This is a genomic window from Mesorhizobium sp. WSM4814 (assembly GCF_055811595.1).
Genome location: NZ_JBVVQT010000017.1, coordinates 1 through 57,671, shown reverse-complemented (window position 1 = coordinate 57,671; position 57,671 = coordinate 1). Strand labels below are relative to the sequence as shown.

At 59.3% G+C, this 57,671-nt stretch carries 43 protein-coding genes and 8 pseudogenes; 24 read left to right on the top strand and 27 right to left on the bottom strand.

Going from position 1 to position 57,671, the window contains the following annotated elements:
* The first annotated feature begins 582 nt into the window (after window positions 1-582).
* The 3 genes from AC0L2V_RS22825 (at window position 583) to AC0L2V_RS22815 (ending at window position 6,239) form a co-directional block, all read left to right on the top strand.
* Window positions 583-1,515 (top strand): ParB N-terminal domain-containing protein, encoded by a 933-nt coding sequence (locus AC0L2V_RS22825; RefSeq protein WP_473521254.1) that lies wholly within the window; start codon window positions 583-585, stop codon window positions 1,513-1,515.
* A 2-nt stretch (window positions 1,516-1,517) separates the two neighbouring features.
* Window positions 1,518-5,132: a DEAD/DEAH box helicase gene (locus AC0L2V_RS22820; RefSeq protein ID WP_473521253.1), complete on the top strand. Its 3,615-nt coding sequence runs from the start codon at window positions 1,518-1,520 to the stop codon at window positions 5,130-5,132.
* A gap of 384 nt (window positions 5,133-5,516) precedes the next feature.
* A complete protein-coding gene (locus AC0L2V_RS22815; RefSeq protein WP_473521314.1) occupies window positions 5,517-6,239 on the top strand; it encodes a LuxR family transcriptional regulator in 723 nt (240 codons plus the stop codon).
* A 320-nt stretch (window positions 6,240-6,559) separates the two neighbouring features.
* Here AC0L2V_RS22815 and AC0L2V_RS22810 read toward each other — a convergent pair whose 3' ends face one another.
* Complete coding sequence (locus AC0L2V_RS22810; protein ID WP_473521252.1) at window positions 6,560-6,841, bottom strand: DNA -binding domain-containing protein; 282 nt, start codon at window positions 6,839-6,841, stop codon at window positions 6,560-6,562.
* A gap of 116 nt (window positions 6,842-6,957) precedes the next feature.
* Here AC0L2V_RS22810 and AC0L2V_RS22805 point away from each other — a divergent pair, with 116 nt between their 5' ends.
* Window positions 6,958-7,191, top strand: coding sequence for a helix-turn-helix domain-containing protein (locus AC0L2V_RS22805; protein WP_473521251.1), 234 nt, complete (start codon window positions 6,958-6,960; stop codon window positions 7,189-7,191).
* Between the two features lie 180 nt (window positions 7,192-7,371).
* Here the strand turns inward: AC0L2V_RS22805 and AC0L2V_RS22800 are convergent.
* Window positions 7,372-9,315: pseudogene (locus tag AC0L2V_RS22800) on the bottom strand (alpha/beta fold hydrolase); the annotation flags it as partial.
* Between the two features lie 1,356 nt (window positions 9,316-10,671).
* Here AC0L2V_RS22800 and AC0L2V_RS22795 point away from each other — a divergent pair.
* A complete protein-coding gene (locus AC0L2V_RS22795; protein WP_473521250.1) occupies window positions 10,672-11,226 on the top strand; it encodes a transcriptional regulator domain-containing protein in 555 nt (184 codons plus the stop codon).
* A complete protein-coding gene (locus AC0L2V_RS22790) occupies window positions 11,177-11,479 on the top strand; it encodes a DUF2285 domain-containing protein (RefSeq protein WP_473521249.1) in 303 nt (100 codons plus the stop codon). The genes AC0L2V_RS22795 and AC0L2V_RS22790 overlap by 50 nt, the downstream gene beginning before the upstream one ends.
* 627 nt (window positions 11,480-12,106) lie before the next feature.
* Here the strand turns inward: AC0L2V_RS22790 and AC0L2V_RS22785 are convergent.
* From AC0L2V_RS22785 to AC0L2V_RS22770, 4 genes are all read right to left on the bottom strand, one after another.
* The gene (locus tag AC0L2V_RS22785) at window positions 12,107-12,478 is read right to left on the bottom strand and encodes a hypothetical protein (RefSeq protein WP_473521248.1); all 372 of its coding nucleotides are present in this window, start codon (window positions 12,476-12,478) and stop codon (window positions 12,107-12,109) included.
* A 138-nt stretch (window positions 12,479-12,616) separates the two neighbouring features.
* Window positions 12,617-13,390 (bottom strand): HAD-IIA family hydrolase, encoded by a 774-nt coding sequence (locus AC0L2V_RS22780; RefSeq protein WP_473521247.1) that lies wholly within the window; start codon window positions 13,388-13,390, stop codon window positions 12,617-12,619.
* 1,246 nt (window positions 13,391-14,636) lie between these two features.
* The gene (locus tag AC0L2V_RS22775; RefSeq protein ID WP_473521313.1) at window positions 14,637-16,094 is read right to left on the bottom strand and encodes an NAD-dependent succinate-semialdehyde dehydrogenase; all 1,458 of its coding nucleotides are present in this window, start codon (window positions 16,092-16,094) and stop codon (window positions 14,637-14,639) included.
* Between the two features lie 373 nt (window positions 16,095-16,467).
* A complete protein-coding gene (locus tag AC0L2V_RS22770; RefSeq protein WP_473521246.1) occupies window positions 16,468-16,830 on the bottom strand; it encodes a hypothetical protein in 363 nt (120 codons plus the stop codon).
* A gap of 780 nt (window positions 16,831-17,610) precedes the next feature.
* Here AC0L2V_RS22770 and AC0L2V_RS22765 point away from each other — a divergent pair.
* Both AC0L2V_RS22765 and AC0L2V_RS22760 read left to right on the top strand, forming a co-directional pair.
* Window positions 17,611-18,966, top strand: coding sequence for an aspartate aminotransferase family protein (locus AC0L2V_RS22765; RefSeq protein WP_473521245.1), 1,356 nt, complete (start codon window positions 17,611-17,613; stop codon window positions 18,964-18,966).
* Window positions 18,957-19,343, top strand: coding sequence for a hypothetical protein (locus AC0L2V_RS22760; RefSeq protein ID WP_473521244.1), 387 nt, complete (start codon window positions 18,957-18,959; stop codon window positions 19,341-19,343). The genes AC0L2V_RS22765 and AC0L2V_RS22760 overlap by 10 nt, the downstream gene beginning before the upstream one ends.
* 660 nt (window positions 19,344-20,003) lie before the next feature.
* Here AC0L2V_RS22760 and AC0L2V_RS22755 read toward each other — a convergent pair.
* The 4 genes and pseudogenes from AC0L2V_RS22755 to tdh all read right to left on the bottom strand — a co-directional run bounded on the left by AC0L2V_RS22755 (window position 20,004) and on the right by tdh (window position 26,435).
* Window positions 20,004-21,844, bottom strand: a pseudogene (locus AC0L2V_RS22755) (type II toxin-antitoxin system HipA family toxin).
* A gap of 253 nt (window positions 21,845-22,097) precedes the next feature.
* Complete coding sequence (locus tag AC0L2V_RS22750; protein WP_473521243.1) at window positions 22,098-23,489, bottom strand: M16 family metallopeptidase; 1,392 nt, start codon at window positions 23,487-23,489, stop codon at window positions 22,098-22,100.
* Between the two features lie 4 nt (window positions 23,490-23,493).
* On the bottom strand, window positions 23,494-25,077 hold the full coding sequence (locus AC0L2V_RS22745; RefSeq protein WP_473521242.1) for a M16 family metallopeptidase: 1,584 nt from the start codon (window positions 25,075-25,077) through the stop codon (window positions 23,494-23,496).
* A gap of 323 nt (window positions 25,078-25,400) precedes the next feature.
* Entirely contained in the window at window positions 25,401-26,435 is a 1,035-nt protein-coding gene (tdh, locus tag AC0L2V_RS22740; protein WP_473521241.1) for an L-threonine 3-dehydrogenase, read from the bottom strand.
* A 110-nt stretch (window positions 26,436-26,545) separates the two neighbouring features.
* On the opposite strand from tdh, the gene AC0L2V_RS22735 reads away from it, so the two are divergent.
* Window positions 26,546-26,845, top strand: coding sequence for a hypothetical protein (locus AC0L2V_RS22735; protein ID WP_473521240.1), 300 nt, complete (start codon window positions 26,546-26,548; stop codon window positions 26,843-26,845).
* 257 nt (window positions 26,846-27,102) lie between these two features.
* Here AC0L2V_RS22735 and AC0L2V_RS22730 read toward each other — a convergent pair.
* The 5 genes and pseudogenes from AC0L2V_RS22730 to AC0L2V_RS22710 all read right to left on the bottom strand — a co-directional run.
* Window positions 27,103-27,289 (bottom strand): annotated as a pseudogene (locus AC0L2V_RS22730) (hypothetical protein); the annotation flags it as partial.
* Between the two features lie 41 nt (window positions 27,290-27,330).
* Window positions 27,331-27,893: pseudogene (gene glyA / locus AC0L2V_RS22725) on the bottom strand (serine hydroxymethyltransferase); the annotation flags it as partial.
* 316 nt (window positions 27,894-28,209) lie between these two features.
* Window positions 28,210-28,776 carry a type II toxin-antitoxin system VapC family toxin gene (locus AC0L2V_RS22720; protein WP_473521239.1) on the bottom strand — a complete coding sequence of 189 codons (567 nt, stop codon included), beginning with the start codon at window positions 28,774-28,776 and terminating at the stop codon, window positions 28,210-28,212.
* Window position 28,777: 1 nt separating this feature from the next.
* Window positions 28,778-29,122 carry a hypothetical protein gene (locus tag AC0L2V_RS22715; protein WP_473521238.1) on the bottom strand — a complete coding sequence of 115 codons (345 nt, stop codon included), beginning with the start codon at window positions 29,120-29,122 and terminating at the stop codon, window positions 28,778-28,780.
* A gap of 490 nt (window positions 29,123-29,612) precedes the next feature.
* The gene (locus tag AC0L2V_RS22710) at window positions 29,613-29,933 is read right to left on the bottom strand and encodes a HesB/IscA family protein (RefSeq protein ID WP_473521237.1); all 321 of its coding nucleotides are present in this window, start codon (window positions 29,931-29,933) and stop codon (window positions 29,613-29,615) included.
* A gap of 1,287 nt (window positions 29,934-31,220) precedes the next feature.
* Between AC0L2V_RS22710 and AC0L2V_RS22705 the strand changes: the two genes are divergently transcribed.
* The 3 genes from AC0L2V_RS22705 (at window position 31,221) to AC0L2V_RS22695 (ending at window position 34,886) form a co-directional block, all read left to right on the top strand.
* Window positions 31,221-32,558, top strand: coding sequence for a serine hydroxymethyltransferase (locus tag AC0L2V_RS22705; RefSeq protein ID WP_473521312.1), 1,338 nt, complete (start codon window positions 31,221-31,223; stop codon window positions 32,556-32,558).
* A 57-nt stretch (window positions 32,559-32,615) separates the two neighbouring features.
* The gene (gene metK, locus AC0L2V_RS22700) at window positions 32,616-33,791 is read left to right on the top strand and encodes a methionine adenosyltransferase (RefSeq protein ID WP_473521236.1); all 1,176 of its coding nucleotides are present in this window, start codon (window positions 32,616-32,618) and stop codon (window positions 33,789-33,791) included.
* A gap of 102 nt (window positions 33,792-33,893) precedes the next feature.
* Window positions 33,894-34,886 carry an adenosine kinase gene (locus tag AC0L2V_RS22695; RefSeq protein WP_473521235.1) on the top strand — a complete coding sequence of 331 codons (993 nt, stop codon included), beginning with the start codon at window positions 33,894-33,896 and terminating at the stop codon, window positions 34,884-34,886.
* Window positions 34,887-34,981: 95 nt separating this feature from the next.
* Here AC0L2V_RS22695 and AC0L2V_RS22690 read toward each other — a convergent pair.
* Window positions 34,982-35,084: pseudogene (locus AC0L2V_RS22690) on the bottom strand (nucleotidyl transferase AbiEii/AbiGii toxin family protein); the annotation flags it as partial.
* A 576-nt stretch (window positions 35,085-35,660) separates the two neighbouring features.
* Here AC0L2V_RS22690 and AC0L2V_RS22685 point away from each other — a divergent pair.
* Window positions 35,661-35,867: a cold-shock protein gene (locus AC0L2V_RS22685; protein ID WP_473521234.1), complete on the top strand. Its 207-nt coding sequence runs from the start codon at window positions 35,661-35,663 to the stop codon at window positions 35,865-35,867.
* Window positions 35,868-36,126: 259 nt separating this feature from the next.
* On the opposite strand, the gene AC0L2V_RS22680 is transcribed toward AC0L2V_RS22685, so the two are convergent.
* Window positions 36,127-36,591 carry a Ros/MucR family transcriptional regulator gene (locus AC0L2V_RS22680; RefSeq protein WP_473521233.1) on the bottom strand — a complete coding sequence of 155 codons (465 nt, stop codon included), beginning with the start codon at window positions 36,589-36,591 and terminating at the stop codon, window positions 36,127-36,129.
* A gap of 242 nt (window positions 36,592-36,833) precedes the next feature.
* Between AC0L2V_RS22680 and AC0L2V_RS22675 the strand changes: the two genes are divergently transcribed.
* Both AC0L2V_RS22675 and AC0L2V_RS22670 read left to right on the top strand, forming a co-directional pair.
* Complete coding sequence (locus tag AC0L2V_RS22675) at window positions 36,834-37,136, top strand: DUF982 domain-containing protein (protein ID WP_473521232.1); 303 nt, start codon at window positions 36,834-36,836, stop codon at window positions 37,134-37,136.
* A 277-nt stretch (window positions 37,137-37,413) separates the two neighbouring features.
* Window positions 37,414-37,662 (top strand): DUF982 domain-containing protein, encoded by a 249-nt coding sequence (locus tag AC0L2V_RS22670; protein ID WP_292593242.1) that lies wholly within the window; start codon window positions 37,414-37,416, stop codon window positions 37,660-37,662.
* A 938-nt stretch (window positions 37,663-38,600) separates the two neighbouring features.
* Here AC0L2V_RS22670 and AC0L2V_RS22665 read toward each other — a convergent pair.
* Window positions 38,601-38,891 carry a hypothetical protein gene (locus tag AC0L2V_RS22665; protein WP_473521231.1) on the bottom strand — a complete coding sequence of 97 codons (291 nt, stop codon included), beginning with the start codon at window positions 38,889-38,891 and terminating at the stop codon, window positions 38,601-38,603.
* 489 nt (window positions 38,892-39,380) lie between these two features.
* On the opposite strand from AC0L2V_RS22665, the gene AC0L2V_RS22660 reads away from it, so the two are divergent.
* Both AC0L2V_RS22660 and AC0L2V_RS22655 read left to right on the top strand, forming a co-directional pair.
* Window positions 39,381-40,214: a type IV toxin-antitoxin system AbiEi family antitoxin domain-containing protein gene (locus AC0L2V_RS22660; protein ID WP_473521230.1), complete on the top strand. Its 834-nt coding sequence runs from the start codon at window positions 39,381-39,383 to the stop codon at window positions 40,212-40,214.
* Window positions 40,215-40,222: 8 nt separating this feature from the next.
* The gene (locus AC0L2V_RS22655; protein ID WP_473521229.1) at window positions 40,223-41,095 is read left to right on the top strand and encodes a nucleotidyl transferase AbiEii/AbiGii toxin family protein; all 873 of its coding nucleotides are present in this window, start codon (window positions 40,223-40,225) and stop codon (window positions 41,093-41,095) included.
* 58 nt (window positions 41,096-41,153) lie between these two features.
* Here the strand turns inward: AC0L2V_RS22655 and AC0L2V_RS22650 are convergent, their stop codons facing one another.
* The 6 genes and pseudogenes from AC0L2V_RS22650 to AC0L2V_RS22625 all read right to left on the bottom strand — a co-directional run bounded on the left by AC0L2V_RS22650 (window position 41,154) and on the right by AC0L2V_RS22625 (window position 45,524).
* Window positions 41,154-41,414: a hypothetical protein gene (locus tag AC0L2V_RS22650; RefSeq protein ID WP_473521228.1), complete on the bottom strand. Its 261-nt coding sequence runs from the start codon at window positions 41,412-41,414 to the stop codon at window positions 41,154-41,156.
* A complete protein-coding gene (locus AC0L2V_RS22645) occupies window positions 41,414-42,178 on the bottom strand; it encodes a hypothetical protein (protein WP_473521227.1) in 765 nt (254 codons plus the stop codon). Before AC0L2V_RS22645 ends, AC0L2V_RS22650 begins: the two co-directional genes overlap by 1 nt.
* Before the next feature lie 190 nt (window positions 42,179-42,368).
* Window positions 42,369-42,857 carry a hypothetical protein gene (locus tag AC0L2V_RS22640; RefSeq protein WP_473521226.1) on the bottom strand — a complete coding sequence of 163 codons (489 nt, stop codon included), beginning with the start codon at window positions 42,855-42,857 and terminating at the stop codon, window positions 42,369-42,371.
* A 399-nt stretch (window positions 42,858-43,256) separates the two neighbouring features.
* Window positions 43,257-43,536 (bottom strand): annotated as a pseudogene (locus AC0L2V_RS22635) (cytochrome P450); the annotation flags it as partial.
* Entirely contained in the window at window positions 43,503-44,708 is a 1,206-nt protein-coding gene (locus AC0L2V_RS22630; protein ID WP_473521225.1) for a cytochrome P450 family protein, read from the bottom strand. The gene AC0L2V_RS22630 and the pseudogene AC0L2V_RS22635, both read right to left, overlap by 34 nt.
* A gap of 123 nt (window positions 44,709-44,831) precedes the next feature.
* Complete coding sequence (locus tag AC0L2V_RS22625) at window positions 44,832-45,524, bottom strand: OmpW/AlkL family protein (protein ID WP_473521224.1); 693 nt, start codon at window positions 45,522-45,524, stop codon at window positions 44,832-44,834.
* A gap of 659 nt (window positions 45,525-46,183) precedes the next feature.
* On the opposite strand from AC0L2V_RS22625, the gene AC0L2V_RS22620 reads away from it, so the two are divergent.
* Both AC0L2V_RS22620 and AC0L2V_RS22615 read left to right on the top strand, forming a co-directional pair.
* Window positions 46,184-46,831, top strand: coding sequence for an antitoxin Xre/MbcA/ParS-like domain-containing protein (locus tag AC0L2V_RS22620; protein ID WP_473521223.1), 648 nt, complete (start codon window positions 46,184-46,186; stop codon window positions 46,829-46,831).
* Window positions 46,832-47,147: 316 nt separating this feature from the next.
* Window positions 47,148-48,284 (top strand): porin, encoded by a 1,137-nt coding sequence (locus AC0L2V_RS22615; protein WP_473521222.1) that lies wholly within the window; start codon window positions 47,148-47,150, stop codon window positions 48,282-48,284.
* Between the two features lie 336 nt (window positions 48,285-48,620).
* Here AC0L2V_RS22615 and AC0L2V_RS22610 read toward each other — a convergent pair whose 3' ends face one another.
* Both AC0L2V_RS22610 and AC0L2V_RS22605 read right to left on the bottom strand, forming a co-directional pair.
* Window positions 48,621-50,300 carry a tetratricopeptide repeat-containing sulfotransferase family protein gene (locus AC0L2V_RS22610; RefSeq protein WP_473521221.1) on the bottom strand — a complete coding sequence of 560 codons (1,680 nt, stop codon included), beginning with the start codon at window positions 50,298-50,300 and terminating at the stop codon, window positions 48,621-48,623.
* A gap of 209 nt (window positions 50,301-50,509) precedes the next feature.
* On the bottom strand, window positions 50,510-50,884 hold the full coding sequence (locus AC0L2V_RS22605) for a hypothetical protein (protein ID WP_473521220.1): 375 nt from the start codon (window positions 50,882-50,884) through the stop codon (window positions 50,510-50,512).
* Here AC0L2V_RS22605 and AC0L2V_RS22600 point away from each other — a divergent pair.
* Window positions 50,869-51,050: pseudogene (locus AC0L2V_RS22600) on the top strand (helix-turn-helix transcriptional regulator). The gene AC0L2V_RS22605 and the pseudogene AC0L2V_RS22600 overlap by 16 nt on opposite strands.
* A 427-nt stretch (window positions 51,051-51,477) precedes the next feature.
* Here the strand turns inward: AC0L2V_RS22600 and AC0L2V_RS22595 are convergent.
* Window positions 51,478-51,723 (bottom strand): annotated as a pseudogene (locus tag AC0L2V_RS22595) (helix-turn-helix domain-containing protein); the annotation flags it as partial.
* Window positions 51,724-51,820: 97 nt separating this feature from the next.
* Here AC0L2V_RS22595 and AC0L2V_RS22590 point away from each other — a divergent pair.
* The 4 genes from AC0L2V_RS22590 to AC0L2V_RS22575 all read left to right on the top strand — a co-directional run bounded on the left by AC0L2V_RS22590 (window position 51,821) and on the right by AC0L2V_RS22575 (window position 57,663).
* Window positions 51,821-52,291 carry a DNA -binding domain-containing protein gene (locus tag AC0L2V_RS22590; RefSeq protein WP_473521311.1) on the top strand — a complete coding sequence of 157 codons (471 nt, stop codon included), beginning with the start codon at window positions 51,821-51,823 and terminating at the stop codon, window positions 52,289-52,291.
* 1,498 nt (window positions 52,292-53,789) lie between these two features.
* Window positions 53,790-54,245: a GNAT family N-acetyltransferase gene (locus AC0L2V_RS22585; protein WP_473521219.1), complete on the top strand. Its 456-nt coding sequence runs from the start codon at window positions 53,790-53,792 to the stop codon at window positions 54,243-54,245.
* A gap of 345 nt (window positions 54,246-54,590) precedes the next feature.
* A complete protein-coding gene (locus AC0L2V_RS22580) occupies window positions 54,591-55,559 on the top strand; it encodes an omptin family outer membrane protease (protein WP_473521218.1) in 969 nt (322 codons plus the stop codon).
* 1,141 nt (window positions 55,560-56,700) lie between these two features.
* Window positions 56,701-57,663, top strand: coding sequence for an ArdC family protein (locus tag AC0L2V_RS22575; protein WP_473521217.1), 963 nt, complete (start codon window positions 56,701-56,703; stop codon window positions 57,661-57,663).
* Window positions 57,664-57,671 lie beyond the last annotated feature (8 nt).

The following is a 57,671-nucleotide window of genomic DNA, read 5'->3' as shown; positions in this document are numbered from 1 at the left end:
CTCCTGCAAAATTATCTAATGCCATAACGCCAACCACTCGGAGTCACGGATGAGAGGCGCAGCAACCACTGCGCTACAGGGCTCAAACGGCCGGACCTTCTGCAAAGATCAGGGAACGGGCATGGCACCTATGGCGGAAATACTTGCGGGGACGGATCCTGCGGCCGACGATGAGCTGGCCCGGGTAGCAGCCTCCGAAAGGTCCGATGCGACATGCCGTTTATTCACAAGAATCGCATTCCTGCAGTGGCGCGATGAACTCACTCATTTTGCATCGATTGACTCGACTTACACGAAACGCTCTCACACTAGGGTGCAATGACGTGATCGTTACACAGTGCGCCATGCAGACCAAATTTGCGGACTACTCTTTCCCTTGCGAGATTTATTCCAGGCGGAGTACAGACTCGCACCAACTATTAAAGTCTGCTGCCTTCTTGGTCACTGGTCTAAACGGTGACTGTATCTTAGTTCGGAGATAGGACGAGCTTCATTCGGGGGGCAACTATTGTATATACGAACCGAATTATCGAGTTGGGGTGTTTTACAAATATGCATGACTGCAAACCGCCATCTACGGCCTTGAACCGATGGCTGAAGCCTTATCCATCGGTTGAACAACGTTATGGCCACCTTCTCCTCGAGGAAAGGGCCGACAGAGATCAAAATCTCGCTGCCGAGCTCGTTCCGTATTTTGAGTCAGCTCATCGTGACGCTCGCGAACATTTTGCCGCACAAATCGGGATAGATCTTCATCCGGATGCGGATGAAGACGACGACGATGCTGTGGCGCTGCTACTGTATCCTGGCTGTCTACCGCCGGCCGCTCGACGCGGTCTTTTCGGCGAGGTCATGGCGGGACTTGTCGCCGAGCATTACAAGTTTGTTGGCGAGCACAAATGGTCGATCCCGATCTTTCTCTTTCGATACCATGCCGACGTTGAAAAGTACCTGTTCGATCTTGCTCGTGACTCGGCCCGCGTTCGGGCAGTCTTTGGGCGTTTCGGCTCCGATTTCCTCGGTGTCTCACTCACCGGCGACGGCGGCGCCGTTGCTCGATTGATCGTGGGGGAGGCAAAATGGCGGGAAACGCTCAACGCAAGCACCGTAGACAACCTGATGCTCGGTGAATGGAAGAGAAACCGAAAAACGGGAGAGAGAGTAAGGAAGGGAGGCGTATGGTTCGAAATCAATCGCGATCTCGACGTTCCCCATGGGGTGCGCCAACTTCAACGATTACTCTTTGAGCGCGATCGGGACGGTCATGCGGCCGCGATCGTCTCCCTCGATAGGGCGCTCGCGTTGCGCAATCCGGTAGCTATACCGCGAACGAACCTCATTCTGATCGCCGGCGACGGCGCGGCGACGAGAGAGCCGCAAACGGCTTTGATCGGATGGGAGGAGATACCCGCAGAGTATACGTCAGCCAATGACCTGCAAGTGGTCGAGCTGATTCTCGATGAGGGCGTTGCATTGGTCGATGAGATTTATGACCTGCTGTGGGCGGAGGATTGATCGTGGCCGAAAGAGATGATGAACGCCTCGGGATCGCAAATCAGGTCCGCCTAGAGATTGGAATCGAAAATACGCTCTCCGCAAGGCAGGCCCGCTCTTTCGTGCGCTGCCTTCAGACGGCTTGGCAGGTTCCTGTAATCCAGTGGCGTAATCAGGAATCAGCTCAAGAACTTGCCGATGCGCGGCGTCTGCTGCACGTCGCCGAGATCTACAGACAGATTGAGGGCAGCGCTTCGCCAGGGGCAATAGAATGCTATCGGCGAGCTGGCGAGATCCTCGAATGGTTGGCGCGAGCAAATGATAGAATCCGAACTGTAGCGCCGATCGAGCTGTTTGCCGCCGCCGCGTTTCAGCTCGGCGGTCTGCCTGCCATGGCCAACGGCCTTCTCGCGCAAATCGACATGGAGGACGATGGAACACGGCTCTATGGCAGCTTCCTAAGCGCCGACTTCGATGACGTTCTCGCGGCCGCTGCCTCATTCTGGCAGCGAAACACTGATCTGACTGACCGCGAAGCGCCTCGACGACTTCTTGAGGATGATGGTCAGGGGCGCATCGCATGGTACTTTACGGTCGAACTCGTCCGCAGCCTCGGCCTCCTTGCCTATGCTTTGCGGCGAGGGCAGATCGATCGCCTCGCTCGCGCGATACAAAAGATCGACGCGCTGGAGAAAATGTCCACCCGGACTTTCAGCGAGGACGCATCGTTGCTGATAACGCTTATGCGCGCAGTCGCCCACAGCTATGCCGAGGCATCGATATACCTACCGGTGAACGCGCTTGCCGCGCTTAACCCGGCCCGGGCACCGCGGCTGGCGCGTTTTGCGCGCGGCCAATATAGCCGCCGCCGCGGCATTCTGTGGTCGTCTCAGCGCGACGGACTAACTCGACTCTTGAATGATTCTTCCTTCGCTCTGTGTACGCCGACCGGCTCCGGCAAGACGCTTGTCGCGAACCTTGCTCTCGTAAAAGAATTGCTGCTCCCAGCGGGGCTCTCATCCTCGCCTCTGGCACTTTATGTGGTGCCATCAAGAGCCTTGGCAGGGGAGGTCGAGGCGAAGCTGAAGAGCGAGCTTGGTGCCGACATGATCGTCACAGGTCTTTATGGCGGTACTGACTGGGGAATCACCGACTATTGGCTCAAGGCCGAAACACCGACCGTCCTCGTTGCGACCGTCGAAAAGGCGGAGGCCTTGATGCGATATGTTGGGCCACTCTTGATCGCACGACTGCGTCTTCTCATCATTGATGAAGCGCATCAGGTCGTCGCCGAGAACGATGCTCGGACGAGGGCAGATCTAGCAGAGCACAGCAATCGCGCCATCAGGCTCGAAAGCTTCGTTTCCCGCCTGTTGGCACGTGCGCCCGATATCGTTCGTATCGCCCTTACTGCCGTTGCCGGCGGCGCAGCGCTCCCGGTGGCCAGGTGGATCGAAAAGAGGAGCGACGCCACTGCGATTGGCACTCGCTATCGCAGCACTCGCCAGTTGATCGGCGTTCTGGAGACGACCCCGAATGGATCCGACCAGATAGTGCTTGATGTCATGAACGGAAAACCTCTGTTCGTGCGCGGACGCGACGCTCCCGTTTATCTGCCGTTGCGCACACCGATCATGCCCCAACTTCCCCGGCCGATGCGGCAAAGTCTTTATAGATACAACGAGACGAGTGTCCTCTGGACGGCCCTCCACCTGGTGGATACCGACCGGCGCATCTTGATCTCGGTGATGCAGGAGCCTGAGCAGACCATGGGTTGGTATGTCGAGGCTCTACAGCTTCCCCAGTGGGCAAACATTCCGCCCTTCGCAGTGCCCGCCGGTCCTGCGCTGGATCTTTTTCGGGAAACGCGCGCCGCAGCAGCCGATTATTGCGGTGCCGGATCCTTCGAAGTTGCCTTGCTCGACAAAGGCATTGCAACAAGCCACGGGCAGATGCCACAGCGACTCAGGCGATTAATGGTCGAGCTTATCGAAAAGCGGATCTGTCCGATCACCGTCGCGACAGCTACGCTGACTGAAGGTGTCAATCTTCCGTTCGACATCATTTTCCTAACCTCATTGAAACGAGGAACTTTCGACACCACAACCAATCGACGGCTCGTAACGCCCCTTTCGACGGCGGAATTCCGAAACCTTGCCGGCAGGGCCGGAAGACCAGGTGCCTCCCGTGGAATGGAAGGCATGACCCTTATTGCCATCCCTCAGGCAAATTCTGTTGCGACTGCATCGCAACAGGAGTTGCAGCGGCGACAACGAAGAGAATTGCAGGCTGAGTATGATACCCTCTTGGCCAACGTCCTGCGCGACGAACGACAAGCAGCAGCCGTGCAAAGCCCTTTAGCTTTGTTACTGACGGCCATCGCTGAGCGGGCCGCCGCTATTGGTATTGACGAAGACGAATTCCTTGATTGGCTCGACGCGATAACTCCTGAGGTCATAAGCGCCAATGCCGGTGTCGCAGCATCGACGGCAAGGGCCCGGCTGGCTGACAGCGTAGATGAGCTCGACGGTTTTCTTCTGACCGCGCTGGAAGAGCTTACTCACGGGGCAGTGGACGAGATGGACGGCCCCCAGGCCGAAGCATATTTGATCTCGCTGTGGCAGCGGACCTTTGCCAACGTTGCCGCAGTCCAGGAGGCCTGGATGGAGAATGCGTTCATTCGTCGAGGCCGCGCGATTATTGAGACCATCTATCCCGACGGTGAGGAACGCGAGCGCCTCTATCGATATGGCTTCACGCCCTACGTTGGGCGCCGTTTCGAACGCATCGCTCCTCAAATAATACAGCTTTTGGCCAACGCGGTCGGATACGGCGACGCCGATGAAGATGACCGTTTGCAAGTGTTCGAAGAGATAGGAAAACTCATTGCTGACGATCGCGGGTACGGCTTCAGGGTCCGCCAGACGCAAACCGACCAGCGGCTACTGGCTGACTGGACAGGCGTACTCGCGTGGTGGCTACAAGGCCCTGATGCTCCAGCACCCGATCCCGTCTCTCTTCGCAGCTGGCAGCGTTTTGTCGCCGACAATTTGGAGTTTCGTCTTGGGACTGTCATAGGCGCGGTGGTGGCACAAGCATGGTCGACCGGCGCCGACAATCCGCTGGCCGTGCCCTCACTTGAGGATTGGCGGGTTACAACGGGTTTACCCTGGTTCGCTTTCTGGGCGCGCGAGTTGCTGCGCTGGGGAACGCTCGATCCCTTTATCGCCTTTGCCCTGGCTCAGGGGCTCGCGAAAACCCGTGACGGCGCAGCTGCCCGGAGGATTGAGTTTGAGCAGTGGCTAGCGTTGGAGAACTACAACGTCGATGCGGAAAACAAAATAGATCCCCAACGATTTCTGGAATGGCAACGAAGCATTCCGCGAAGTGATAACGATCTCTTCGACGAGGAGCCGGATGCGGCTCAGCTCGTAGGGACCGATGGTAGGAACAGACGCTACTCGGTCATTCCAATACGTTCGGACGACGCAATAAATTGGTTGGACCCAGCCGGTTTCATCCTGGCCAGGAATGTAGGGAGAGAAGGAATTTCGTTTCCCAGATCCAGTCGAGATGATTTCGAGCTTACTGTGCGTCCGAGAGGTGCGACGGTTTCCCGTATCTTCGCCGCGGACTGAACACCTGCACGAAAAGACGTGTTAGGCGATCGAAGTTTAGAGTCGTCCGGTTAAACTAAAGGATCAAACAAGGTATCGAGCTTTCGACCGAATGGAGCCCCTTCACGCGGGCGGCCGAACCCGCAAGGGATTTCCTCAGGTTGGGCTCGAGCGTCTACAACGAGGTAGGGATTTGAGATCCGGTCGGGGAATACAATCCCGATTAGGACGGGGCAAAAGATATATGCAAGCAGTTCACTTTGGGCGAATTCTGACGCCACTGACGCCGGCTGGCGCAGTTGGCGGCAATGCTCTCGCAAGAGCGTTATGGACCTTCTTCCGCCCCGTCCCCTTTCAAATGACACGTTGCCGGAGAGCCAAGGGAAGGAGCTGAAAAGGGCAGAGATGCAGACTGTCTTCGAGAGATTCTTGGAACGGCTTTCAGTAAGCGTCGATGAGGCTGATCTCCGCAGCGCCCTGGCCGATGTCGCCTCTGGACTCGATCTGCTCGCTTTTGCTTATCTCTCCTTGCCCCTGCGGTCTGATGGCAAACCCACGCTGATCTCGAATTATCCGGCGCCCTGGACAGCACGTTATCTTGAGAACCAGTATCAGAGTGTTGACCCCGTCATTGTGCGTGCACGCGGCGGCGGATGCCCCTTTCGTTGGGGATCCGATCTGAGCGGCGAGGAGGCTGCAGGGGCTCAGGTTTTCGAAGAAGCGGCTCAGTTTGGCATCTGCTGCGGCATGACGATCCCGATTATCGACCGCCGAGGGAATTTTGCTGCGATAACGTTTGCCGCTGACAAGCCCGACGCCGTTTTTCGCGCCGCAGAACGCCACGAAGAAGGTCTCCCGTATATAGCGACCTGTTTTCATATGTTCGTTCGCCGCAAATTATCCGCCCATCGAATGATCGATGGTGTCTTGCTGACGCCGCGGGAGTATGAGTGCCTGCAGTGGGCAGCACAAGGCAAGTCCGATTGGGAGATCGGCTGCATCCTGGGGATCACGCAGCGCACCGCCGCCTTTCATCTGGGCAACGCTCGCCGGAAGCTTGGTGTGACGACCACCCGGCAGGCAATTGGGCGCCTGGCCCGTTCGGGTTTCGGTTCACTGACAAGTTAGCTTCACGGTGCGGGGCGGCGTTGAAGCGTCGCCTGTTGGCGCTCAGTGCCTCAATGCACTTGTGCTGCCTGCCCCCTGTTTCCGCCGAAAACCTGGACCCGATTGAACGTCGTTCTTCGGGGCATCGACGGATCGCTCGCCGGACCTTCACATCGCGAGATCGCTGAAGTGCTGATCGGGGAAGTCGGGTCCACGCCGACTGTTCGGATCCTGGCGATCACCTCAGCGACCGCATTCGGCGCGTCTCTCCGGCCGTGCGCTCAGAAATGGGGACTGTCGTGAGTTCCTTGCCCTGAAAAGGTGACAGTTCCAGCTGTGCGTCAGCCGCCGAACAGTTCCTTGTAGCCGGTCGTTACCATCCAGTTCGCCCGATCGATATGGCTGCGAACAGCCTTGCGAGCGCGCACCGGTTCAAGGACGGGGTCGATGCCGAGAATGAGTTCGGCCATTTCCTCTACGCTGGCATTGTCGGCGCAGGCGTCGAGGATGCGCAGGTAAATGGTGGAATGCTGCCTGTCGTAGCTCGTGATGCTGTCTGACCAGGGGACTTCGTCGCGCAGTGTTGAGCTTTGAGTCCCATCTGTTCCCGTTGATCGATTCATGTCTGCCGCGAACCTCGCATGTTGATCGCTGGATTCAAGACAGCATATCCCAAAATGGGATAATCCGGAACCGGGATTAGTGGCTGAGCCGGTCTTTACCTGACCGGTTCGCCTACATGCCCAAATCTCTTCGCTCTCCCCGCCACCAGCGGTTTCTGGACCAGCTGATATCGCTGCGCAAGGCCAAAGGCCTGACCCAGACGCAGGTAGCTGAAAAACTTGGTCGGCCGCAATCTTTCGTGGCCAAGTTTGAGGGTGGAGAGCGGCGTCTCGATGTCATTGAGTTTCTCGACGTAACTGCAGTGCTTGACGCTGACCCGTGCGAGATTCTGTTGAGCCTGCGGTCATAGCTGGCGACGGCGCGCCTCCCGGAGCCGCGGTTGGGCGGACCAGCCCCGGTTTTCTTCGGCAATCTCAGGCGTCTCAGCCATCCAGCTCGCGCCGTGGCGCCGGTCGTCAGACCCGCACAACTTCTCTGTTGGGCCTTTCCCGACGGAGCAGGGCAGGCGGCACTCCCTTCTAGGCCCGCCGCGGAGTTTTGCGGCCATCTTACGCGCATGGCCCGGGTGGACGCGGTCGTCGCGTCTCATGGTGGCGAGCAGGATAGGCGGATAGGGCTATCCCGGCGTGGCAGTGTGATAGGCGGAGATTTCCTTCAGGAAAGCCCAATCGTCAGCCTTGTCGGGATCGCCATATTCGTCGATCCAGCTCGCGCCCGCCAGAAGTTTGGTGTAGCGGCGCATGTCGATAAGCGGAACCATGCAGAACAGCGCGCCGAAACGCTCAGGATAGCGGGCAAGCATGTTGGCGATCAGTAGACCGCCATTTGAGCCCCCCTGGGCGGCAATCCGCCTCGGCAGCGTAATGCCCCTTCGCACGAGGTCGGCGGCAATGCGGCGAAATCGTCATGGGCGAGACGCTTGCCCTCCCTCCGCCCGGCATCGTGCCAGCGGGTGCCGAACTCGCCGCCCCCGCGGATGTTCGCCACCACACACGTGCCGCCGCGCTCGAGCCACAGCTTGCCGAGCGAGGAGTAGTAGTAGGGCAGGAGCGATTTGCCGAACCCGCCATAGGCGGAAAGGTGAACCGGGGCATCTCCGTTCCCATCAGCCGGACCGACCTGCGTATAGGGGATCATCTCACCATCGATCGACACTGCCTCGTGGCGCGTGACCACCAGTCCGGATGCGTCGAAAGTCTCCGGGTTGCGCTTCAGGATTACTGAAGCGCTGAGAGGCGGCGCGGCGTTGAGATCGAACAGGAAAAGCTGCGGCGGCGTGATCGGATCCTGAGCGCAAACCAGGACCTCTCCATTGGTCTCGTGATCTGCCGCATCAAGTGACCAGAGGTGAACAGTCCCTTCGGCGGGCACTGTGTCGAGGGGCTCGGCGTGTCCATTCCTGCGGGCCCGGGGTGAACATCTCGAATCTTGGAACGAGGTTCGCCAGGTAGGCGATAATGAGCTTCCCGTCATTCCAGAAGAATGACTGCAGACAGCGCCTCTCGGCTGGTTCAAACAGCGTACTAAAACGGCGCTCGCCGGCCAGGAAAGCGGAAAGTGAGATGCCGATCAGCGCGTCGGCGCAATAGGTTGTGCCGGCAACCGTCCATGCTTTGCGCGGCTTTACCACCAGCCAATCGCCGAAGTTATCCCACCTAGCGTCCTTGGGAAGGTCGATCTCGATCTTCGGCCCGCTCCTATCACCAATGCGGACTTTCTTCTCGAGCCAGGCCAGCTGCTCGACGAACCACAGGCGCTCGCTCTCGGCGTTACGGTCCAGATGGCCAGACACACCGAGGTTTTCGGAACCGGTCTCGAAGATCACCGGCGCGGTGAGGGGATCCGCGCCACGCTTCCACAGTCGCACGGTGCGGGCGTAACCGGAGCGGGTGGCCATGCCCCGACCAAGCGCACTGGAAAGCAGAAGCATGTTGGGGTCGAGCCAATCAATGTCGCCCTTCGCTTCGGGGAGAATGAAACCGTCGGCGACAAAGCTCAGAGAGCTGAGGTCGAATTCGCGATGCACGACCGCATCGCTGCCGCCGCGCGACAGGCGCAGAACGGCTCTTTCCCGTCTCTCCGGCTCGATCGACGCACCACTCCAGATCCAGTCCTCTCCGTCGCTAGCCGCGAGGGCATCCAGATCGAGCAGTAGCTCCCATTGGGGATCCGCCTGCATGTAGAGGGCAAGGGTGGTCCGGCGCCACAGTCCTCGCGGATTTCCGGCATCTCGCCAGAAATTGTAGAGGTATTGACCGCGGCGCGTGACCAGGGGGATCCTGTCGGGACGGTCGAATACCGCTGTCAGCGCAGCCCGGTCGCGCTCGAACTGCGTTCCACCGAAGTGCTTCAGGGTCTTTGTCGACTGCCCGGCCGTTCCCGCAAGTGCCCGTTCGCCTTCTACATCTTCAAGCCAACGATGGGGGTCATCGTCGGGTGCACTCACAGTTGGGCGGAAATCGAATTCGCTCATGTCCGGACAACCGAAGGAATGAAAGCGCAATGGCTTCCGTCTGCTCGGGAACGCTCAGTGTTGGCGGCGGCGCCCCCATGTTCGAAAGCCGTGATCATCAGGTGGGTTCTTTTCAGTCGGTGCGGCGTCGCAGTGCTTTTGCGCATAGGACTGCAACCGTCGTGCCAACTGGGAAAACCGTTTCGGAACAATGTGACAGCTCTGACAGCGCTGTGTCAGATGTCCGACATCGTCGAGAATCCGACAACGAGTGCACCCGGTAATCACCGGACCAACCTCCGGCGCGATCGGTGACACCGGCCACGAACTCGAACAGTGAAGCTGTGAACTTGTTTGGCCCCCAACATCTTCGCTCCGGAACGCTTCAGCAGCCGGATTCAATTGGCAGACAGCACGAGGCGATGGCCGCCGTGAGCGACCAACCGGCTCCCTCTGTTGCTCTAGAGGCCGCCAGCGGCAAAGAATCGGAGATCCGAGGAAGGGTGGGGCTCCGCTTGGCCGAGCTGAGTTATCCGGGCCTGCCAGCAATCTTGGCCTGCACCATCCCTTGATTGCATTTTTGAAGTCTGCCGATCGCGCCAGCAAGCTGCGTTTCGAACGAACAGACGGGTACTGGTCGCTAGGGCAACTTCAGCTGCTGGCGCCCCCGTCATTCAATATGCAAGGTAGAGGGTCAGGAGACAGGGGAAGCTCGGGCTCGGCGTGAGTATCTCGGCGGAAACGGCTAATCGTCGACGTGTCTTTCCTGACGCCGCGCATTTGTATGCCGCAACAGGAGCGGTGCGGGGCAAGTCTGCCTGGGAAATCGGCTCCATCGAGGGGCAAGCGAGCCCGACCGCGCTCCATATCCATGCCGCTCGCAAAACCCCGGCGTGAGCACCACCCCAAACGCAATTGCGCGTCTTGCCGGTTGGTTTGGCGGGCCCACTGAACAGTCGGCTCAACCTGTACACCTATACAGGCTGCCATACCCTGAAACTTGGCCTCCAATGGCGGAAATTTCCCCCGAGGAGACCTGCCAATGACTGAGCTTATAGCGCCGGCGCTACGACAACTTTCCCACAAGGAGCGTGCAATCCACCGCTGCGCTACTGCGCCTTTAGGCCACGTCTTGACCGGCGCAGGAGCCGCTCACCGCTGTCAAATCGATTCCCTTGGCGTGCTCCGCCCTTGCTGGCTGTCGCTGCGCGGGTTCGACGGCCTGGTCGCTATTTGCGACGCCTTATGCCCTCGACAGTGTCAATGGGACACGCTTCGACGAAATGCCTCCATCGAGGTCTGGTGCCGTCGGCGACGGCGCTTTGCCAAGCGGTATGATGTTTCGACCTCCCTGGGGGCGGGCAGGGGAGCACAGTCGTGCGTACAGTTCTCGTGACAGGCGCGGATGAGGCTGATTGGCGCGATGAAAGATCATACGATTACACCTCAGGTCTGACGCCGCGCGAGTGGGCTTGGGAGTTCTTGCGCCGCAATCCAGCATTTCGGCGTGAAGTGACCGCTGCAAGCCAGCAGGCTAATACTTTGTCCTACCGCCCCTTCCTCGAGGTGGTCGCGTCGGCCGGCGACCTGTCGCGCTGGGGTGTCCTGTTTCGCCGAGGCTTATGGGCGAAATTCGCTCGTATTCTGGTCTCCGCTCTGGTGCGTCCATGTGCTGCCGGTCATTGCAGAACATCTGTCCGCATCCTCGGCCACATTGCCGTTCGAGCTCTCGGCATTGCCATGTCGTGCGACGGTCCTGCTGGCGCCCCACAAGGGCCAGCATGTTCTTCTTCGCAATGCGGAACATACGCTCCAGCTCGCCGTCTCTGGCGCGGACATCTTGCACCCTGTTTGCCTCCGCACCGAGGCGATCTGGCCAGCGATGCTTTCGAAGCCCCGTCTGAGGGCGCTCGAGTGCCTCAATGCTCTTAGTCTGGGTCAACACCTGCCCGCCCGCTTGTTTCCGCCGGAAAGACGCGGTCCCCGTTTGACCTTCGTTCTTCGTGCGCTCGACGGTTCGCTTGCTGGAGCGTCACATCGCGAGCTCGCCGAAGCGCTGATTGGTCAACGGCGCGTCCATGCCGACTGGAGGGATCCTCGCAATCATCTGCGCGACCGCATTCGCCGCGCCGTCTCTCGCGGCCGCGGGCTCATGAATGGAGGGTACAGAGATTTCCTTCTTTAAAAGTGACAGTCCGCCCTGTGCGTCAGCCGGCGAATAGTTCGGAGCTAAAACCCGTCACCACCGATTGGCCTGGTCGACAGGCAGCCAACGGCCTTCGCGGGGGCGCTCTGGTTGAGGCATCGATCGATGCCAAGAGGCACGTTCGCATTGTCCGATAGCGGACAATGTCTAGTACGCAACGTACAGGAACCTGACTCTCGGGTGTTTTTAAACGCTTTTTGACCTGGCATGGTATATGCTCGCTATTCAGCAAAACCCGCGGACTGAGTGGTTCCACCTCCACGAGAGTCGCTGAATTACGCCACCTCCCAAGGCGTACCCGGCCCGGCAGCGAGCTCAGTCTCCTGCCGGGCATGCGTGTTCAGACGCACTCGCGTTTAGAACTTCAATTAGAGGCGCAATGTTTCGCGTCCGGCTATGCGGACTGGTGCCGAAAGGCAGTCGAGGAGGCGGAAGTTGTCGCTGCGTCTGCCATGATTACGTGAACGAAGCGCAAGGGCTAGAACATTGTCAGACTTCGAGCGCGGTCGTTGTGCCTCCGTATTCACGGCAGCGACTATTTCGGCCATTGCCAACTCGAGATCCGCCTTTGGAGTGAATGTGGAAAGGTTCACTCGCAGCGTAGACTTACACCTTGATAGCTGATCCCATCGTCGTCAGCACATGCGACGGAGCGGTGGAGCCAACGCGGCAGGCGGAACCTGTGGACAGGCAGATTCCGCGCATCGCCAGGCGCTCGACAATCGCATCGGCCTCACACCACGGGATCATCAAAGAGCACGTATTTGAAAGGCGCGGTGCTTGAATCCCATTAAAACGTACTTGCGGCAAGCGGATTGCCAACTCCCGTTTAAAGTTGTTTCGAAGGGCTTCGATGCCACTCGCTACACGCAGCCGCCGAGCCGCCTGTTCCGCGGCAACGGCTAGTCCTGCGCTGTTCAACGTCCCGCCCTGTCGCAAGTCCTCCTGTTCACCATAAAAAAGCGGTTCGAGGCGCAACCCCTCCCTAATGTGCAACGCGCCCACGCCTTTCGGGCATTGGAATCGGCCAGCGTTCCTCCCGACAATTGCCCGGGTTGACGGCCGCCATGCGGAACGTAAAGGGAGCGTCCGGTCTTCGTGCAGGGTGTGTTCGGCTTATTGGTTCGCTATGATCTGGCCCAGATCGGCAAGGCACTCGACCACGTGGTCCGGTCTGAATGGAAACCGCTCTATGTCGGCCAGTTTAGTCACCCCAGTAAGCACAAGGGCTGTCTTGAGGCCCGATTCCAGCCCGGCGAGCACGTCGGTGTCCATGCGGTCACCGACCATGATGGTATCGACAGCTCGCACTCCGAGCCGGTCGAGCGCGTTGCGCATCATGAACGGGTTCGGCTTCCCTACGAAATAGGGCTGACGGCCGGTGGCCTTCTCGATTAGTGCTGCGACTGCACCGCATGCCGGATGGGAGCCCCGCTCGGTCGGGCCCGTCGCATCCGGATTGGTGGCGAGAAAGCGGGCGCCCTTCGACACAAGCTCGGCGCCAGTTGCGATCTGCTCGTAGTGGTACGAAGTGGTGTCACCGAGGACCACGAACTCGGGGGCAAACTCCGTTATCCGGCAGCCTGCCTGCCGCAGGGCCTCGACCAGACCGTGGTCGCCGATGACATAGGCAGATGATCCGTGCTTTTGTAGTTCCACGAACCGCGCGGTGGCGAGCGCCGACGTGTAGATGTGCTCCGGCTGCACGGCGAAGCCAACCGCTCTTAGACGCTTGGCGTGATCTTCGGGCGTGAAGCGCGAGTTATTGGTGAAGATCTGAAACGGCTCACCCTTGGCGATCAGCCCGGCGACATAGTCGACCGAGCCAGCAATCGGTTGGCCGCCGCGGACCAGGACCCCGTCCATGTCGAGCAGATGCGCTATAATCATTGGACCTCAACCCTCGATGTCTTTCGTGGATGCACGGCCTGGGCAAGTCTTGTGTCGCTGTATCTTCTCCAGGCGAGAATGCCGGCGACTGTACCGATTCAGAGCGATGCGCGAAGGGCGCTCAATTGCTTGTGCGGCAATAAGGACGTTGCGGCGTAGAAAGTGTCGGTGGCGTCATCCGCTCGCCGTGCGACGCCCTGCACCGTCAGGTTGGCGACACTCGCTGTGTCACCACATCTGATGGACGATCGCGTTCTGGTTCGCGTGAACCACTACCCTGGCGAGCCGTTTTCTCTGCAGAACCCTCGTAATTGGCGGCATCACAGTGATGGAACCCCCAGCATTGTCTCGCGGCGCGGACGCAAACACGCCGGTGCCTTGGCGGACTCCCAAATAATCGGACAGCATCAACGATTTCGGGAGTCGCTCCCGCGCCCAAGGTGGAATTCAGTACCGACTCTTGACGCTGACCGCGAGTGGTTTACCCGTTCATTTGTTTTCGCGTTTCTGCCAAGTCAGGGTCGGGCCCCTGCGATGTCCCTTCGCCTGACCTGTTCAAAAGCCTGCTAGTCGCCGAGCTTGGGCCGCGGCAACAGGAAGAGGACGTATTTCGCCTTAGGACATTTTTGAGGCAGAGCCCGAAGACACTTCGTTTGGGGCGGCGGTTGGGTATTGAGGAGCGAAGATAGAAAATGGCATTGGCCGGCAAAGAAGGGAAAGGCAACAGGGCGGCGCTATGACAAGGGCGAGCGTCGATTCAATCACGTCGGAAAGGGCGCTCATCCCCTGTTTGAATTTCACGGCAGCGAGCCGAAAAAGTGGGTTGGAAAATGCCACTCAACCTATCTGAAAGTGATCGGCCCAAATTGCTAAATGAGCCAATTGGGGCGCCGAACGGCGATCGGGACCTGCCCTTCCGAAGAAGCTATACGTCGTTTACGAGGGCGCAATTTATGAGGCCCAAACGAGCGATCGCGGCCGGATCTCCGGGCACTTCTCGATGCTGTCGCCCCGCACAGATGAGATGCTTGCCGCGGTTGGATAGGATGAGCAACGTACCGTCCGGTACCGGCGCTTGGCTCGTCGCCGTAAAGGCGGTTCAACGTAGCTGGGCGCTTAGATGCACACTTAAGGCGCGCAGGTCGGGGTCGCGATAGACGACCGAACCAGCCGCAAGAAGGTTCGCCAAAGCGCTCGATCATCCCGTTGGTTCATTCTGCGCCTGAGGTGTCCATCCACATAGAGATCAGATTCCGCCTATGCAGAGATATTTCATTTCGAGGTAGTCTTCGAGCCCATGGCGGGAACCCTCCCGCCCGATGCCGGACTGCTTCATCCCGCCAAAGGGCGCCGCTTCCGAAGACATACGCCCCGTGTTGATGCCAACCATGCCATATTCCAATGCCTCGGCCACGCGCCAGACACGCTTCAGGTTCGAGGCATAGAAATAGGCGGCGAGGCCGTAGATCGTGTCGTTGGCCTCACGTACAACCTGATCCGCATCGTGGAAGCGAATGATCGGCGCCAGCGGCCCGAAAGTCTCCTCTTGCGCAACCGCCATGATGCTGGAAATTTCGGTGAGGACTGTGGGTCTGAAGAAGGTGCCAACCCTGCCGATACGTTCGGCCCCGCATCGAATTGTGCCCCCTTTGGCAACGGCATCTGCAATGTGGGACTCGATCTTGCGCAGAGCATGGATGTCGATGAGCGGTCCGATGTCCACCCCCGGAGCGAATCCGTCGCCAACCGATAAGTGCCGGACTTTCTCCACGAACTTCTCGACGAACTCATCGTGAACGCTCGATTGGACGTAAAGACGGTTTGCTGAAACGCAAGTCTGGCCGGCGTTGCGGAATTTCGCCTGGATCGCGCCGTCAACCGCAGCGTCGATATCGGCGTCATCAAAGACAATGAAAGGGGCATTGCCGCCGAGCTCGAGGCTAACCTTCTTGATCTGGTCGGAGCACTGGCGCATGAGCAGCCGGCCAACCTCAGTGGAGCCTGTAAAGCTGATCTTTCGGACCTTGGTATTGGAGCAGAGTTCGCGCCCAACGCCACCAGCTTCGGACGCATAGACCAGGTTGACGACGCCGTCGGGAAAGCCGGCCTGGTGCGCAAGGGCAAACATTGCACCTGCCACGAGCGGCGTCTGTTCAGCAGGTTTGAGCACGATCGCGCAGCCCGCCGCCAAGGCCGGCGAGATCTTGCGCGCCACCATCGACGCTGGGAAATTCCATGGCGTAATCGTACCGACCACACCGATCGGCTGCTTGATCACCAGCATGCGACGGTCTGTCGAGGGTGCGGGGATCGTCTCGCCATAGATGCGATTGGCTTCTTCGGCGTACCATTGCAGATACGCGGCCGCATGCGAAACCTCCGACTTGGCTTCGGCAAACGGCTTGCCCATCTCTGCAGTGAGGATCGCCGCAAGATCACCGGCGTGGTCAATGATCAGCTCATGCCATCGCCACAGAACGTCGCTGCGTTCACGGGCGGTCAGCCCCGCCCATCCAGGCTGCGCTACGTAGGCCTTCTCGATCGCAGCGCGTGTCTCCTCCACATCCATGTCGGGAAGTATTGCCAGCACTTCGCCGCTCGACGGGTTGAGGACCTCGAATGTCCGCTGGCTAACTGGCGTGCCGAGCGCCGGCAGGCGATCGATGGCGCCAAACAGGTCCGGGGATTTCAGGTGGCGGACCATCGGCAGGCACAGGGGCAATACTGAATTCCTCTCAAACGCTGCGGATCGTATGTCGGCAGGCGTCGGTGCATATTCCGCGCCTGGGGTTGCTTATAGGGCCTCGGCCTGATGGCTGGTAGACCATTCCACTCAACTTGAATGGGAGATTCTTGAGGTGTTGTGGTCGATGGCTTGCGGTTCTCATTAAGTGACAACCTGAACAATGGACATCGGCTTCCGCCCGCGCAGCCAGTTCATGTGGCCTGAACGGATCGCGATCTCTGCCATCGGAAGGCAGGCTCCCATGAGGAGAAGGCGAGCCACGATTCGGCGGATCGGTCGACTGACCCGGCAGGTGCTTCGCACGCCCGCGAAAACAGCTCCGCAGCCTTTCTCACCGAACCGGATTTAACCCCCCGAGAAAAGGAGAAGGAACGCGAACTGGGCTGCCGGGCTCATCCTTGCCCCCAGCGTCAGGCCGATGACCATAAATGGCGGGCTCGGCCGGAACCAGCTCCGCCGCTGCCCTGACTTGATCGAGCATCACCGGATCGATCAGGCTGCGCGGCGCTTGAGTGTTGTCGATGCCGAGCTTCTCGAGCTGCGATTCGAGAGGCGGGGCTGCAATCGACCTGGAGGGATCCAGCTTGTAGATAGCATAGGCGCCGATCCATGTTTCTTGGTTGCCTCGAGCTCGGCCTCTTTCCTTGAAGACCAGGAGACGACTTCCATGTTCTTGTATCCGGTCGTTTCCCATTGAAGACGCCATAGGTTCGAAACCCGACACAACTGACGCGCCGGCATCCCACCCGCGTGGCACGAATGCGTGGTTTTCTCCTTTTGAACGCGCTCCTCGGTGGCACGTCAATTGCACGTGACAGTTAACGGCCGGGGGGCCCAGACGAATTGTTCCTCTCGATCAACCAACTGCGCGCAGAACGTGACGGTGCGCAAACTGAGGGAGTAGCTGATGCGAGTAGTCGTCGTATAGATCCATGGTCACACCGGCATGATCATCGGTTCGGACAGCCGCGCCCGGAGGTCGACCACCGCGGCGAGGTCAAAAGCATGACGGCGGTACTGCGAGAGGGCGGCCACCAGACGCCGGGGTGCGACGGCGATAAAGAACTGCTCGCTTCGCTCGTGTGGTTTATGCCGCCCATCCGCAGACCCGGCCCTCGGGGATCGCCTTCAACATGCTTACGGTATTCAGGGCGAGAAGTGGTCTCACCCACGTTCCCGCCATGCCCGGCGGGCATCCCGTACACTGGATCCGGCCCGCCCCGGCATGGGCTAGCGCTCGACAAGGTCATCGCCTAGAGACTAGCCCGCGATGCCGGCGTGCCGACGCCGAAGTTTCGCGTGATGGTTGCGGCACCGAGAGTGCCGGCGAGCTGCGATTCCGCCACGAAAGTAGGCAGCATTCTCGATCCGTGTTGATGGTATAAGCCTCCATCAGAACTCGCTCCACCGCCAAATGGCATCAAAGTTTCGTAGAGCCTCGCCATCTCGACAAAGGTAGTCAAGGAGTTCAGACATGCAGCACATTTCAGGGCTGGGCCACAACCGGGGAGAGGTCGTTGGGCCAAAATCTCGCGAGGAGTTTCAACGAGCGCTAAAGATCACGCCCGGCGGCAGCATGCGTGCTGCGCAGTTCTTCGCTCCCCACCCGCCCTATGCTGTGGCAGGAGCGGGCAGCTGGATCACTGACGCGGACGGTAGCAAGGTCTTCGACTGCGCAAACAACTCCTTCTCGCTCGTTCACGGCCATGCCTTTCCGCCGGTGATCGAGGCGCTGCACAACGTCCTGGACGACGGCACCGCATTCGGGCTTCCGACCACAAGCGAGACCAGGCTTTCGGAAGCAATCACGACGCGTTCGCCGAAGCTTGAGCAGGTCCGCTTTACGAGCTCCGGCACCGAGGCTGTTATGTTCTCTGTCAAGGCCGCTCGCGCTATTACAGGGCGCCCGATGATTGCCAAGTTCGAGGGCGCATATCACGGCGCCTATGACTATGTGGAAGTGAGCCTTGATTCTGCACCAAACAACTGGGGCGATTCGTCGCCTAGCAGTGTGCTCTATGCCAGTGGAACTCCCGCCTCCACCGCCGCGGATGTCCTTGTCCTTCCTTACAACGAGCCCAAATCGTGCAGAGAGCTCATCCGTGCACACCATGAGCGCCTCGCCGCGATCCTTCTCGATCCCGTTGCTCCCCGCGTGGGCATGGTTCCGATAGAGGCGGATTTGCGGGAGGTCATCCAGGATTGCTGTAACCGCTACGGCATCCTGCTTGTGGTTGACGAGGTCGTTTCTTACCGCGTCGGTTTCCGTGGCGCCCATGACATCTTCGGCTTTGAGCCGGATCTGGTCGCTTTGGGCAAGATCATCGGCGGAGGTTTGCCCGTTGGAGCCGTAGCGGGGCCTGCGTCGTACATGGCGGTCTTCGATCACACCAGGGGCAAGCCAGCCGTGTCCCACGGCGGCACGTTCAGCGCAAACCCCCTCAGCATGACAGCTGGGCTGGCGGCACTGCAATCATACACAAAGGATGCCGTGGACCGTCTTAACCAGATGGGCGAAACGCTTCGCAGTGAAATCATCGAGCAACTCAGAAGGCGCGAACTCCCCGCACAGGTTACCGGCGCGAGCTCCCTCTTTCGGCTCCACCTGAAAACTGAAGTGATCCGAAACTACCGGACCTCGTTCCCGAGCGCGCTGCAGAAGGTGGCGCTCGCAAAGGTGCACCTTGCAATGCTGGAACGGAGATTTCTAATGACGACGAATTGCTCTGGCGCGCTCTCGACTCCGATGAGCGAGACAGATGTCCAAGATCTAGCGGCAGCGCTCGTGGATGCCGTTCATGAAACTTGGAAACAATCTCCGTGGGACTGATCGAGCAATGGTGGAAAGCGCAGTTTCGCGGCAGCGCTCGCGTCGGCGGCTATCGCCGATACCTGTCATTGGATCCGCTAAGTGATCGGGAGCGAAGCGGGAAAGGAATGCACGACAATAACGTTGAACGGTGCACCGACGAACGTCGTCCCGTCGAGAACACGCTGCCATCAAGGGGGGCGGTTATCGGTGCCGCTCGCACCCGGTTCGACAAACTAAATTCGACCGGCAGCTGCCAATTGTGGCTGGCGCAGTATGCCAGCGTTCGCCTGCCGCGGCTGGTCCGGGATGGACCGATAATCGTCAGCTTGCCTGCCCGTGGAAACGCGCCAATCGAGGGCCGCGCGCAAAGACGCGCCATCGGCTTCGCGGTTTGACTGCAGAGAAGAGGTTTGCGTTCGTTTTTCACAGAACCTCCAGCATTCCTGCCGTTTTCTGAGATTTTGCAGGTGGTTTGCGGCGTTTCCCGAGTCCTTCTCCTCAGTGTGAGTTGTTTGTGGTTGGAGACGGTTACCTGCACAATGGCCCGGACCTGCGCCATCAAAGGCTTCCATCGCGTCGTTGTAGAGGCCAAGCCCCTGCGTGGCCTTCGGCGAAGCAGAGTCTTGGTCCATACGGGTGACGATCCTTCGCGCAGAAAGACTATGGGAAAATCATCAAGAACTATGATTCCAATGTGAAATTTTGGATCATTGATAAAGAACTTGTCCTTTCACGACAGAGAAAAGTTGCAAGTCCGCAGCATCAATGACTTGTCACCTGTCCACACGAGTCCTGGCGCTTCAAGAACCGCGCCTGATCACCTTTCAGCTGCCAAGCGCGGTCCGCGCCCGCCCGGGCTGCGCAACCTTGACCAGCTCCGCCCGGGCGAACGCTGTCCGTCGCACAGTCCATAAGGGGGTCAAAAAATTGGACGCGGATGGAGGCCGGATTGGGAAAGCGCAAGCTCAAACTTGAGCGCTATATGGCTAGGCGGTTCAGCCAATAAGGTGTGTGGGTCTGAGAGCGGAAACCGTCGTATCAGTTGATCGATATATCTACGCAAACCCTTCGATGCGTTCGTGGACAATAGCGCGCATTTGCTCCGCCATCTTCGCGCCTTGAGAGCCGTCTGATAGAGGTGGCGGCAATTCGAGGTGGTTGAGAGCGCGTGAGAGGGCTGAAACGAGATCGTCGATGCTGGTATCCGCCTCGGCTGCCTTGAGGCCAGCCGTGCTCGCGAAAACCTTGAAGTCGGCGCGCCGGAGACGATCGTCTTTGCCGTTCAGCTTGAGGGCCATCCGGTCTTTTTCGAGATTTGGAAACACGCGAGTCGTGACCGCGTCGTAGAGCGGAGCCATGCGGACTGAGCTGAACTGCGCGCTTCCGGGCTCTGCGATTTTCAGCAGTGCTATGTTCTTCAGGTGCATGTCGCCATCGGCGATCAGCCAGGCGAATAAGGATCGCTTAAGGACAAGCAGGACGTCGTCTTCGGGGGAGGTCGATAGCGGTCTTAGTGCCCGCGCGATTCGCTCCATTCTGCCGTCGTATTTTGCTTCCGTGGGCACACCGAGCACTGAAAAAAACTCCTCAAGCGCCCAAAGATGCTTGTCGTCAAGGCTCGTTCTGATGTCGAACCGCTCGACGAGGAGCGCCGGAGGCATCCCGTCAGGCATGGGGACGAGCGCTGTCGCGGGCGTCTTGAAACCGGCTGCGCTGCCCAAAGCGAGCGACTGCCATTCGATCACCGGCAGGGCCTCAAATCCACCTGTACCGGCAGGCTTGAGGATGTAGGTGAACGGTTTGCCGGTACTGGGGGAGAGAGTACCGTCGGCATCGAGGAACATCGGCGCTTTGATCTGAACGCCCGATAAACGGGGCGTATCGGTACGCTCGAAAATCTGCGCCAGATTGCGCTCGAAGCTCTGCTCTAAATCGCCGCGACCCGGCCCTGCATACTGGCCAGTGAAGACAGAGTTCCTAGTAAATCCATTGAGCCGGGTTAGCAGGATGTCGGGCGGCAGGGCGGAGAGATCGCTCGCATGCTCGACGATGGTGATGTTCGACATGTAGCGTTTGCCCGAGCGCAGCATCGCGCGCTCGTCGCGGTCGTTCAACACTGATTCAAGCCAGCCTTCAGGCAGCAGCGACAGGATGAAAGGGGGCAGCTTGCCCGGCGTGGTCTGGCGAACAAGTGGCGGGCCATCCTGATCGTCTGGATTCCAGCGCCACTCAAAACCATCATGTGTGAGATTGCCGAGTGGAGCGCCGTGCCAGGCTACTATCAGATCGAGCGCGGCTTCATTGCGCGCGGGCTCCGCCATCAGTGGACGGCGGAGGAGGAAGCGCTCGGCGTGCTCGCCTTTGCGATGCCACTGGTTTGCGCGGGCAAGCGCCCATGTCGCGTCGGCAGCGCCTTGGGCGCTGCCGTATTCTTCTATGAGGCGGTTCGCAATTGCCTCGCGCATCGTCTCATCGATGGATGCCGCGTGTTCGCTGCGCAGGCGGAAAGCTTCGAGGAAGCGCTGGCGCATCGAAGAGACGTCGATCCGGAATTCTCCCATGCCATCATCGACAATCGCTTGAGCGACTGATGGGTGGTCGGGAGCTGCGTTCTGAATGATTTCCAGCGAGCGCAAGCGCGTGCGCTGTATTCGTCGCCCGCTCAGGAACAGGCGGCCATCGCGGGTCGGACGGAGAAGGACTGCGCTCGCCGCCGAGAGGTAAGCGTTGGGATACAGGTATTTGGTGATGCGGACAGCGTGCTTGAGTATCGTGGCCTCGATATCCTCCGGGCATCGACATAGATGCCGCGCATTAGCTGGACGAGCTTGCCCGTTTCAGCCTGATAGTGGCTGCGGGTTTTATCGATGTTTTCCCCGACGAGGTGAAGGGCCATTCTTCTAACTTTCCCGTATTTGAGATACGGGAAAGTTAGCATGGGTCCGCTCCAAATTCCATAGATTCTAACTTTCCCGTATTTCATATACGCGGAAGTTAAAACGCTTGCTCGGGACGTCGGCGTTTCTCCGGCTCCGCAAGTACGAGGGCGAGCAGGGAGAAATCAAGGCGTTCATTCTGCCACACCATGTCGGATCAGCCCAGGTTGGCGGAGTCCTTCAGCAACTATGTAGAGCGCGAGATTATTGCCGTTACGGGACACCGGCAAGCCGCGGGCCCACGCCCATAATGGCGGGCTCGACCGAAAGCAGCTTCTTCGCCGCCGCCCTGACCTGGTCGAGCGTCACCTGCTCGATGAGGGCCGGGCGGCGCTGGATGTAGTCTATGCCGAGCTTGTTGAGCTGCAACCCGACAAGCGTCGCTGAAATCGACCTTGAGGAACCCAGATTGTCGATAGCATAGGCGCCGATCAGATACTTCTTGCTCGCTTCGAGCTCGGCCGCTGTTGGCCCTGTGTCCATCAGCTCCTTGATTACTCGTCTTATCAGGTCGAGCGTCTCGGCCGCCCTGTCGGCGCGCGTCGACGTGGCCACGACAAGCGTGTTGGAATGCTGATAGCCTTCCAAGCTAGAGGAGACACCGTAGGCAAGGCCGCGCTTTTCGCGCACTTCCTGGAAAAGACGGGAGGTAAATGGCGAGCCTCCGAGTATATCGTTTATCAGCTGCGCGGCATAGAATTCCGGGTCGCTTCGTCCGATGCCAGGAAAAGCCAGCTGGAGGGAAGTCTGGGGCAGGGCGTATGCAACCAACGTCCACCGGCCGAGCTTCGGAGTGACATCAGGTACTGGGGCGAGCGCCTGCTTCTGAGGCAAATCGCCGAACAACTGGTCGAGCCTAGCACTCAGGGCTTTGGCATCTATGTCGCCGACAACCGCGACATGCAGCCCGTCGCGGGCGAAAGCGGCCTTGTGGAAGGCGCTTAGATCGGCGGGCGTTATGCGGGCCAGGCTTTCCTTGGTACCCTCGGGCGGCCTCGAATACGGATGCGTGCCGTAGATCCTGCGCCGCCATGCAAGCTCGGCTATCGCGTGAGGTTCGCGCTCGTTGGCGATGATGCCGGAGAGAAGCTGGGCGCGGATGCGGTAGACCGGCTCCTGATCGAAGCGAGGCCTGTTCACCGCTAGCCCGACCAGATCGAAAGCGGCGTCCTGGCGCTTGGAAAGCAGGCGTATCGAGCCATAGATGCCGTCGCGCCACGCGTCGAAGCTCATTTCGGCGCCGGCGTCGTCAAGCTTCACCTGAAACGTGTCGCTGTCGTAATCGCCGGCGCCCTCGTCGAACAAGCCGGTCATCAAATTGGCAAGCCCCTCTTTACCGGCCGGGTCCTGGCTGGTGCCGCCGTCGAAGACAAAGTGGAGCGTGACGATCGGCAGCGTGTGGTCTTCCACCAGCCAGGCGGTGATCCCCTTTTCAGATTTCACCTCCTGGATGTTCACCGCAGCACGGGCGGTGAGCGCCGGCAGGATGAGGAAGAAAATAGCAAGGGAAAGGACGGCCAGCAAGGTGACGAGGCGCACGGCCCTCCCTTCTCCAACGGGAGAGGGCAATGCTTGTGCAATGGCGCTGCGGAGTTGGTTTGTCATCGGGTCAATTGTCCTTGGGCAAGAGATAACCAGTGGTCGAATGGTCGAACACGAGATAGCGGGCGGCAACGCCCTTAACCTGATCGGCGGTGACCTTGCGGATGCGGTCGGGCCATTCCTCGACGTCTTTCACACTGCCGCCGGTGGCAAGCGTGGAGCCATACATGTTGGCGATGGAACTCTGCTCGTCGTGGGCGAAAATTACCGAGCGGACGAAACGATCCTTGGCCTTCTCAAGCTCGCCTGATGTGACGCCGTCCTTGGCGATTCGGGCGACCTCGGCCTCGACCGCCGCCTGGACAACGGCCAGCTTGGCGTCGCCGCGCGGCGCGCCGTGGATGCTGAAGTGGCTGTCATCCAGCATGGTGCCCTCGAAATAGGCGCCGGCCGCCGCGGCTATGCCTTGCTTGACGACGAGAGCCTGGTACAGCCGGCTGCGGCTACCGCCGCCGAGGATCTCCGCCAGCAGGTCCAGCGCTTCCGCTTCGCCCGGCTTTCCAGTGTGATAGGAGGGAACCACCCATTGCGTCGAAAAGTTCGGCACGCTGACACGCGCGTCAGTGAGCGTCACCGTGCGCCTGGTGTTCTGCTCGGGTTCGACCGGACGGATGCGCGGCGGCAGGTCTGGACCACGCGCGATCTTACCGTAGGTCTTTTCGGCCAGCGCCTTGACCACCTCCGGCTCGACATCGCCGGCCACCACCAGCACGGCGTTGTTGGGCGTGTAATATTTGTCGTAGAAAGCCTTGGCGTCGGCGCGGTTCAGCTTCTCCATCTCCTGCATCCAGCCGATCACCGGAATGCGATAGGGCTGGTTCTGCCAGAGCGTAGCGTCGACCTCCTTGCCGAGCACTGCCTGCGGATTGCTGTCGATGCGCGAGCGGCGTTCCTCGAGGATCACGTCGCGCTCGGTGGCGATGACATTGTCGTTGAGGATGAGGTTGCGCATGCGATCGGCCTCGAAATCCATCATCTGCTCGAGCGCCTGCGGCACCACCGTCTCGTAAAAGGCGGTGTAGTCATAGGAAGTGAAAGCGTTGTTCGAACCGCCGATGGCGGAGACGGCGCGGTCGAACGCGCCGGTCGCATGATTGGTCGTCGCCTTGAACATCAGATGCTCGAAAAAATGGGCGATGCCCGACTTGCCCGGCGGCTCATCCGCGCTGCCGATCTTGTACCACACCATATGGGTGACGATCGGCGCCCGGTAATCGGGAATGACGACAACCTCCATGCCGTTGTCGAGCAGGAAATTCGTCACCTTGATGTCATCGGTGGCCGCCAGAACCGGAGCGGCGGTGGTCACAAACGACAGCGCGGTCGCAAAAAGTGTCCCGCGCAGCCAGCCAGACCGAAGATTTACCGATGGCTCCGGTTGTGGTGACCGGGCGATGGGCAAGGTTCCAGGTGAACTGAGTTGTCCCTCATTTTCAAGGTGCTGCGTCCTCGTCGCCCTCACTGGGAGAAAGTGGATCGGTGGGCAGCGCCGGGCCAGATGAGCCCTCAGCATGCTGCCAAGCCCGACTCGAGCGTTATCTTTGAGTGCGTCGTGGAAAGGTGGGGCGGCATTTTTTTGGTGGGGGATCATGGGACGACTCTCCTGGCCTCGTATGTGTTTGCGATGACCACGCACGCACCGTGCCAAATGAGAAAACCGTTTCGGCAATGTGATTAATCGGACTCTGTGTGTTGCGCATCCGACATTGTCGGACATCTGACACCGCCGAGTGGGAAGCGCTTGCCGCTTAAAAAGGCGGCTAGGTGAACTACTACCCGTAGGAGAGCGGCGAATATTGGTGGCGTTAGCGCGCCCGTAGTTGCTGGGTCGCCAGCGTACCTTTGCTCACATCGTACCCGCAGGCCGGGGGTGCTGTCCCTCCAACGTTTTCCGGAACGGCACCCGGCCAACGCTCACCAGTCCATCACCACCTTGCCCGAATTGCCGCTGCGCATTGCGTCGAATCCAGTCTGGAAGTCATCAATGCCGATGCGGTGGGTGATCAACCCGCTGACATCGAGCGGGCCCTGCACCAGGGCGATCATCTTGTACCAGGTCTCGAACATTTCGCGGCCATAAAGGCCCTTGAGATGCAGCATCTTGAAGATGACCTTGTTCCAGTCGATTTCGAAGCCGGTCGGCGCGATGCCCAAAATGGCGATCTTGCCGCCATTGTTCATGGCGTCGATCATGTCGCGGAAGGCGGGTGCCGCACCCGACATTTCCAGGCCGACGTCAAAACCTTCGGTCATGCCGAGCGCCGGCATGATATCGCGCAGCTTTTCCTTCGACGCGTCGATCACATGCTGGACGCGGAGTTTTTTCGCCAGCGCCAGCCGCACCGGATTGATGTCGGTGATGACCACTTTTCGCGCGCCGACGCATTGAGCGACGAGTGCAGCCATGATGCCGATCGGCCCGGCGCCGGTGACCAGCACGTCCTCGCCGACGAGATCAAAGGACAGTGCGGTGTGAACCGCATTGCCCAGGGGATCGAAGATTGCGGCGATCTCGTCGGGCACGTCATCGGGGATCGGCACGACGTTGTGCTGCGGGATCGCCAGATATTCACCGAAGGCGCCCGGCCGGTTGACGCCGACGCCGAGCGTGTTGCGGCACAGATGCCCCCTGCCCGCCCGGCAATTGCGGCAATGGCCGCAGACGATGTGGCCTTCGCCCGAAACACGCTGGCCGATCTTGTATTCGGTGACCGCCGCGCCGAAGTCGGCGACGGTGCCGACGAATTCGTGGCCGGTCACCATCGGCACCGGCACGGTCTTCTGCGCCCACTGGTCCCAATTGTAGATGTGGACGTCGGTACCGCAGATCGCGGTCTTCTTGATCTTGATCAGAACGTCGTTCGGGCCGATTTCCGGTACCGGCACCTCTTCCATCCAGATGCCCGGCTCGGCCTTGGCCTTGACCAGCGCCTTCATCATATTCGACATCAGGTGCTCCTTACACCTTGGTTGATTCCGCTCCTCGCGACTGCTCTGGTAGCCTGCACAACGGAAAGGTAGGCTCGGAGAGCACACCTGAGATCCTTGGACCGATCGTAATGTTGACGGCTGCCTTTGTGTCGAAGCAACATTCCACCGCGATCCATGCCCTTGGAAAAACTCTGTTTCAGCGAACCTCAGCAGAAGCGAAGCAAACGCCATGCCAGATGCAGCCAAGTTTCAATTCAAGCGATGAGGAATGGTCGCAGCTTGCGGCTGGGCGGTATGGCTATTTTGTCGATGTCCGCCACATGCGCCGCATTCCCTCGATACCGATGCCCTCGATGGTCGATCTCGCCGCCGATATCTCGATGGTGCCGGTGCACAGGCGGCATCCGCAAGCGTTCGCCCCTCGGTGAAGTGTCTGTTGACCGCTAACTGTGTGAGAGGCTGAAGCTCATGGACAAAGCCGCTTTCCCCATTTCGTGATCGAAATCATCCGTCCTTCGGATCGGAAGCGCTTCCCACATACTGGCCGCCGCTGGGCCGTCGAGCGGACTTTCGGCTGGACGACAAGGGTGGGACTCGCACGCGTCGACCGACCTGTGCGCGGCTTTCGATGTCATCCTTTCTGCTTTTAACTGTCTGCGAAGCCCGCTGGTCACATGTTTGCCGGTCACAGTGGCCTAGCGGCCTGCGCCTGCACTTTCTCCCGCAGCGCGCATGCTGCAGCGACCATGTTCACGAGGGCAGGGCGGCTCCTCCCATTTCCTTGTTTTGAGGCCACAGTCCGGATTCACCCACAGTTGGCTGTCCGACAGTCGCTCGCGGGCAAGTTGGGCGAGATGCAAGATCTCGCCGATTGAGATTTAACGTCCGGGCGACGACCATCGGGTCCTTCCCGCGTTCCGCCGACCCAAATGAGCTTCGGTCGTTCCCATTTGGCCGTCTCGCGCAAGCGGTCATGGTCAATCTGCTGCGTCTTTTCGTGCAGCCCGTACGGAACTCGCTGTAGTCAGTGCCGGAGAAGTTGACGGCCCAACCGTGAGTCAGATGCCCGCCGCCGGGGAGGGTCAAGCCCATCATCTTGTCTCCCGGACACAACAGCGCTCAACAGACAGCCTGATTGGCCGGCGAGCCGGAATAAGGCTGCACGTTGGCGTGTTCACAGCCGAATAGCGTCTTCACTCGCTTGATGGCGAGGTTCTCAAGCTCATCGACGATCTCGTTTCCGGCGTAGTAGCGCGCGCCGGGATATCCCTCGGCATACTTGCTGGTGAAAATAGAGCCGGTCGCTTTCAACACCGCCGAGGACGCGAAGTTCTCGGAGGCGATAAGTTTGAGGGTCGTCCGCTCCTGGCGCTCCTGTCTTAAAAGCAGCTCGTGAACGCGAGAATCTACGGCAGCCAAGTGAGGCCACCCGCAAGTGTCAGGCTCCGCGATGGCGCCGCCAGTCGAATTGTTCATATCAGCTTCGCGCTCCATTCGGACTAAGTTTCAGGACAAGCAGGCGGTCACCTTGGACCGCGCGACTTGTATCGCCTCCAGGCGCAGTAGGTCTTATCTGTGATGGCTATCGCCGTGGGGCAGGAGATCAACCAACAATTGAACCAAGCCGCCATCCGAGCCTCCTGCTTCGAGGTGGTACGAAGGCCAGGGGCGAAAATGTCCGGAACTTACCGAAACACGCGCCATTCGGTAGCAACCGCCCCCGCATTAGGCAGCAAAGACCGCCAGATTGCAACATCGTTATATAGTCTCGAAGCGCGGAAGGCGGCTATATTCAGATTGGCCGATACATCAAAACCCGACCCGTCGGAATCAGCTGCAGCAAACAGTCGAAATCGCTGATGTTGCCCGTTAGAACGGTAAATCCCAATTTCTGCGCATGCATGAACAGCACGCAGTCCTGAAGCGCCCGAAGCCTGGAATCATGCTTGTAGCCTTGGAGGCGACACAGCATTCCTGAGAGAAGGGCGGCTCGGCCCAAGAGATCGGGATCTGGCGCAAAAACCCGATGGGGCGGCATATCCTTGATTATGGTCCCGATCTGCTTGATAGCTTTGCCCGTGCCCGAATGTTTCGGGTCAAGGACGCCTACGGTGTGCATCAGCTCTTGGATCGCTACGGTGGAATGGTTGACCTGCCTGACATCGAGGAGGTCGGCAACTGCTTCAGGCGCCCGGCCTTGCAAACCGTCGATGTAGACGCAGGTGTCCAGCAGCAGTTCTTGCCCCGCCCCGACGAGGTTGCCGATGATCGGCAGCTCCATGTCAGGGCGGCGGCTCAAGGTTTTTTGGGGATCAAATCGCGACCATCTTACGGCCGCACCAAAGTCGAAATCGGCCAATTCAGAATCCGAGCTTCAGCGTCGGATCCACAGTTCCCCGTGTTTTCCTGAAGGTCTCGGCGAAGTTGTCTTCCAGAGCCACATTGGCCAACGCAAATTCGACGAGCTCGGTATCAGACGTCAATCCGGTTCGAGCTTTGGCCTTCTTAATTAGATCAGCACTCACCCGCCCCGCAATCCTGCCGTCCTTCTCAGCGCGCAGGCCGGATTCTTCCGCCTTCTGCAGGACGGCGTTAATCCTGGCCAAGCGACGCATCTGCAATTTCTCAGCCAGTTTGGGAAGGGTTCTCGTCCGCTTGCCCACGGACCCTTGGCCGCGACGCATACGTACAGCTGTCTTCGTCATCGGGGTTCCTCGCAGTTCCGTTTAACAAAAATCGATTTTGGACAACGTAGCAGGCAAGGTGATTTTTTCAAATACCCCAAATTAAAAGGCGGTTGTTGGCCGCCCCGGAGGTTGCTTTGCTGAAGCTCTCCAAAAAGAGGGATGTCACGGCTGCAACCGACCCGATGGCTGGGTCTACTCGGAGCACTAGGTCGTAGGCGCTCCCGGGCCAAGCTCGCAGCAGTGAGTTTTCACCTCATCCGAGCGGCCCGGCAGGACACAACTCAAAGTGTAAGCGGTGGTCGCGCTGCCCAACTCCCACATGGATCGTGGAACCATCAAGCTTCACCTGAAAGGCGTCGCTGTCAATCGTCTGCGTCTTAGGTCGAAACCCATCATCAATTTAAGCCCATCGCCGCAGGCGACGGCGCCGACCTCGCCGGCCGCATTGGGGGTGTCCAAAGCGGTCGGTATCGTCCCGCATAGGCGCCGGTCCCTGTCGTGATGGCGGCTAGCCGAAGGACTTGCCGCAGGCGCATTTGTCCCGCGCGTTGGGATTGTCGAAGACAAAGCCCGAGGACTCCAGGTCCGTGACGAAGTCAACGGTCGTGCCGGCGAGATGGGGCTGGGAGCTTGCGTCGACGAACACCTTGACCCCGTCCATCTCCATGACGGCATCGCCCTCGCGCGAGACGCTTTCCAGACCCATCAGGTATTTGCGGCCGGCGCAGCCGCCCGCCTCGACCATGATGCGAAAGCCTTCCGCCGGTTCGTCGGCGCGGGAAAGCGCGACCTTAACAGCGGCGAGCGCGTTTGCAGTGAGTGTGATCATGGGACTATTTTCTTGCTGATGCATTCGCAAGCCCTGCCGCACAGAACGTGCCAGAGAGGACAATCCATTAAAACACCGGGTTAGCGGATTTGGCGAGCTCTCTCACATCCATCAATTGTCGGATGTCGGACAGAGTGACCTTGTGTACAACAAGCGGCATTGGACACATCGCCAGTGTCGTCGCCTGAGCCAGCGTTTCGATCATATGGATGTGGACCGGGTTTTTTAGTCGTGCTGCGCCGTCGTCACCACAGGTGCGGTGGCGAACACCGGGGTGTCGAGACCGCTTCGATCGCGCCTTCTCGAACCAGCGCCGTCTGCGTCAGCTCGTGGGTGGCCAACACCACTCGCGTGCTGCCCGTGGCCTGCAGGGCGGCCGCCACCTCGCGAGGGCCGCCTGAGGCATTGTAATATGCCGCGAAGCCAGGAGGTTGGCCAACGCGCCGCCTAGGGAACAGCGTCGCTCGATCTGACGCGGTGGGGCTCCTGTTTCGCAAGCTCGGTGGCGCTGAGCGTCGGCACGACGGCTTTGCGGTCCGTGAGACGAAATCAAGTAAACGGCGGATCAGGTGCACCAGGCAGGTTAGAACTGTCGCCCTGGGGAAAGGTGGCGCCGATCGCCTCCCTCTTGGCCAAGCAGTTCGCCAGCTTGCCGTCTTACCAGCACCTCGCCAATCTCGTTGCGTTCTTGTTTAGGCGTTGCAACAGATCCTTCAAGTAAATTCACTGGATCTTTGCGACCGCAAATCTCTGTCAATGGTACGCTCACCACAACTTTCGAGTTCAGTGGCGGCAGAAATCTGGTGTCGTTTATGTTCCGCCGCCGAACAGCATTTGCGAAGAGCGCGAAATGACAAAGCCAGCAGGACGAGGGTTCGGTTCTTCTATTTGGCGTCGTGCTGACCAATGATGATACTGGTCGATCGCCTAATGACAGCAGCACATCTTGATCGCCTTCGGATCCTGGGCCTTTGCGCGCATGCCGACCTGACTGTCTGCGAACTAGCGGCGATTCTCGACCTTCGTCGGGAGCGCGTTGCGCGACACGTCCGGATGCTCGCCAGAGCCGACTTTCTTTGCGGCAACGGACAACGTCCTTGGTCCTCATATCATCTCAATACAGTGGGCAAGGAAGGAGGGTTGGTTCAATTTCTGGTCGATCTCCTGCCCCACGACGATGGGTATCACAAGCGGGACCTGGAGCGGCTCGAGGCGGTACAAGACGCGTGGTCGAGGGGACTGCTGCTTGATCGTGAAAAGATCTGCCTAGGTGGGAGTGCGAAAACCATGAAGAACTCCGCTGACGTAGCCATCGCAGAGCCCAGCACATACGGATGGTCTTCCTTGGTCCACGTCGATTGCCGCGTTCACGAACTGCTTCTACGACAGAGGCGGCAGGAGAGGACGATGCTCAAACTCATCGCATCTGAGAACTTTGCCTCCTCAGCCGTACTGGAAGCGACCGGCTCGATCTTCGCGAACAAGTATGCCGAGGGCTACCCGGGTGCGCGCTACTACACCGGAAACGAGATCGTCGATGAGCTTGAGACCCTCGCGATCGAGCGCCTGAAAGCGCTGTTTGGCAGTGAGCACGCCAACGTCCAGCCTTATTCGGGCTCACCAGCCAACCAGGCTGTCTATCGCGCGCTCTTGAGCCCTCGTGACAAAGTCATGGGCTTGCCTTTACCCGAAGGCGGCCATCTGACTCATGGTTGGTCCGTCAACTTTTCCGGCACTGATTATCAACGCGTCCCCTATGGGCTGCACGAAAAGACGCAGCAAATTGACTATGACCGCTTACGCGAGACAGCCAGGCGGGAACGGCCGAAACTGATTTGGGTCGGCGGAACTGCCTATCCGCGTGTCTTTGACTACGCGGCAATGGCAGAAATCGCTCTGGAGGCGAAGTCCTATCTCGTGGCCGACATTGCGCACATCAGCGGCTTGATTGTCGCTGGAGCGCATCCGAATCCCGTGGCCCATTGCGACGTCGTCACCAGCACGTCTCACAAGTCGATCCGCGGCCCCCGTGGAGGATTTATTTTGTCGAAGAATGAAGATCGCTATCAGGCCCTCTATCATCCCACGAGTAAATACAATCTCGCCAGACGGATTGATCGCGCGGTGTTTCCTCAACTGCAGGGTGGGCCGCACATGAATATCATCGCCGCGCTAGCTGTTGCTTTGCAGGAGGCCGCGACCCCGTCTTTCCGTACCTACGGTCATCAGATGGTCAGGAATGCCAAGGCTCTGGCCAAGGCGCTTCTGGATAGTGGTTATGACCTGGTCACCGGCGGGACTGACAATCACATGCTGATCCTTGATCTCCGGGACCGGCCGTTATCAGGCAAAGCCTATGCCGAGCGCCTCGCAAGGGCAGGGATCATTACGAACTTCAATATGGTGCCGGGCGACCCGCGCGACCCGACGGTCACAAGCGGAATCCGCTTGGGGTCGCCGGCAGTGACGTCCATGGGCATGCGTGAGGCGGAAATGGTGCAGATCGCCGCTTTCATCGACTCGGTCTGTCGCCAGCCCGACGACCAGGAAGTTCATGCGAGCGTACGAAGAGACGTTGCCGACTTCTGCACTGCGTTCGACGTCCCCGGCATCCCCGACCGGTAAGCCACCCCAGTCGGGAAACTCCCCACCTAACTCCAACACTTGAAGCGAGGGCATTCCATGACCAGGCAGTTCGTGTTCTCTTCCGAATCCGTCGGCGCGGGACACCCCGATAAGATGGCAGATAACATCTCCGATGCCATCCTCGATGCGGTCCTCCGCACCGATCCGAAGGCGCGCGTCGCCTGTGAAACGTTGCTGAAGACAGGGATGGTCGTTCTGGCTGGCGAGATCACCAGCCACGCGGAGATCGATTACAGCCAAGTTGCCCGGGATACGATACTCGATATTGGGTACGACGACGATGCCATCGGCTTTGATGGTCGACGTTGCGCCGTCGTTCTGGCTCTCACCGAGCAGTCGCCCGACATAAGCCAGGGCGTTGACGAAGGACGAGGGCAGGATCTCGAACAGGGGGCGGGGGATCAGGGCCTCATGTTCGGGTACGCGTGCAACGAGACCGAAACATTGATGCCGTTGCCAATCCAACTCGCTCACCATTTGACAAAAAGACAGGCAGAGGTGCGCCAAACCGGACGCCTTGGCTGGCTTCGCCCGGACGTTAAATCTCAAGTGTCCGTACGCTACGAGGGTTTCCGCCCGGTGGCCCTGGATACCATAGTCCTGTCGACGCAGCATGACGAGGCGGTCTCACAAGCCACGGTCCGCGAAGGCGTCATTGAGGAGATCATCAAGCCGCTCTTGCCGCCCGACTTGGATACGACTGGGATCAGATTTCTGGTCAACCCAACCGGCCGGTTCGTGGTCGGTGGGCCGCAAGGCGATTGCGGGCTCACCGGGCGGAAGATCATCGTCGATACCTACGGTGGAATGGGGCGTCACGGCGGCGGCGCCTTTTCGGGCAAGGACCCATCCAAGGTTGACCGCTCGGCGGCCTATGCCGCCCGATATGTCGCGAAGAATATCGTCGCCAGCGGCCTTGCGGAGGTCTGCGAGGTTCAGCTTGCCTACGCGATCGGCGTGGCCGCGCCGGTGTCTATCCTCGTCAATACTTTCGGAACTGCAAGGATCGAGGAAAAAAGGATCGAGCGCCTTGTTCTTGAGCTTTTCGATCTCCGGCCGAAAGGCATCATCAAGGCGCTTGATCTCTTACGGCCGATTTACCGAAAGACCGCGACATACGGACACTTCGGCCGCGAAGAGCCGGAATTCACCTGGGAGAAGACAGACAGAGCCGACGACTTGCTGCGTGAAGCAGGACCGGCTGCTGCGTGAGGGCCGCTGCATCAAGCGCATGCGGCAATCCTTTTAAACTCGCTAGACGCGCGCCTGGCCGCGGCAAAGCAGAAGCCGGTGGTTTTCGCGGAGACATCATTGATGCCGAACTATGACGTGCTTTGTATCGGGAATGCTATCGTCGACATCATCGCCCAGTGCGACGAGGCATTTCTGCAAACCAACGGCATCATCAAGGGCGCGATGAACCTGATCGACACGAGGCGCGCCGAGTTGCTCTACAGCCGCATGGGCCCGGCCATCGAAGCCTCCGGCGGCAGCGCCGGCAACACCGCGGCGGGCGTCGCCAGCTTCGGCGGCCGCGCCGCCTTCTTCGGCAAGGTCTCGAACGACACGCTCGGCGAAATCTACGCCCATGACATGCACGCGCAGGGCGTCGCCTTCGACACCAGGCCGCTCGATGGCGAACCGCCGACGGCGCGCTCGATGATCTTCGTCACGCCGGACGGCGAGCGGTCGATGAACACCTATCTCGGCGCTTGCGTCGAGCTCGGTCCGGAGGACGTCGAGGCGGACAAGGCGTCGGGCGCCGCGGTCACCTATTTCGAGGGCTATCTGTGGGACCCGCCGCGCGCCAAGGAAGCGTTCCGGCAGACGGCCAAGCTCGCGCATGCCGCCGGGCGCGAAGTGTCGATGACATTGTCGGATTCGTTCTGCGTCGACCGCTACCGCGACGAGTTTCTGGACCTAATGCGCTCGGGCACCGTCGATATCGTCTTTGCCAACAGCCACGAGATCAAATCGCTCTACCAGACCGCCTCGTTCGACGAGGCGCTGGCCCAGATCCGCAAGGATTGCAAAATCGCCGCCGTTACCCGGTCTGAAAAGGGCTCGGTCATCGTGCGCGGCGACGAGACCGTGACCATCGATGCGACCAAAATCCGCGAGCTGGTCGACACCACCGGCGCCGGCGACCTCTATGCCGCCGGTTTCCTCTATGGCTACACGCAAGGGCGCAGCCTGAAGCACTGCGGCGATCTCGGCTCGCTGGCGGCCGGGCTGGTGATCCAGCAGATCGGCCCAAGGCCTCGGCAGAATTTGCGCCACGAGGCCGAGCAGGCGGGGTTGATCTAGCCGGGCGACTCACCGACAAGCTGCCCCGTCTCCCCTCCTGCAGGCTGTGCGGGAAAGTGCGCGTGAATCGAAATTCTGGATGCGCATCCGCGTGAGACGGCAGCCCGCGGCATGTCACGATCGAAAAGGTTGATGGCGGTGCCGCCCTTCAGTGCGAACCTTCTGCCGTGCGATATAAGGAAGCGTTCGGATCAGCAGCTCGACCTGTCACATATATATTGCTCACCCGCCGTGGTCGACCTCGTGTGGCAACAGGTCGGCCCGGATCGTGATGAGATAGAGCGGGTGAAGCGGCCAACTGGTGAATTGACATGAACGCATCGCCCGATTGAGATTATCCTGCCGGGAGCGCAGTGCGTTATTCAAGCAAGTCAGATGATCATGGGCAAATATAAAGACCATCGCGAGCCACGCCGGCATTGCCATGACGATGACGTGGTTTGTTTGCGGAACGCTCTTCCGAGCCAAGCTACTTTCAGCGTTCGTCGACCGTAACCGCGGACCCTGTCGACGCCGAAGTGATCTGGTTCAACACCAGCAAGGGTTTTGGCTTTGTCAAATTGCCGGAGGGCATCGAGGCCTATCTGCACATCCGGGTACTTGTGGCGGCCGGGAGTCGCGGCGTTTCCGAGGGAACGCGTCTAAAGGTCACAATGGAAGAAAGTCCAAGAGGTCACCAGGTCTCGCAAGTGCTGGAGGTCGGCGATCAGACCGCGAAAACTCAGGTACATACGCGTTGCGCTGGAGAGTCCACCGCCGGGACGAGTCTCCAAGTTGGAGAGCGAGGGCACCGTTAAGTGGTACAATCCCCAAAAGGGCTTCGGCTTCATTGCTCCTGAAAACGGTGAGAAGGACATCTTCGTTCATGCCACAGCGCTGACCCGCTCAGGATTCAGCATGCTGATGGAGGGTCAGAAGGTGTTTGTCCAATGCGGGCAGGGCACGAAAGGCCTGGAAGTTCGGAGCATTCGCCTCGCTTAGAGCCAATTCGTTGGCCCTGGACCGAAATCGCGCCTCAAACAAAGAAAAAGCCCGCTGCCGGGAGGAGGTGGCAGCGGGCTCTATTTCGAATGAGACGCGGGAGGAGGTGCGCCCCATTCAGCGTCGGCATCACATCTGGGAGGAGTAGATGGCCGACAACATGATCATACCGATAGCCGCGGATATTGCAATGCACAAATTCTATATCGCAAATGCGAAATGATGCCGGATCCGCTTAATCGATCCTGAAAAAGTGCGGTCAGGCTGCGGCTTTCTTGCGGGCACGCTTGGCAGGTGCCGGCGCTCCCGGTTCCTTCGGCTTGCGGCCCAGACCCATGGTCTTGGCCAATGCCGAGCGCGCCGCAGCGTAGTTCGGCGCCACCATGGGATAGTCCGCCGGCAGCCCCCATTTCGCGCGATATTCGTCGGGCGTAAGGCCATAGTGGGTAGCCAGGTGACGCTTGAGCGACTTGAACTTCTTACCGTCCTCAAGACTGACAATGTAATCGGGTGTAACCGATTTTCTGATCGGTACGGCAGGCTTGAGATCTTCCGACTTTTCTGGTGCGGTACCACCAGTAGTGCCTTTCAATGCGATGTGGATCTGGCCGATAAGCCCAGGCAGTTCACCGACGGGAACCGGATTATTCGAAACATAGGCTGAGACGACATGGGCGGTGAGTTCGATGAGGTTGTCAGCTTTCGTCTCAGTTTCTTCGGTCATGAAAACGCTCCTGCGGGCTTAGATTAGGCGGTGGAGAATCAATTCATAGCTTAATAGTGACGACCGCGTTTGATAGCAACCAAGCCATTGCACGATCTGTTGGCGGATCGCTACACACCCGGCCACAGTCGCGGATCTTCCTCTTGAACCGTCATCGCCCTGACAACACACTGTGCCATGGTCGCCGCGTCGATGCGGCGCCTCTTCCCGCAAATCGGCTATTTGGAAGGTTGGAGGAACGAATGAACGCTGAGGCTTTCAGCAGCCCCCTTTTCGTGAAGCGCGCTACGCACATCATCCAAGAGATTGCCGGCCTTGCGGATGCAATCGATCTTCTCAATGAATGGCCGGAAGATCGCAGAGACCTGATCCACGAAGCCGTCCTCAAGGCATGCTACGATGCATACGATGGGCGCAAGCCGGTAAGCACGGCGCGCAATGCCTTTTTCGGCTTTGCGAAGCGGGTCGCCATATTGGAAGATCCAACCTCCGCGATGCAGTGGATCGCCGCCTGCAGATCGGGCAGTGGAAAAGTGCAGGTGTAGACTTCGACGACGTGTTTGAGACTGGCGCGAGGCGCGTCAAAGAGTGCAGTATGTCCAGGTTTCACAGCTTGACCACGCGAATGAGAAGCAGTTCCTCACCACCGACTGCAAAAACGCAGATCGCACGCAACCTGACCATGGCCAGACGCAGCTCATGGCGATCGCTTGGTCGCCAATGGCCAGGTTCGGCGCTGCAGATGCAGCGGTCGCGTTTGGCTGAGTAAATAAATGCGACCCGGGGCTGTTTGCCGCATAGTGGCTGTAGAGGAGGGGAGAGATGACCGGCTTGATCAGATTTGAGAGGCCAGTCGTTGTTCAGGTTAGCCGCCGCAGCTCGGAGCGAATCGTGTTGGACGTCAACGACGCAGCCGCTATCTTGCTCCGGGATCTGCATCATGAGACCAATAAACGCAGAATAGCGATGGACACCTGTCTGCAGGTGTTACGCGGTAAGACCCATCCACCAGCCGCTCGACGAGCTTTCGTGGCAGCCGCGCTCGAAGCACGCATTCTGCGCAGCGATTGAGATTTAGGACGCCGCTCATGAATTTCGGCCATCTGCGCATCGCTATTGGGCTCGGTCCGAACACGCCTGCCGGCATCCGCCAGGAGCAAGCCAACCCCGCACTTTCCGCGATGGCTTCCTGGTCCGGCGCCGGATCTTCCACCATCAAAACGCAAGGGGTCCGTGGGCCCGGCTGCGGCCGGTCGGCTTCGCCTTCGCGGCGATCGTGATTGGAGACTGAGGCAGACTGAGCCATCGAGCGGGAGTTTGGCCCGCTTCAGATGGCAAAGCGTAGATGCCGCCTCTAGTCTCCAGAAGTGCCGTTTGAACCTTCCCCCAGCTTAGCCCTGCATCCGGTCTCCGGAACACGCTCCGCGGACCGGCGGCGCGTGATCGCCGATGCTTCTTCCGACGGTCGGGAGCGGGGTTTCGGCGATCAAAGTCGGAGACGATAGTGATACTGGATTACCCCATGGTCTCCGTTGGACTCAAATGCGATCCAATTCGTTTTGCCTCGATATGGCGTAACCTCCTGTCTACGAGACATCATACTGTATATCGAACGAACCTCGGGTCGGACTGGCTTCTCACCTTGCCTTTCGCGTGCACGAGCCCTGAGGGATGGGCACTTCAGATTGAAGCGTTCGACTTCTGTGAAAACGATCGCGAGCTACTCGATTGCACCTTGCACGCAGAGGCTCCAGACCTGCTGCAGCGATTGATCGGTTGGACTATTTCTGAAGCCCAATCACCCTCCATCTGGAGACGGGGGCGGGCTATGATTGTTCGGGGCTAATCTGGGCCTTTCGTCGCCGCGCGTCGAAGACTTATAGCGCCTGGACATACAGGCGTCTTGGCTCGGAAGTGTCTGGCGCTATGCCGAAGGATGGAGGGAGCGCCGCCGCTCAATTATTCATTGGCTGGAGCAGTTCAGGTCAGCCGACAACGGCATAGCCGCGTCAGCGGATTTCGAACTCGTCAAGAGCAGTGCTGACCGTCGCGTCTGGCGGATGCTTGATGGATGTAAACTGAACCATCATTCTCAGATCATGTTCGAGCGATAGCACTCTGAACTTAAGCGAGCGATAGAGAAAAGCGAAAAGGATATGGGGGAGAAATTCCTTGACCAAAAGCTTGTCGACGGCCTCTGGCCTCGCAATACAAAGCTGAATTGAAGCATCCGAACGCGGTTCAGATGAAGCAAACGAACTCCGTTCGCGTTTCGCAGGATGTGTGCGGGCGTAATACACTTTTTCCGCACCTTCTTGGCAAGGGGGTCGCTGCGCACCCCGTTGCATCCGCTGAGCCTCAAGGCCTTCGCGAAAGATCCAGAATGACCACGTCGATGACCCGGCGTAGATCGACCGGCATCTGTTCAATAATAGCGTCCTTTAGCTGTGCCGTCGTCGTTATGGATAAGCCTTTACGCCCCGCGATTTTCTCACCTGCCCCGAACCATAGAACGAGATAGATGCCTTGATTCGTTCAGTAGTTCCCGTCAACTCCATCGTGCTGACGCGCAGCGGCGGTCGGACGAACCCGAAAGAATTCGCTGAGTCTCGCGTATTGAGCAGAGTTTGTTTACAAACATTTAGATGTGCGGCGATCATCGCCGCATTTTTGAAAGGTTGTAAATTCACTTTAAAAGTGATAGTTTATAAGAGCCACGAAATACGGCGATGATCGCCGCATCGTAAGTGTTTTTTAAACCTATGCCAACGAACACCGACCGGAGACAATTGCTGCAAAACGTGGTGCCTGAGGGGCTACCGGTGACGAAGCGTTGGTTGTCCGAGCAGAATCCGGAGTTCGATCGCCACGCGCTCGATAATCTGGTCAAAAGCAAGCAACTCACGCTGCTTGCATCCGGTGTCTATATACGCCCGGGTACACACCTTACCTGGCAGGGCATCGTCACCGCACTGCAGACCATCTTCCGCACGGATCTAAGTGTCGGCGGATTGACAGCGCTCGAATTGCAAGGATTTGCGCACTACCTGCCATTGTCGAGACAACGCGCGGTCCATCTTTACGGCAAATACGCTTTGCCGGCCTGGCTAGGGAGTGCGCTGCCTTCAGTCCAGTTCGTTCGCCACAATCGTCTCTCCTCGCTAGGCGGCTCCGGTCTCGTCAACCGCGAGTACGATACAAACGAGCGAACGCTCGTGGATAGCAGCATACCGGGTCAGCGGGCAGGCGCTTGGCCGTTCACCATGTCATCGCCCGAGCGGGCTTACCTTGAAGTCCTGATGGACGTGCCGGGCGCCATATCCTTCGAGCACGCCGACCAGCTTCTCCAGGGCATGACCACGCTCTCACCAAGGCGCATGGAGCAACTCTTGCGCAAGTGCACGAGCGTCAAATTGCGCAGGCTGTTCTACTGGATGGCCGAGCGTCATTCCTACGCCTGGCTGAAGAAGCTTCCCAAACCCGAAGCGCTTGATGAGCTTGGCCTTGGTAGCGGCAACAGAATGCTGGTCAGAGGCGGCAGACTCGATCCAAAATACCGCATAACGGTTCCGGAGGAGATGTGGACACAACCCGCCCTTACTACAGACAAGTCCGACTCCTGACGCGTGTCTTGCCGCTGGTCGCGGCGGAGACGTCTTTCGCCCTCAAAGGCGGCACCGCCATCAATCTGTTTGTTCGCGATCTGCCGCGGCTCTCCGTTGACATCGATCTCGTCTATCTGCCCATGGACGAGCGTGACGAAGCGCTCAAGAAAATTGCTGAAACGCTCTCGCGCATTGCTGATGCGATCTCAAAGGCGATGCCCGATACGGAGATCATCAGATCGTACGAAGATCAGAGCGATGCCTTGCGACTTTTCGTGACCCAAGGCGGCGATCGGATCAAGATCGAACTCTCCCCCGTGCTGCGCGGCTCAGTATTCCCCGAGGAGCTACGGGAGGTGTCGCCCGCAGTCGAAGAGCAATTCGGTTATGTCGAGATGCAGCTTCTTTCGATCCCTGATCTCTATGCCGGAAAAATCTGCGCCGCGCTTGACCGCCAACATCCGCGTGATCTCTTCGATGTCAAATTGCTGCTCGAGAATGAAGGGCTGACCGAAGCTTTGGTGAAGACTTTTCTCGTCTACCTCCTCAGTCACAACAGAACGATGGCTGAACTCCTACAACCAACCCGCAAGGACATTGCCGGCATCTACGAAGGAGAATTTCTGCGCATGTCGCAGATCGAGGTGAGCCTCGATGAATTGCTCGACATTCGCGAGCGGCTGATCACCGGGCTCAATCAGGCATTGACCGACGATCATCGAAAATTCCTGCTCTCCTTCAAAGCCCGTCGCCCGCAATGGAATCTGCTCGGCATTGAAGGGGCGGACAAGCTGCCCGCCGTTCGCTGGAAGCTGCACAATCTGGAACGCATGCCAGAAGAACGGCATCGCGGGGTGTATGAGAACTTGGAGCGGGTGCTCGGCCAGAAACGCAAATAAGCGACACCGCGCAAGAATCAGGTCGATCCCGTCTCACCGACACGACATCAGGATGTCTTCAAGACGTGGAGAAAGAAGCTCCATCTGATGTGTCATCTCCCGCAGATTCCCGTGTCAGTTCGAGACGCGTGATTGTCAGTATTCCGTCTTTTGCCAGATAGACCGGAAGGATAATGGTGTTATCACTTTCGGTCACCACGTCTTCGATTACTCGGACATATTTGTCCTGCTCGCCGGGAAGGGAATTGGCCTCTCGGTCCCAAGCTGCGATGGCTCCTGCTAGCCAGTCTGCTGCCCGGATATAATGGTCGAACCACATTACTTCCTTGCCGGTGCTGCTATCCGGAATAGCGACTCCAGGTATGATGCCCGATAATCTATGTCCAGAAGTCCGGCCAACCCGACAAACTTATTGATTGCGTAGTCCCAAACGAGGCTATCGCAGTAATTGATCATGCTGTCACGGTCGCAGAACCAACTAATCATTTCCGGTTTGCGTTCGCGACACAATATCAGCGAAATAATGCCGAGGTACAGGGCTAGCAGAGTGAGATCGGTGAAGAGCCCCACGTTGAATGAATTGGCCTTCGCTTTTTGGATCGCAGCCTTGAATCTCCGGATCTGATCGTCGCCTCGTTCCGCCGAAATGAGCGCCGCCACCGTCAGCGCCAGACTCTCCTGGATGACGTCTCTGGGCTTCGTGTCCCCATTACTATAGAAGGCCCGATCCTGCCTCATCGGTATCAGGATGTGAAAATGGCGCGAGTCCCGCAGCCAAGCCGCTGCAGTAGCGCCAAGTGTCTTGCTGTCCTTTAAGTCTCTCGGGAGGTTCTGCCGAACCTCTTCGGCAAACTCTGCGGGAAACAAATCGTACGGGATGATGCTGAAGGCGAAGCAGTCGCCTGGGCGGCTCTTGTCGCGTAGCGCGAAGTCCCCTGCAATGATCCACTTGGTAGTAGCTGGCCTCTTGCCAAGCCAACTACGGAATACCTTTAGGGCGCTCTTGCGAAAGTTTCGATGAAGCAGCTGGCAAACTCTGAGGGCTCGATCATGAGCGCTATGTAGCGAACGTCCGATGTTCAAGCTAGCTCTGTTTGCCAAGGCTGATCGGCCCGATGGTCGGTCCGTTCGTTGTCGAGGCTTGTCGCAAGAGTGGCCGTGACCTTCAAGAACGTTCATCTAGTGGCCACACTTAACTCTCGCTCAATCATTTCCCTCGTTACCACGCGCGCAGGATCTCGCTCCCGGTAAGCCTTGGCAAATTCCTCGTCGCTCAGACTCCCATCGCCATAGTCGCTGTAATCCAGATGCCGCCAGAATCCATCCTGCTGAAGCTCAATCCCATATAGCGCGCCGACAAAACCGCTCCGCGCCAGGATGTACGTTCGCACAAAAGGTACAGTCTCAAAGGATTTCTTGACGAACTGGGCTTCGGTGTGTCGGCAATTAACCACGGTTGCCGGCCAAAATAGCCGAACTGCTTGGAAATGATCGCGCTAAATAATTGCAGTGCCGAAAGAGCGTCTTCACGCGGCGCCGCATAGCTATCCGCGTCGAAATGGATTGACCGGTTTCGCAGCTTAGCTAACTCCAGGAAATCATCGCCGACACCATCTGCAAAAACACCCCAGTCGGAAAGCACGTTGACGGCAAATGGCCAGTCATCGAACGAGGCCTTCCGATATACGTTTTTGTAGTGAGGCGAGCTCTTGAAACTGCCCCGCAAGTCCAGAACCAAATGATTGGAGATGCGCTCACCCAACGCGCAAGCCGCAACGAGAGCCGGATAGTAGGCACCTACAAAGAACGCCTAGCGAGCCTGATGATGGACGCGATTATGGTACGCAACAAGGGACATTGGCTTTCCGCCGAGATCGACAATGTTCTGAACGATTGCGTCGTGATTCCACGTGCCGTAATCGTCCTTTATGCGCAATATTGTCTTCTCGCGGTTCTCAGCATGCAGCTTCTTTGCTTCATCGTCCCACGTCTCGCCGGGCTCATCGAGGAGCATTGGAGTCGAGTCAAAATCGAATGAGTGCGGTTGGTACCGGCGCATCGCCCGATCGGCGACTCCCGCGTGATGGGCCAGGTCGCCACGGTCCGTCGGGAATCCCAGTAGTTGTTCCCGCTCGGCTTCGCTCAGCGGGCTTGCGCATTCGCCCATCAGCGCGCTGATGACCATGGCCGGAAGCGGAAAGGAGAGGTGGCGCCGCAGGTCGGCGGGCTGGGGCTGGGCCGCCAGCGTCTCGAACAACTGCCCGGCGATCGCCTCGACCTGTTGCGCGAGCAGCTTCACCCTGCGTTTGCTAAAGGCCGGCGCCACGATCATGCTCGCTCCTCTCGTGCGAGACCAGCTACCTCGGCGAACCGAGAATGACCGAATCCGGGGTGAATGCCGCACTCTCTAAGCGAGGGAAGGGCGGAAGGTGACCGGCAGGCGCTGCGGGCAGCGAATGACGTAAGACGGCATGTAGACGACGTCCTCCGCGGCGATGGTCAGCGCCAGATCCTCCAGCCGCCCGAACAGCGCGGGGAAGGCGCAGCGCAATTCCAGGCGCGCCAGCGCAGCGCCCAGGCAGGAATGCGGCCCGTCGCCGAACGACAGGTGCGGGTTGTGTCGCCGGGTGACATCGAACCTGTCGGCGCCGGGACCGAAGGCCTTTTCGTCCCGGTTCGCCGCATGGAACGCCATCAGGACGGCGTCGCCGCGGTGGACCGTGCATCCGTCGATCTCCACGTCCTCGGTGGCATAGCGGAACGGCAGATTGGCCGCTGAGCTGCCCCAGCGCAGGATCTCCTCGATCGCCTGTGACCACGGAACTTGGCCGCTGCGCACCAGGTGCAGTTGCTGCGGATGCGTCAGCAATGCCAGCACGCCATTGCCGATGACGCCGGTGACGGTCACGAAGCCTGCAGAGAGCACCATGAACAGCATGTCGATGAGCTCGGTGTCGGAAACGAGCTCGCCATTGTCACGCGCGACGATCAGGGCCGAAGCCAGATCATCGCCGAGCTGGCCCCGCTTGAGCGCGATCAGGCGACGGAAGAACTCCGGGATGCGCTGCCGCGTCTGTCGCACCTCTGCGGCTGTGGCGGAGGTGTTGGCCAGGCTGTAGGTGAGCGCGACGATCTCTTCGCGCTGTTCGTCCGGCAAACCGAACAGTTCGGCAATCACGTTGGTGGGCAGCGGAACGGCGAACTCGCACATCAGATCGGCACTGCCGCCGCGCTGCGCCATCTCGGCCAGGAGTCGATCGACGCATTGTTCGATCCGTGGCGCCAGCAAGGCGATACGACTGGGCGCGAAGCTGCTGGACAGCAGGCCGCGCAAGCGCCGGTGATCGGCGCCGTGCGCCGTGGTCATGTTGTCCACTTTGCATATCCCGATCAGCGGATGATCCTCGGGAATCTCGCCGTCCTGCAGCGCCCGCCACTGTCGCCAGTCCCTGTTGAAACGCTGGTCGGAAAGCATACGCCTGAGCGTCTGGTGACGGCCTGCCGCCCAGGTCACCACATCGCCTGGCAGCGACACTCGCGCCATCCCTCCCTGCTGCAGAATCGCAGAAGACAGATCATCAAGTTGCGTGGGAGCGACCGGCACACCGATCACATCGCAATGATCGTTTTCTACGCGCATGCCAACAACTCCTTTAAGAACCATCGCGGGTCCACTTCTCGGCACGGATGATCCGCGCGCGGACTTCGAAAGTGCCCCTTCAGGGTCCTTTCCACATTAGAAGCGGTAAGTGACACCTGCGCCTATCAACCAGGGATCGAGCGTGGCCTTGCCTGCGAGCTTAGCGCCGGCGACAGTGACGTCGAAGTCGGGCTTAAGGAAAAGCTTCTTCACGTCGAAGTTGACGCCCCAGTGCTGGTCCACCATGTAGTCGAATCCGACCTGCAGCGCGGCGCCGAATGTGTTCTTGACCTTGAGATCATCGGCGCTGCCGGCTTGCTGATGATAAAAGATCGTATAGTTCACGCCGGCGCCGACATAGGGCTTGAAGGCGCCGAAATCGGTAAAATGATACTGCAATGTCAGCGTCGGCGGCAGCAGCCAAACCTTGCCGATATTGCCCAGCCCGCCGATCGAGCCCTGGCCTGTGATGTTGGCATAGGTGGTGCCGAGGATAAGCTCGGTGGCGACGTTTTCGGTGAAGAAATACGAAATATCGAGTTCCGGCGTCACCGTGTTCGAATACGAAAGACCGGAGCCGGGCACCGCGTTAACGTAGCCCGAGTCCCCGGTGATGACCCCCAGCGCCCGCAGGCGGATCTGCCAGGGGCTTGGCGCTTCCGCGACCCGGGCTCCTGCCTGCGGGACGCTCGCGGCTTGCCCAACATCTGCCGCGCCGGCCTGTCCCGCAACGATGAGGACGACAGCCGCTGTTACTGTCCGCGCCACGCCAATTCGCGCTCTCGCCATGCTCTTCTCTCCTTGATCTTCAGAAACGACGCACTTCGCCTTGATTGAATCCTGCTCGCATCAATCGAGATTGACGGAGCGCTCATGCGAGATAGCCCCCGCATGTGTCGTGCCAAATGAGAAAATCATTGCGAAACAACGCGATCACTCTTATAGCGCTGTGTCTGATGTCCGACTTCGTCGAAGATCCGACAATGAGTGCAGCCGTAGCCGCCGCCGGGTAGCCGAATGCAGCCGCCTCGGTTCTGGGACGGCAACGGGCTGCACGTTTCAAAACTCTCGGAGATTTCACGCACGTATCGCAGATTGGGGACCCTGGACACCCCCAGATCGGCTTGCCCGCGTAGCAGCGGCAGTTGTCTATGGGACGCGGCCATCTGCAAACGCGATGGTATCGTCCGGAATATTATATTGGCGAACTCAACACCACGTCGCGCATACTTGCAGCTGGCGGGGACAATCGCCCATGATCGTGGGGGGGCAAAGACAGTCGTCCATCGAGGTTCTCCCCTTTTTTATTGAGAGGCACAAGTTGAAACCGCAAGACGGCTGCTAGGTCGCGAGCATACGAAGACGCAACATGTCGCCGTCCTCCAAGCTTCAGGTCTTCAACGCTCTTTCAGCGGCTTGCTGAGGGAATGCTATTGGGAAAGCCACATATGTCCGGGTCGAGTGATCTTGCGAATGAAAAGCGCCAGAGCGAGCTTTCAAGCTTTGTCCTGAGGGAGGTGCAGCGCATTCTCGCCCAATGTGATGAGGCGAGGCAGGTTGACAGGGCAGCTGTTGCGCCTGCTTCCGCCGATTTGACTGCCGTGGCCGCTGAATTGCTTGGCAGGCTGGAGGCCGAAGCAGCGCGACGGCTGAACGCTCAGGCGTGTGAAATCGCTTCGCGACCCCGGCCAGCCGATCATCCGCTCGGGCATTCGGTACTGAAAGATTATCCGAGAGAAGGCTCGCGCATTGCAGAGTGGGCCGGTCCAGTTGCTGGCTCGACGCATCTCGAGAGACGTTTTGGGATACCGCGGTCAACGCTGCATTGGTGGCAGCAGCACAATGATGTGGTTGCCTTTCGAAGAGGCTCCCGCAAGCATGTATTTCCCCTGGCTCAGTTCATCGACGGCAGGCCCATGCCCGGAATCCGGCAGGTGCTCTCCTCGATCTGCGATCCCAGATTGGCTTGGCTGTGGCTGATCAGTCCCTCGCCTCTTCTCAAAGGCCGCGTTCCTATTGAATTGCTCAGGGAAGATACGAACACAGAAGGCGTCGTGTCGGCCGCCCAGGCCATTTCTCTGATTGGAGATGTCTGACGTTGGTCAGGCGTCGGGGGTTTTTCGTGCAGATTTGATGCGTACGCAAATAGTCAATGTACCAATTGTGCGGTTTGTATAAATGTATAATTGTTCAATTTGTGCAAGTAATACTGAGAACTTAGTGATAAAAATACAACTGATACTGCAAGGTTTGGTCGGAAGCGGAGTTTGAACTTGCACTATTCCGTCCGGTGAATAGCGTTCGAGCCGGGAAGGATGCTTCGTGATGCGCATCTTTTTCGATTCGTGGGGACAAGGGAGCAGTTCGTCGATCGACGTCCTCGCCCTTTTCAAATCATTCAAGGAGATCAAAATGAACATCAAGAGCCTTCTTCTCGGCTCCGCTGCGGCACTGGTCGCAGTTTCCGGTGCGCGCGCCGCCGACGCCGTCGTCGTTGCCGAGCCGGAACCCGCTGAATACGTCCGCATCTGCGACGTCTACGGCGCCGGCTACTTCTATATCCCCGGCACCGAGATCTGCCTGCGCATCGGCGGCTATGTCCGCTACGACATCGGCGTCGGCGACATCGGCACATTCACCGGTGCGGGGACCGTCGACGTCGAGGACGGCGACGAGCAGGATACCTACTGGAAGCGTGCTCGCTTCTCGCTGAGGACCTGGACCGGCCAGGAAACCGAGCTCGGCACCTTGAAGACCTACACCGAGACCCGCTTCAACTTCCGCAACACCCAAGGCGATACATCTCCGCTCCTCAACGAAGCCGGCAACGCCGACACTGTTTCGCTGAACTTCGCCTGGCTCCAGCTCGGTGGTCTGCGCGTCGGTAAGGACGAATCGGCCTTCGATACGTTCAGCGGCTACGCCGGCAACGTCCTCAACGATACGCTGGTTCCCTACGGTGGCTTCGACACCAACGTCGTCCAGTACTATTTCGACGCCGGCAACGGCTTCTCCGCCGTGGTCTCGCTCGAACAGGGTTATGGCGACTTCACGATCGACAGCTATGTTCCGCATGTCGTCGGCGGCGTGAAGTGGACGCAGGGCTGGGGCGCGATCACCGGCGTCATTGCCTACGACAGCAATTATGAAGAAGTGGCCGGCAAGGTTCGCCTCGACGTCACCCCGATGGAGAACCTGTCGCTGTTCATCATGGCCGGCTACGGCACGGACGACAACTACACGGATGGCGGCTTCGCACTCCCCGCCGCCGGCCGCGGCATGTACAAGCTGTGGAGCGGCAATTGGGCACTCTGGGGCGGTGGCACCTACACCATCAACGAGAAGACCTCGTTCAACACCCAGATCTCCTATGACGAGGGCGAGAATCTCGGCATCGTGGCGAATATCGCCTACGATATCGTCCCCGGTCTGACGATCACGGCCGAAGCCAGCTACCTCCATGTTGGTGATGAGACCGTCAGCAACTGGACCGGTGCCGATGACGACGACAATTTCGGCGGCCAGCTCCGCTTCCAGCGCTCGTTCTAATCAGTAGCGTTTGACTGAAATCGAACCCGGCGGGCAACCGCCGGGTTTTTTTGTATCGGCGTGGCTGTCGCTTTCCGTGATGCATGACGCCGGCAATGCCGGCCATCGTCGTTCTTTGCTGGAGCGGCCTTCAATTTCTAAATCTCAACGCCGGCGAATGGGCTTCAGCCACCATGCCTTCCTCATCCCGGCGGAGCGAACGCGACGCGGAGCGCAGACCCTGGGATGACGAAGGGAGGGATGCTGACCGGTGCCGGCCGCACGCTAAAAATCGGCCCGCGAATCTATGCGCTTGCGACCCCCGCGGTCCACGCAATGCGGACCGCCGACCTCAAGTCAAATCTCTGCAAGATCTCCCAGCGACTGTATCAGCGGCTGAATTTCGTGTTCATAATTCTTCCAGCGCTTGACGGCCGATTTGTAAATCGGTTGGCGAACCTGCCAGCGGCTGGGCGTGTTGACCGAACCATCCCTGTCGAAAAAGCGCAGGCAGGCGTCATCCCAAGGCAGCCCGAGATAATCTATCAGGCGGCGTGACTGGGCTTCCTGGTCCTCGACCAGCGTTTCGTAGCGATTTTCGAAGATAAGGCCTGGAAAGACCTCGTTCCAATGCCGCATCAGGCGGTCATATTCGCGATAGTACAGGCCGAGTGTTTTCAGGTCGGTGTTGTAGCTGTGTGCCTCGCTGAAGTTGAGGAAGAAGCAGGAGACGCAATTGTCGATGGCGTCACGACGGCAATGAATGATGCGCGCGTTGGGGAAGAGAAGGCCGACAAGGCCGATCAGTTCGAAATTGTGTGGCATCTTGTCCACGACGCGAAGTGCAGCCGGCGCCCGCTCGCGCAAATAGGACAGATGCTCTTCGGCCAAGGTTCTGGACAGGACTTCTGTGATCGAGGTCATCGGCTGGTTCAAATCTCCAGCCGATGATGTCTTGAGACCGATCGCATTCGCGACCCGCCTCAGTTTGCTAAGCTCCCCTGCACCATGAACGTCGGGATGGCTGGCGCAGATCTGCTCCGTCAGCGTCGTTCCCGAGCGGGGCATGCCAACCACGAACACAGGCACTTCGGAAGGATTTCCATAGCCGGCCCTGGCAGCCAAAAAGTCCGGCGTGAAGGTTTCAATCATCGAATCGATCCACCCACGATACAAGTCGATGTCGAACTTGTAGCCGGAGGCCTGTTTCGCCCTGTTGAAATGGTCGAATGCCTCATCATAGCGCTTGAGGTCGTTCAGCACCTTGCCGGCGGCGTGATGGAGTTGCTGCGCGCCTTCCGAACCAAGTTTCGGATTACCGAGTTCGCGAAGGATGGATTGGAGTTCCTCGGGCTCCTCGGTGAAGCTTCGCGTCTGTACAAGGTCGTTGTAAGCAGCCGGCACGCCAATACGACGTGCGATTGCTTCTCTCAGATAGGCGGCGGCTTCATCCATACGCCCCAGGCCGCTGAGCGCGCTGGCCAGCCCGGCTCGCACCTTGGGATGATCGCGGTTGATTTTCAGCGCCTTCTCGTAAAGCGGCAAAGCCATGTCGGGTTTGTCAAACGCCGTGTAAGTGCGCCCCAATGTACAAAGTGCTTCGATAAGGCCGGGCTTCAGTTCCAGGGCATACTGCATATGCTTGATAGCTGGCGCATACTCGCTGACCTTCACATAGGCCTCACCCAGGCTGAGGTGGTAGTAGGGGTTTTTAGGTTCCTCGCCGACCGCCCGTGCGAAATATCGCAAGGCCCTCTCATCGTCGTAACCCAGGTATATGGTCCCCAGGATGTACAAGGCGAGCGGATGATTTGGCGTGCGCTCCAGAACCCGAAGGCACAGGTCCTGAGCCTCGTCGAGCCGCCTGGCCTGCTGAAAGGCATATGCCTGTTTCAGCAGCGCGTCGTCGGCCTGCGCACGCGATTGGCCGCTTGCTTTCTGCGGGCTCACCAAAGGCTTCACTATCGGCCCCTTCGCTTTCGGCGCGGGTCCGGGCTTGATGTGCTTTGACCAGGCAGGCGGGAGTCGATTGTTCATGGTATCTCGCTAGCAAAAAGAGATATCTCGCTAGCAAAAAGAGCGGGACGAATCCAGCATGCTGGCTGCAGCCAAGACGGGAGCTTGCGCGGCCAACTGTGCCGCGCTAGCAAGAAGGCCCTTTTCGAACGAGCCTTGCCATGCGCCAGCGCCCTCCCTCCATGCTGATCGGCCAATGGCGTCCACTCCGACTGAAACGATCCTCGCGATCACCTGCGCGATCGCATCCCGCCGCGCCGTTTCGCGTGGCCGCGCACTGATGAATGGCGCGTACTTGGACTTTCTCGTCTGAAAAGGCGTGGCAATCCGGCCGTATTCTGCCGCCGAACAGGTGCTTGCTGCCGCTCGTCACCATCCAGTTGGCGCGGTCGGATATGGCTGCGGACTGCTTTACGGGCGCGGACCGGTTCAAGGATCGGGTCGATGCCGAGAATGCGATCGGCCATTTCCTTTACACTGGCATTGTAGGCGCGGGCGTCCAGGATGCCTAGGTAAATGGTGCGATGTTGCCTGTCGTAGTTCGTGATGATGTCTAACCAGGGAACTTCGTCAGCAATCGGCGTAGTCGATTTCGGCTGTAGCATCGCTAATTCTATCTCTGGAATATGGCCGCCGCTCCGGATTCAGCCAGCAGTACATCAGCGGTCTGGAAAAAGGCCGCAGAAATCCGACCATCGTCACGAACATGAACTGGCAGCGGCCCTCGATGTCAGCCACATGGATCTGGTTTGGCCCGACAGGCAGACCTGAGACTTTCGACTTCTAGAAAACTGCTGAGCGCCCGCGCGCCTTGTGGCGCGCGCCGGTGCTGGTGAACCGAGCCCCCTCTTCTTCGCCTTGCTCAGGCAGTCTCGGCCATTCGGCTTCGCCCCCTGGCGCTGGCAGCCTGCCGGCTGATGACGGTCGCCGTCCTTCGGCCGTCGCGGTTTTTCTTTGATGGCCTTCCCGGGTGGCGCGCGGTGGGGGCACTCCCTTCTAGGCCCGCCGCGGCGTCCCGCAACCCTTCACTTGCCGCTCCAGGTCCTCCTCTTCGTTCCGGTCCTTCGGATGCGCTCCACCTTCGACGGCTTTTCTTTCGACAGGCTCATACATCTCAGCCATTCGGCTCCCGTCCTGGCGCGGGTCGTCAGACCCGCGCAGCTCTTCCATGTCGGGCCTCACGGCGGCGCAGGGTACCCTCGGCGGCGCGTCGGAGCGTGCTGAGCTGGATGGACCCGCCTGCTTCGGATTTATCGATCGCTTCGACCGTCTGCGGGCGCACGCCAAGCCGGGCGGCGAGCTGGACGCCGGCTATGCCGATCGCATCGCGGATCGCGCGTATCCAGCCTTTTGGCGGCGCTCTCGACGTGGTCACGTCGGCCGGTGACCTGTCACGCTGGGGTGTCCTGTTTCGCCGAGGCTTATGGGCGAAATTCGCTCGTATTCTGGTCTCCGATCTGGTGCGTCCATGTGCTGCCGGTCATCGCAGAACAGGTGTCAGCATCGTGGGCGACATTGCCGTTCGATCTCTCGGCATTGCCATGTCGTGCGACGGTCCTGCTGTCGCCCGACAAAAGCCAGCATGTTCTTCTTCGCCATACGGAGCATACGCTCCAGCTCGCCGTCTCTGGCGCGGACATCTTGCACCCTGTTTGCCTCATACCGAGGCGATCTGGCCAGCAATGCTTTCGAAGCCCCGCCTGAGGGCGCTCGAGTGCCTCAATGCTCTAAGTCTGGGTCAACACCTGCCCGCCCGCTTGTTTCCGCCGGAAAGACGCGGTCCCCGTTTGACCTTCGTTCTTCGTGCGCTCGACGGTTCGCTTGCCGGAGCGTCACATCGCGAGCTCTCCGAAGCGCTGGTTGGTCAACGGCGCGTCCATGCCGACTGGAGAGATCCTCGCAATCATCTACGCGACCGCATTCGCCGCGCCGTCTCTCGCGGCCGCGCTGGCCGGCCCGTAAGGGACGAGGAAGAACTTCTTTCGGCTGCCAGACAGCCGCTTGGCCGGTGAACCAGTGATGACTGTGAGTCACACGATCGAGGGCGCGGCGGGCTTCGGCCAAATTCTCGGCCAGAATCTCTAGCAGGGCTTAGCTTTCCGGGAGGACATGTCCGCACCGGCGCTCATGCCCTACAACTCTGTCTTGAAAAGACACCACGTTTTCATAGTGAGTGACGAGGTTGGAATATAGCTGCTGCATTCGTACATCTCCCTGATTGGGCGAAAGCACGTTGCTCGCTCTCAAGCGCTCAATTGCAGCAAGGTATGGGCGACCGGGAAACTCTACTCTCCTTAAGGGCAAAGCGCCACCATACACTCGCCAACCGAAAGCCCGCCGTGGCTAAAGGGTGCCAACCGCCGGTTGGTAGACGCGACGCAGCTGGCGAGCGTAGGATTTCCTCCGATCCGGGCACATGCCCTCCGCCCACACCCCAGTGCCTGGTGAACGACTGAAAAGCCCGCCGTGCCTCAAGGTGCGGCGGGTTTTTGTCTTCCGTCCGGGAATCTTTGGCCGAGCCAAGGCGTGTGAATCGCGCAGCACTGGTCCCCGTGCCGAGAGATTGAGTCTCAGTTCTCCGATCCGGTCAGCCCGCGTCCTTCCAATCCCCGCGCTGGCGTCGGTGGCCAGCCGGTTTTGGTTACAGACGGCGTTTTTCTTTCGTATGGAACTCGGCGCGGGCTGAAAGTTCAAATCGTGGAGCATTTGCCTCCTCTGCTGAGCTGCAAGATCGGATAGTCTCCTCCGATGGGCCCGCGTCCTCTTCCTCCGAGGCGCGCGGGCGTTCATGCAACCCACAAGTCTACGTCAAGACCGACCGACCTGGACTGCGCTATGGGGTCAGCCACGTCGAGGGTGCCGCTGAGGAACTCATGGCGTGGGACACAAAGGGGCCGAGGTGGACGAAAGCGGTCCAATCATGCGCGCGTTCGAGGGCAGGGTGTCCCCCAAGTGGTCCGTGAAGCCTTTGAGGCGGCAGCCAGGAGGCGAGCGTATATCACTCTCGTCTGAGTAGGAGGTATCATGGCAACCCTTTGTTTGTTCCCTCCGGTGTTCGTGACGCACGGTGTCAGGCATGGCTGCAACAACACGAGGGCAGCCCTTGAGCAGCTCAAGAGGTGGACCCGGAGAGGACCTCACTGGCACAACGGCGTGGACCCTCTGCCTGTCAGCACTGGAGGGCGATCCGATTGACCCTCACGTGATCCGAAAGGCTTTCGTGGCTGCCGCTAAATGAGGCGGAGATGTATTTAATCTTACCTCGGCAAGGCAGCTTCACCCTGCGTTACAAAGTAACCTGGTTGCTTTTCTGTAAGAAGGTTCCCTATCTGTGCAATTTACCTCAAGTCATCCGGAATCCTGCATGCTTGTAATATTTATTTTGCAGTTTTTTAACATATATTTAACGAAAAAATGCTGTTCATTATCCCGACATTACATCTAAAAGTGAGTGGGACCAGCGCGGATGGCAGCATGAATCGGGATTTTTGAGCACTAGCAGGAGAGAATATGCCTTCCATATCTACTCGCCGCGCCAACGCAACGGACGCAGAGACGGTCGCCCGTTTCATTCACGCACTACTCGATGAACTCACTGGCGGAAAAGCGCCCACGCCCGACGTCGTCAGACAAAGCGCGGAGACAGTACTTGCCGACGCTGGCGTGGTCGCTGTGATCGCAAGTGCAGATGACGAGCCGGTCGGCATCACGGTGCTGAATGAATGCACGGCGATCTATGCAGGAGGCAAGTTCGGCTACATTTCGGAGCTGTATGTTCGACCCGACATGCGCTCCAAAGGGATTGCCCCTCATCTGCTTGAGGTCGCCTCGCAGGAAAGCCGTGCTCGTGGTTGGAAACGACTTGAGGTTGGAGCGCCCGGGCAACCAAAATGGAAGCGCACGCTCGATTTCTATCTGCGGAACGGGTTCGAGGAAGTCGGCCCTCGGCTCTGTCGGATAATCTAGATTCAGAGTGTCTGCTGTGGACTGGCTCAAAGCAACCTGCACGATCTCAGCGGATTGAGGTCCGGCGTGGTCGCTGCCTGCCGCTGCAATCGTATCAGCATCGTCATCCCAAATGTGTGCCTCAGATAATGCAAGATTCCCGTCACGCCGACCGCCCGGAACGCATCGGCAAAAACCGCCGTCAATCGGGTCACGCTAACGGCGTTTCCTTGAGTGTTGAGGAACAGAACCGAGGGCGGCAATTTTGCCAACCTACAGGGGCGCTGCATGGACGACCGCACGTGACGTGCACCCGGTTACGCAGCGTATAGCCGAATAACGGATCATTCCTATGAGGGTAGTTTCATGAAATTGTATGCGAAAGTTTTTGGTAGAGCGGCAGCGTTGCTCGCTGCCTGGCCGGCGATGGCCAGCGACGCGGTGGTGAGCGAACCGGCGCCCTACAATCCCAATTTCTCTTTCGTTGGCGGCGTCGGCGTCATCGACATCGAGGCCAACGAGCTACTCTATCAGGCTCCCGGCAGCGGCTCGAAGCTGAGCCACCTTATCTGGGAAAGCACCTCACCGGTCATTTCAGCCGAGATGACGGCGCGCAGCGAGACTGGCTGGACCGCCAAGCTTTCCGGCCAGATCGCCTTCAGCGGCGACAGCTACATGGAAGACTATGACTGGGACCCGCGATTCTCGACCAATGATGGCTGGAACGACTGGAGCGACCGTTCGCGCCATTCCGACACCGATCTTGATTACTTCTATTCGGCAACCGTCGCGCTCGGCCACGATTTTCAGGTCAGCGACCAGCTGCTGATCAACGTCAACGGTGGCTTCAAGTACACCTCGGTCAAGTGGACTGCCTTTGGCGGCTCCTATGTCTACAGCGTTGACCGCTTCCGGGATTCGGTTGGCGACTTCCCAGGAGACACAAAGGGCATCAGCTACCAGCAGAAATTGCCCGTCGCCTTCGCCGGCATCGATGCGACCTATGTCCAGAATCGCTGGAACTTCGGCTTTGCGCTGAAGGGCGGGATGACCTTCTCGGCCGGCGATACCGATCATCACTGGAGGCGTGACCTGCGCTTCGAGAAAGATTTCGAATCGGCGCCGGTTCTGATGGTCGGCGGCAGCGTCGGCTACCAGTACAACGAGCGGACCAGCTTCTTCGTCTCCGGTTCCTACGAAAAGGTGTTCACCGCTCGCGGCGACTACAACACCTATGACATTCCGACCGGCGCAGAGACTGGCGGTGAAGACGACTGGATCGGCGGCGATTTTACCGCGGCGACGGTGATGGTCGGCATCAAGACCTCATTCTGATTGAACGAATTCGACCGGAACGCCAAACCGATGTCCGCACGGCGCAGCCGAGCTGTCGTTCCGCGGCAGACCGTCTCTGATCTCGCAGCAGTCGTCCTTGTCCCCGACAAATGGTGTTTGGAGAGATGCAAACCGGTTGGGCCGTCGAATAGGCCCATTGCGACAGCTGTGAGCTGATAGCCTTCAATCATCGGCTTCCAGAACACGTCGAGCCGCACTCAGAACCCGCGTTCAACTTTATCGGACGATCGGTACCAACGGGTGTTGTTCACCGCCGACTGAGAGCGCGTCGCACCGAATATTCACGGCAGCGAGGGAATGGCCCGATTCTTTCAGATGTGATCGAGCGTGAAGCACGCGACGTCGGGTGAGCAGACCGAGCGGTTCCTCCACCATCTGCATGAACATGCTCCGGAACTTTCAATCGCGGCTGACCTGGCGCGCCGCTTTGCCGCGATGATGCGTGGCGACGACGATGCAGGCCTTCGCTCAATGGATCGGGGATGCCATGAACAGCGAACTGGCTTCCCTTGCAGCAGGTCTCAGCCGTGACATTGAGGCTGTTTGGGCGGCAATCACCCAGCCCTGGAGTGCGAGCCCTGCCGAAGGCCAGATCAACCGCCAAGACGATCAAGCGCCAGATGTACGGGCCTTTCCACTCCTCCGGAGCCGACTTCTGGCAGCCGCTTGACCCAACCGGACAAAGGGACACCCGAAAAAAGTAGTCCCTGCACCAAATATGCGGAAGAACCCAATTTGGCCTAAGCTTGACGCGCCCGCGCGCCCGACGGCGCGTGCCGGGTGCTCGTGAACCGAGCCCGCTTTTTCTTCGGCAGGCTCAGGCGGTCTCGGCCATCGGGCTTCGCCCCCTGGCGCGGGCAGCCTGTCGGCTGCTGACGGTCGCCGGCCTGTCGGCCGGCGCGGTTTGTCTGTTGGCCTTTCCCGGCGGCGCGGGTGGGCGGCACTCCCTTCTAGGCCCGCCGCGGCATCCCGCAACCCTTCGCTTCGCTTCGGGTCCTCCTCTTGCGTTCCGGTCCTTCGGATGCGGTCCGCCTCCGACGGCGGGCCTTTCCGGTCGCGTCTCGCCGCCCACCCCGCTTCCGGGGAAAGGCGCGGCGAGTGGTTAGCGGAGGACGAAGGAATGCGTGCAAACGACAAGCGTTGCGCCAGCGCAGAGGCTGGCTCGGCTAAGGGCGGGCGCCCGGGCGCCAGTCTCTATCAGGAGATCACGGACCGCATCATTGCCGAACTGGAGCGCGGCACCGTGCCATGGGTCAAGCCATGGGGAAGCGCAAAGGCCGACCTCGGTCTGCCGAGGAATGCCGCCACCGGGCGCCGCTATTCCGGCATCAACATCCTCATCCTGTGGGGCGCCGTCATCGAGCGCAGCTATCCCGGCCAGAACTGGCTCACCTTCCGGCAGGCGCTTGCTCTTGGCGGCAATGTCAGGAAGGGCGAGCGCGGCACCACCATCGTGCATGCCGACCTCTTTGTCCCCAAAAACGAGAAGGAGCGCGCCAAAACAGACGGCGACGAGCCGCAGGCCGTGCCCTACTTGAAGCGCTTCACCGTCTTCAATGTTGCGCAGTGCGACAATCTGCCGGACCATCTCCATGCCGCCGCCGAGCCGCTGCCGGCGCGCGAAATCGTTCCGCAGGCCGAGGCGCTTATTCGAGCAAGCGGCGCGGATTTCCGCATCGGCGGCGACCGCGCTTTCTACATGCCCGGCAGCGACACCATTCAGGTGCCGCCCCAGCCGGCTTTCTTCCACCAGATCGACTATTACCGGACCTGCTTTCACGAGCTTGGCCACTGGACCGGCCACCCGGCGCGGTTGGCGCGCGACCTCTCCGGCTCCTTCGGTTCCAAAACCTATGCGCGCGAGGAATTGGTCGCCGAAATCGCCGCAGCTTTTGTCTGCTCGACGCTCGGCATCGAGCCGACCGTGCGCCATTCCGATTACATCGGCTCATGGCTCACCGTTCTGCGCGAGGACAACCGCGCCATTTTCCGCGCCGCCAGCCTGGCCTCCAAGGCCGCCGATTTCCTGCTTGGCTTTAACGCCGAGGCCGAAGGCGCGCAACAAGACGAGATCGCGGCATGAGCGCGCTC

Bases quoted from the DNA above. Each gene is read 5' to 3' on its own strand.
- AC0L2V_RS22815 (WP_473521314.1), top strand. From the start codon at position 5,517: ATGCAGACTGTCTTCGAGAGATTCTTGGAACGGCTTTCAGTAAGCGTC.
- AC0L2V_RS22810 (WP_473521252.1), bottom strand. From the start codon at position 6,841: ATGAATCGATCAACGGGAACAGATGGGACTCAAAGCTCAACACTGCGC.
- AC0L2V_RS22805 (WP_473521251.1), top strand. From the start codon at position 6,958: ATGCCCAAATCTCTTCGCTCTCCCCGCCACCAGCGGTTTCTGGACCAG.
- AC0L2V_RS22790 (WP_473521249.1), top strand. From the start codon at position 11,177: ATGCTTTCGAAGCCCCGTCTGAGGGCGCTCGAGTGCCTCAATGCTCTT.
- AC0L2V_RS22780 (WP_473521247.1), bottom strand. From the start codon at position 13,390: ATGATTATAGCGCATCTGCTCGACATGGACGGGGTCCTGGTCCGCGGC.
- AC0L2V_RS22775 (WP_473521313.1), bottom strand. From the start codon at position 16,094: ATGGTCCGCCACCTGAAATCCCCGGACCTGTTTGGCGCCATCGATCGC.
- AC0L2V_RS22770 (WP_473521246.1), bottom strand. From the start codon at position 16,830: ATGGGAAACGACCGGATACAAGAACATGGAAGTCGTCTCCTGGTCTTC.
- AC0L2V_RS22765 (WP_473521245.1), top strand. From the start codon at position 17,611: ATGCAGCACATTTCAGGGCTGGGCCACAACCGGGGAGAGGTCGTTGGG.
- AC0L2V_RS22750 (WP_473521243.1), bottom strand. From the start codon at position 23,489: ATGACAAACCAACTCCGCAGCGCCATTGCACAAGCATTGCCCTCTCCC.
- AC0L2V_RS22745 (WP_473521242.1), bottom strand. From the start codon at position 25,077: ATGATCCCCCACCAAAAAAATGCCGCCCCACCTTTCCACGACGCACTC.
- tdh (WP_473521241.1), bottom strand. From the start codon at position 26,435: ATGTCGAATATGATGAAGGCGCTGGTCAAGGCCAAGGCCGAGCCGGGC.
- AC0L2V_RS22735 (WP_473521240.1), top strand. From the start codon at position 26,546: ATGTTGACGGCTGCCTTTGTGTCGAAGCAACATTCCACCGCGATCCAT.
- AC0L2V_RS22715 (WP_473521238.1), bottom strand. From the start codon at position 29,122: ATGACGAAGACAGCTGTACGTATGCGTCGCGGCCAAGGGTCCGTGGGC.
- AC0L2V_RS22710 (WP_473521237.1), bottom strand. From the start codon at position 29,933: ATGATCACACTCACTGCAAACGCGCTCGCCGCTGTTAAGGTCGCGCTT.
- AC0L2V_RS22705 (WP_473521312.1), top strand. From the start codon at position 31,221: ATGAAGAACTCCGCTGACGTAGCCATCGCAGAGCCCAGCACATACGGA.
- metK (WP_473521236.1), top strand. From the start codon at position 32,616: ATGACCAGGCAGTTCGTGTTCTCTTCCGAATCCGTCGGCGCGGGACAC.
- AC0L2V_RS22695 (WP_473521235.1), top strand. From the start codon at position 33,894: ATGCCGAACTATGACGTGCTTTGTATCGGGAATGCTATCGTCGACATC.
- AC0L2V_RS22680 (WP_473521233.1), bottom strand. From the start codon at position 36,591: ATGACCGAAGAAACTGAGACGAAAGCTGACAACCTCATCGAACTCACC.
- AC0L2V_RS22675 (WP_473521232.1), top strand. From the start codon at position 36,834: ATGAACGCTGAGGCTTTCAGCAGCCCCCTTTTCGTGAAGCGCGCTACG.
- AC0L2V_RS22670 (WP_292593242.1), top strand. From the start codon at position 37,414: ATGACCGGCTTGATCAGATTTGAGAGGCCAGTCGTTGTTCAGGTTAGC.
- AC0L2V_RS22650 (WP_473521228.1), bottom strand. From the start codon at position 41,414: ATGTGGTTCGACCATTATATCCGGGCAGCAGACTGGCTAGCAGGAGCC.
- AC0L2V_RS22625 (WP_473521224.1), bottom strand. From the start codon at position 45,524: ATGGCGAGAGCGCGAATTGGCGTGGCGCGGACAGTAACAGCGGCTGTC.
- AC0L2V_RS22620 (WP_473521223.1), top strand. From the start codon at position 46,184: ATGTCCGGGTCGAGTGATCTTGCGAATGAAAAGCGCCAGAGCGAGCTT.
- AC0L2V_RS22615 (WP_473521222.1), top strand. From the start codon at position 47,148: ATGAACATCAAGAGCCTTCTTCTCGGCTCCGCTGCGGCACTGGTCGCA.
- AC0L2V_RS22610 (WP_473521221.1), bottom strand. From the start codon at position 50,300: ATGAACAATCGACTCCCGCCTGCCTGGTCAAAGCACATCAAGCCCGGA.
- AC0L2V_RS22605 (WP_473521220.1), bottom strand. From the start codon at position 50,884: ATGCTACAGCCGAAATCGACTACGCCGATTGCTGACGAAGTTCCCTGG.
- AC0L2V_RS22590 (WP_473521311.1), top strand. From the start codon at position 51,821: ATGTCGTGCGACGGTCCTGCTGTCGCCCGACAAAAGCCAGCATGTTCT.
- AC0L2V_RS22585 (WP_473521219.1), top strand. From the start codon at position 53,790: ATGCCTTCCATATCTACTCGCCGCGCCAACGCAACGGACGCAGAGACG.
- AC0L2V_RS22580 (WP_473521218.1), top strand. From the start codon at position 54,591: ATGAAATTGTATGCGAAAGTTTTTGGTAGAGCGGCAGCGTTGCTCGCT.
- AC0L2V_RS22575 (WP_473521217.1), top strand. From the start codon at position 56,701: ATGCGTGCAAACGACAAGCGTTGCGCCAGCGCAGAGGCTGGCTCGGCT.